The 53,049-nt window shown below is 73.8% G+C and carries 32 protein-coding genes and 3 pseudogenes; 22 read left to right on the top strand and 13 right to left on the bottom strand.

From position 1 onward, the window contains the following. Positions 1-23: 23 nt before the first annotated feature. The 9 genes and pseudogenes from ACFVUH_RS22195 to ACFVUH_RS22155 all read left to right on the top strand — a co-directional run. Positions 24-545 (top strand): annotated as a pseudogene (locus ACFVUH_RS22195) (hypothetical protein); the annotation flags it as partial. A 6-nt stretch (positions 546-551) separates the two neighbouring features. After that, positions 552-9,380, top strand: a complete 8,829-nt coding sequence (locus ACFVUH_RS22190) for an SDR family NAD(P)-dependent oxidoreductase (protein ID WP_387915040.1) — start codon at positions 552-554, stop codon at positions 9,378-9,380. A 36-nt stretch (positions 9,381-9,416) separates the two neighbouring features. Next, positions 9,417-10,496, top strand: coding sequence for an alpha/beta fold hydrolase (locus tag ACFVUH_RS22185; protein ID WP_387915034.1), 1,080 nt, complete (start codon positions 9,417-9,419; stop codon positions 10,494-10,496). Positions 10,497-10,580: 84 nt separating this feature from the next. After that, positions 10,581-11,111 carry a hypothetical protein gene (locus ACFVUH_RS22180; protein ID WP_355369241.1) on the top strand — a complete coding sequence of 177 codons (531 nt, stop codon included), beginning with the start codon at positions 10,581-10,583 and terminating at the stop codon, positions 11,109-11,111. A 126-nt stretch (positions 11,112-11,237) separates the two neighbouring features. Continuing rightward, the gene (locus ACFVUH_RS22175) at positions 11,238-12,269 is read left to right on the top strand and encodes a 3-oxoacyl-ACP synthase III family protein (RefSeq protein WP_387915033.1); all 1,032 of its coding nucleotides are present in this window, start codon (positions 11,238-11,240) and stop codon (positions 12,267-12,269) included. Position 12,270: 1 nt separating this feature from the next. After that, on the top strand, positions 12,271-13,122 hold the full coding sequence (locus ACFVUH_RS22170; protein ID WP_387915032.1) for a 2-oxo acid dehydrogenase subunit E2: 852 nt from the start codon (positions 12,271-12,273) through the stop codon (positions 13,120-13,122). Further along, positions 13,122-13,901: a thioesterase II family protein gene (locus ACFVUH_RS22165; protein ID WP_387915031.1), complete on the top strand. Its 780-nt coding sequence runs from the start codon at positions 13,122-13,124 to the stop codon at positions 13,899-13,901. Before ACFVUH_RS22170 ends, ACFVUH_RS22165 begins: the two co-directional genes overlap by 1 nt. A gap of 81 nt (positions 13,902-13,982) precedes the next feature. Further along, entirely contained in the window at positions 13,983-18,686 is a 4,704-nt protein-coding gene (locus ACFVUH_RS22160) for a type I polyketide synthase (RefSeq protein ID WP_387915030.1), read from the top strand. Positions 18,687-18,748: 62 nt separating this feature from the next. After that, a complete protein-coding gene (locus ACFVUH_RS22155) occupies positions 18,749-20,239 on the top strand; it encodes an FAD-dependent monooxygenase (protein ID WP_387915029.1) in 1,491 nt (496 codons plus the stop codon). A gap of 82 nt (positions 20,240-20,321) precedes the next feature. On the opposite strand, the gene ACFVUH_RS22150 is transcribed toward ACFVUH_RS22155, so the two are convergent. The 3 genes from ACFVUH_RS22150 to ACFVUH_RS22140 all read right to left on the bottom strand — a co-directional run bounded on the left by ACFVUH_RS22150 (position 20,322) and on the right by ACFVUH_RS22140 (position 22,916). Next, positions 20,322-21,167: an ABC transporter permease subunit gene (locus ACFVUH_RS22150; protein WP_387915028.1), complete on the bottom strand. Its 846-nt coding sequence runs from the start codon at positions 21,165-21,167 to the stop codon at positions 20,322-20,324. Next, on the bottom strand, positions 21,164-22,081 hold the full coding sequence (locus ACFVUH_RS22145) for an ABC transporter ATP-binding protein (protein ID WP_387915027.1): 918 nt from the start codon (positions 22,079-22,081) through the stop codon (positions 21,164-21,166). The genes ACFVUH_RS22150 and ACFVUH_RS22145 overlap by 4 nt, the downstream gene beginning before the upstream one ends. Before the next feature lie 136 nt (positions 22,082-22,217). Then, positions 22,218-22,916: a TetR/AcrR family transcriptional regulator gene (locus ACFVUH_RS22140; protein WP_387915026.1), complete on the bottom strand. Its 699-nt coding sequence runs from the start codon at positions 22,914-22,916 to the stop codon at positions 22,218-22,220. A 220-nt stretch (positions 22,917-23,136) separates the two neighbouring features. On the opposite strand from ACFVUH_RS22140, the gene ACFVUH_RS22135 reads away from it, so the two are divergent. Further along, entirely contained in the window at positions 23,137-25,056 is a 1,920-nt protein-coding gene (locus ACFVUH_RS22135; protein ID WP_387915025.1) for an HAD-IIIC family phosphatase, read from the top strand. After that, on the top strand, positions 25,056-25,292 hold the full coding sequence (locus ACFVUH_RS22130) for an acyl carrier protein (RefSeq protein WP_387915024.1): 237 nt from the start codon (positions 25,056-25,058) through the stop codon (positions 25,290-25,292). Before ACFVUH_RS22135 ends, ACFVUH_RS22130 begins: the two co-directional genes overlap by 1 nt. Positions 25,293-25,338: 46 nt before the next feature. On the opposite strand, the gene ACFVUH_RS22125 is transcribed toward ACFVUH_RS22130, so the two are convergent. From ACFVUH_RS22125 to ACFVUH_RS22115, 3 genes are all read right to left on the bottom strand, one after another. After that, entirely contained in the window at positions 25,339-26,094 is a 756-nt protein-coding gene (locus ACFVUH_RS22125; protein WP_387915023.1) for a BTAD domain-containing putative transcriptional regulator, read from the bottom strand. Further along, positions 26,091-26,882, bottom strand: a complete 792-nt coding sequence (locus ACFVUH_RS22120; RefSeq protein ID WP_387915022.1) for a thioesterase II family protein — start codon at positions 26,880-26,882, stop codon at positions 26,091-26,093. Before ACFVUH_RS22120 ends, ACFVUH_RS22125 begins: the two co-directional genes overlap by 4 nt. 998 nt (positions 26,883-27,880) lie before the next feature. Then, complete coding sequence (locus ACFVUH_RS22115) at positions 27,881-28,207, bottom strand: MazG-like family protein (protein ID WP_387915021.1); 327 nt, start codon at positions 28,205-28,207, stop codon at positions 27,881-27,883. 301 nt (positions 28,208-28,508) lie between these two features. Here ACFVUH_RS22115 and ACFVUH_RS22110 point away from each other — a divergent pair, with 301 nt between their 5' ends. Next, positions 28,509-29,147, top strand: a complete 639-nt coding sequence (locus ACFVUH_RS22110) for a carbonic anhydrase (protein WP_355369269.1) — start codon at positions 28,509-28,511, stop codon at positions 29,145-29,147. Positions 29,148-29,207: 60 nt separating this feature from the next. Here the strand turns inward: ACFVUH_RS22110 and ACFVUH_RS22105 are convergent. Further along, positions 29,208-29,564, bottom strand: a pseudogene (locus ACFVUH_RS22105) (TetR/AcrR family transcriptional regulator); the annotation flags it as partial. Here ACFVUH_RS22105 and ACFVUH_RS22100 point away from each other — a divergent pair. Continuing rightward, positions 29,556-30,143: pseudogene (locus ACFVUH_RS22100) on the top strand (alpha/beta hydrolase fold domain-containing protein); the annotation flags it as partial. The pseudogenes ACFVUH_RS22105 and ACFVUH_RS22100 sit on opposite strands and share 9 nt — an antisense overlap. A 90-nt stretch (positions 30,144-30,233) precedes the next feature. Here ACFVUH_RS22100 and ACFVUH_RS22095 read toward each other — a convergent pair. Beyond that, entirely contained in the window at positions 30,234-31,091 is an 858-nt protein-coding gene (locus tag ACFVUH_RS22095; protein WP_387915020.1) for a class II glutamine amidotransferase, read from the bottom strand. A 170-nt stretch (positions 31,092-31,261) separates the two neighbouring features. Further along, a complete protein-coding gene (locus tag ACFVUH_RS22090) occupies positions 31,262-31,855 on the bottom strand; it encodes a phosphoribosylanthranilate isomerase (protein ID WP_355369273.1) in 594 nt (197 codons plus the stop codon). A gap of 671 nt (positions 31,856-32,526) precedes the next feature. Here ACFVUH_RS22090 and ACFVUH_RS22085 point away from each other — a divergent pair. From ACFVUH_RS22085 to ACFVUH_RS22060, 6 genes are all read left to right on the top strand, one after another. After that, on the top strand, positions 32,527-40,839 hold the full coding sequence (locus tag ACFVUH_RS22085) for a ricin-type beta-trefoil lectin domain protein (protein ID WP_387915019.1): 8,313 nt from the start codon (positions 32,527-32,529) through the stop codon (positions 40,837-40,839). A 3-nt stretch (positions 40,840-40,842) separates the two neighbouring features. Then, positions 40,843-41,316 carry a hypothetical protein gene (locus ACFVUH_RS22080; protein WP_387915018.1) on the top strand — a complete coding sequence of 158 codons (474 nt, stop codon included), beginning with the start codon at positions 40,843-40,845 and terminating at the stop codon, positions 41,314-41,316. Between the two features lie 319 nt (positions 41,317-41,635). Continuing rightward, positions 41,636-41,860, top strand: coding sequence for a holin (locus ACFVUH_RS22075; protein WP_387915017.1), 225 nt, complete (start codon positions 41,636-41,638; stop codon positions 41,858-41,860). An 87-nt stretch (positions 41,861-41,947) separates the two neighbouring features. Further along, a complete protein-coding gene (locus ACFVUH_RS22070) occupies positions 41,948-42,886 on the top strand; it encodes an ADP-ribosylglycohydrolase family protein (RefSeq protein WP_387915016.1) in 939 nt (312 codons plus the stop codon). 533 nt (positions 42,887-43,419) lie between these two features. Then, positions 43,420-44,793 carry a cytochrome P450 gene (locus ACFVUH_RS22065; RefSeq protein WP_387915015.1) on the top strand — a complete coding sequence of 458 codons (1,374 nt, stop codon included), beginning with the start codon at positions 43,420-43,422 and terminating at the stop codon, positions 44,791-44,793. A gap of 66 nt (positions 44,794-44,859) precedes the next feature. Next, positions 44,860-45,228, top strand: a complete 369-nt coding sequence (locus tag ACFVUH_RS22060; protein WP_387915014.1) for a hypothetical protein — start codon at positions 44,860-44,862, stop codon at positions 45,226-45,228. Positions 45,229-45,289: 61 nt separating this feature from the next. Here ACFVUH_RS22060 and ACFVUH_RS22055 read toward each other — a convergent pair whose 3' ends face one another. From ACFVUH_RS22055 to ACFVUH_RS22040, 4 genes are all read right to left on the bottom strand, one after another. Next, positions 45,290-45,643 carry a zinc ribbon domain-containing protein YjdM gene (locus ACFVUH_RS22055; RefSeq protein WP_355369285.1) on the bottom strand — a complete coding sequence of 118 codons (354 nt, stop codon included), beginning with the start codon at positions 45,641-45,643 and terminating at the stop codon, positions 45,290-45,292. Between the two features lie 41 nt (positions 45,644-45,684). Then, the gene (locus tag ACFVUH_RS22050; RefSeq protein WP_387915039.1) at positions 45,685-47,334 is read right to left on the bottom strand and encodes a SulP family inorganic anion transporter; all 1,650 of its coding nucleotides are present in this window, start codon (positions 47,332-47,334) and stop codon (positions 45,685-45,687) included. Positions 47,335-47,582: 248 nt separating this feature from the next. Next, entirely contained in the window at positions 47,583-49,145 is a 1,563-nt protein-coding gene (locus ACFVUH_RS22045; RefSeq protein ID WP_387915013.1) for a threonine/serine exporter ThrE family protein, read from the bottom strand. A gap of 223 nt (positions 49,146-49,368) precedes the next feature. Continuing rightward, a complete protein-coding gene (locus ACFVUH_RS22040; RefSeq protein WP_387915012.1) occupies positions 49,369-50,574 on the bottom strand; it encodes an amidohydrolase in 1,206 nt (401 codons plus the stop codon). A 178-nt stretch (positions 50,575-50,752) separates the two neighbouring features. Here ACFVUH_RS22040 and ACFVUH_RS22035 point away from each other — a divergent pair, with 178 nt between their 5' ends. From ACFVUH_RS22035 to ACFVUH_RS22025, 3 genes are all read left to right on the top strand, one after another. Beyond that, on the top strand, positions 50,753-51,244 hold the full coding sequence (locus ACFVUH_RS22035) for an HPP family protein (protein ID WP_355369291.1): 492 nt from the start codon (positions 50,753-50,755) through the stop codon (positions 51,242-51,244). 161 nt (positions 51,245-51,405) lie between these two features. Further along, entirely contained in the window at positions 51,406-52,140 is a 735-nt protein-coding gene (locus tag ACFVUH_RS22030) for a hypothetical protein (RefSeq protein WP_387915011.1), read from the top strand. After that, on the top strand, positions 52,137-52,931 hold the full coding sequence (locus ACFVUH_RS22025; protein WP_387915010.1) for a hypothetical protein: 795 nt from the start codon (positions 52,137-52,139) through the stop codon (positions 52,929-52,931). The genes ACFVUH_RS22030 and ACFVUH_RS22025 overlap by 4 nt, the downstream gene beginning before the upstream one ends. Positions 52,932-53,049 lie beyond the last annotated feature (118 nt).

Raw genomic sequence — 53,049 nt, 5'->3', positions numbered from 1 at the left:
AGGGCGTCACCACCCACCTCGAAATCGGCCCCGACACCACCCTCACCACCCTCACCCGCACCACCCACCCCGACACCACCACCATCCCCACCCTCCACCCCACCACCCCCGAAACCCACACCCTCACGACCGCACTCACCACCCTCCACACCACCGGCACCAACATCAACTGGCCCACCCTCCTCGGCCACCACCCCACCCACACCGACCTGCCCACCTACCCGTTCCAGCACCAGAGCTACTGGCTCCCCTCCACGCCTGACAACGCTGACGTCACCACCGCCGGCATCACCCCCAACCACCACCCCATCCTCACCGCCACCATCGAACTCCCCGAAGGCACAAAACTCTTCACCGGCCGCCTCTCCCTCAACACCCACCCCTGGCTCACCGACCACACCGTCCACGACACCGTCCTCCTCCCCGGAACCGCCTTCATCGACCTCGCCCTCCACGCCGCCCACCACACCAACACCCCCACCATCGACGAACTCACCCTCCACACACCCCTGACCCTCACCACCGAAACCACCCTCCAACTCCAGGTCAACATCACCCCGCCGGACGGCGAAAGCGGCGACAGGACCCTGACGGTCCACTCCCGCGCGACGGGAGAGCCGGGAGAGGCAGACGAAAGCGCCTCCTGGACACTGCACGCCACGGGTCGGCTCACCGCGGACCCGTCGGCCGAAGCGCGGGCCGCGGACCTGACGGCCTGGCCGCCGCCGGGAGCGACGCCCGTCAACACGGCAACGCTCTACGACGACCTGGCGGACATCGGCCTGACCTACGGCCCGGTGTTCCAGGGTCTGCGGGCCGCCTGGCGGCAGGGCGACGACATCTACGCCGAGGTGGCGCTTCCTGAGGACAGCGCTCCCGAGAGCAGCACGCACGACGGCCATGTCGTGCACCCCGCATTGCTGGACGCGGCCCTGCACGCGCTGCTGCTGGGCGGCGACACCGCGGCGGCGAGCAGCGGTCCGGAGGTCCGGCTGCCGTTCTCGTGGAGCCGGGTGTCGGTGTCGGCCGCCGCTTCGACGAGTCTGCGGGTGCGCCTGGCGATGTCGGCGGACAGCCGGGAGAACGTCACGCTGACGGTCGCGGACGGTGTCACGGGTGCGCCGGTCGCGCACGTGGGGGCGTTGACGATGCGGCGGGTCTCCGCCAACCAGTTGGCGTCGGCGAAGTCCGCCGGCCGCGACGCGCTCTACCGGGTGGACTGGACGGTGCTGCCCTCGCCGGACGCCGCCTCGGCGCCGGCCGGTTCGTGGGCTGCCGTGGGCGGTGCCGCGGAGCTGCTCGAAGTCGTGAACGGGCTGGGTGCGGCCGGTGCCGATGTCGCGGTCCACGCCGATGTGGCGGCGTTGTCTGCGGCGGTCGCCGAGGGCGTCGGGGTGCCGGACTTCGTGGTCGCGGCGTGCCCGGGGGTTCCGGGCGGCGGGGCTGCGCAGGTGCACCGTGCGGTGCAGGACGTGCTGGTGCTGGTGCAGCGGTGGCTGGCCGACCGATCGCTGTCCGCGAGTCGGCTGGTGGTGGTCTCGCGGGGTGCGATCGCCGCCGCGGGCGCGGAGGACGTCGCGGACCTGCCGGCGGCCGCCGTGTGGGGTCTGCTCAGGGCGGCCCAGTCGGAGAACCCGGACCGGATCGTCCTGGTCGACGTCGACGGTCAGGAGTCGTCCTTCGCGGCGGTCGCGGCCTCGGTGGCCGCCGGCGAGCCCCAGTTGGCGTTGCGCGGCGGTGTGCCGCACGCGGCGCGGCTGGTGAAGGCGGACGCGGGTCGTGCGCTGACGCCGCCGGCCGCCCCGGCCTGGCGGCTCGGGGTGAGTGCCCGGGGGACCCTCGACAACCTGACGCTGGTGGAGGCGCCGGACGCGCTGGAGCCGCTGCGGCCGGGCCAGGTCCGGGTGGCGATGCGCGCGGCGGGCCTGAACTTCCGCGACGTGCTGATCACGCTGGGGATGTACCCGGGTGAGGCGCCGATCGGCAGCGAGGGCGCGGGCGTGGTCCTGGAGGTGGGTCCGGAGGTGTCCGGGCTGGCGCCGGGTGACCGGGTCATGGGCCTGTTCGGCCTGTACGGGGGCTGCATGGGGCCGGTGGCGGTGTCCGACCACCGGTTGCTGGCGCGGATTCCGGACGGCTGGTCCTTCGCGCAGGCGGCCGCGACCCCCATCGTGTTCCTGACGGCCTACCACGCGCTGGCGGACCTCGGGGAGCTCCGCGCGGGTCAGAAGCTGCTGGTGCACGCCGCGACCGGCGGCGTCGGCATGGCCGCGGTGCAGTTGGCCCGCCACTGGGGCGCCGAGGTGTTCGGCACCGCGAGTGCCGGCAAGTGGGGCACGCTGCGCGGTCAGGGGCTGGACGAGGCCCACATCGCGTCGTCGCGCGACCTGGAGTTCGAGCGGCGGTTCGCCGCGTCGACGTCCGGTGAGGGTGTCGACGTGGTGCTGAACTCGCTCGCCGGGGAGTTCGTCGACGCTTCGCTGCGCCTGTTGGCGCGCGGCGGCCGGTTCCTGGAGATGGGCAAGACCGACATCAGGGACGCCGCCGTGGTGGAGGCCGGCCACCCCGGGATCTCCTACCGGGCGTTCGACCTGTTCGACGCGGGTGAGGACCGCATCCAGGCGATGCTCGGCGACCTGGTGGAGCTCTTCGACCGGGGGGCCCTGGAGCCGCTGCCGGTGACCGCGTTCGACGTGCGGCGGGCGCCCGACGCCTTCCGCCACCTGGGGCAGGCCAAGCACACCGGCAAGCTGGTGCTGACCGTTCCCTCGTCGCCGGCGGCCGATGGCACCGTGCTGGTGACCGGCGGCACCGGGACGCTGGGTGCGCTGGTGGCACGTCACCTGGTGACCGCGCACGGGGTGCGGCACCTGCTGCTGGCGAGCCGGCGCGGCCCGGACGCGCCGGGCGCGACCGGGCTCGCCGAGGAGCTGGAGGCGCTGGGCGCCCGGGTGCGGCTCGCCGCGTGCGACACCGCGGACCGGGAGGCGGCGGCGGGGCTGCTGGCCTCCGTCGATCCGGCGCACCCGCTGACCGCGGTGGTCCACACCGCCGGTGTGCTGGACGACGCGACGACCGCGTCCCTGACCCCGGAGCAGCTCACCGCGGTACTGCGGCCGAAGGTCGACGCGGCCTGGAACCTGCACGAGCTGACGAAGGACGCCGACCTCTCGGCGTTCGTGCTCTTCTCCTCCGTCGCGGGCACGCTCGGCGCTCCCGGACAGGGCAACTACGCGGCCGCCAACGTCTACCTGGACGCGCTCGCCCAGCACCGGCGCGCGCGGGGTCTGCCCGGACTGTCCCTGGCCTGGGGCCTGTGGGCGCAGGCCAGCGGCATCACCGGTGGCCTCGACGAGACCGACCAGGCCCGGCTGGCCCGGGGCGGCATCGTCCCGCTCGCCACGGAGCAGGGGCTTGCCCTGCTGGACGCGGCGACGGCGTCGGGCGACGCGGTGCTGGTGCCGGCCCGGCTGGACCTGTCCGGGCTGCGCCGGCAGGTGACGGCGGGCACGGCGCCGCCGATGCTGCGGGGTCTGGTGCGCACCTCGACCGGGTCGGCCGCTTCCGGTCCGGTCGGGGACGGGGCGGCGCTGGCGCAGCGGCTCGTGTCGCTGCCGGAGGCGGACCAGAACCGGGTCGTGCTGGAGCTGGTGAGCGGCCATGTGGCGGCCGTGCTCGGGCACGCGTCGGCGGACGCGATCGACGCGACCCGTCCGTTCCAGGAGTTGGGCTTCGACTCGCTGGCGGCCGTGGAGCTGCGCAACCGGCTGGGTTCGGCCACGGGTCTGCGGCTTCCGGCGACGCTGGTCTTCGACTATCCGACGGCGGCCGCGATCGCCCAGCAGTTGCGGGCGGAGCTGGTCGACGCCGGGGGCTCGGCGGCCGCTCCGGTGGTGGTCGCCGCGGCGCGCGACGACGAACCGATCGCGATCATCGGCATGGCGTGCCGCTTCCCGGGGGGTGTGCGGTCCCCGGAGCAGCTGTGGCGGCTGGTCGCCGACGGTGTGGACGCGGTCGGCGACTTCCCGCCCGGGCGCGGCTGGGACGTCGACGCGGTCTACGACCCGGACCCGTCCGTGCCCGGCAAGACGTACACCTGCAAGGGCGGCTTCGTGCACGACGCGACGGACTTCGACGCGGAGTTCTTCGGGATCAGCCCCCGGGAGGCGACCGCGACCGACCCGCAGCAGCGGCTGCTGCTGGAGACGGCGTGGGAGGCGGTCGAGTACGCGGGCATCGATCCGGTGTCGCTGCACGGCAGCGGGACGGGGGTGTTCGTCGGTGTGGCGAGCCAGGGTTACGCGGCGGGGGCGAGCAACGCTCCGCAGTCGCTGGAGGGCTACTTCCTGACGGGCACGACGACGAGTGTCGCCTCGGGCCGGGTGTCGTACTCGCTGGGCCTGGAGGGTCCGGCGGTCACCGTGGACACGGCGTGCTCGTCCTCGCTGGTGGCCCTGCACCTGGCCGCCCAGGCCCTGCGCAACGGGGAGTGCGGCATGGCCCTGGCGGGCGGTGCGACGATCATGGCGACGCCCAGCATCTACCTGGAGTTCAGCCGTCAGCGCGGACTCGCCCCGGACGGACGCTGCAAGCCGTTCGCGGCGGCCGCGGACGGCACGGGGTGGGGCGAGGGCGCCGGCATGATCCTGCTGGAGCGGCTGTCGGACGCGGAACGCCACGGGCATCCGGTGCTCGCGGTGGTCCGCGGCTCGGCGATCAACCAGGACGGGGCGAGCAACGGGCTGACCGCGCCCAACGGGCCCTCGCAGCAGCGGGTGATCCGGCAGGCGCTCGCCAACGCCCGGCTGACGGCCGCCGAGGTCGACGTCGTCGAGGCGCACGGCACGGGCACGGTCCTGGGCGACCCGATCGAGGCGCAGGCCGTGCTCGCCACCTACGGTCAGGACCGGCCCGCGGACCAGCCGCTGTGGCTGGGGTCCATCAAGTCCAACATCGGGCACACGCAGGCCGCCGCCGGTGTCGCGTCGGTCATCAAGACGGTCATGGCGCTGCGGCACGAGCTGATGCCGCGCACCTTGCACATGGACGCGCCGTCGCCGCACGTGGACTGGGAGGCCGGCGCGGTCTCCCTGCTGGCCGAGGAGCGGCCCTGGCCGGAGCGGGGGCGTCCGCGGCGGGCCGGGGTGTCGGGGTTCGGCATCAGCGGTACCAACGCGCACCTCATCCTGGAGCAGGCGGCCGGGGTCGGTGACACGCCGGGGCGGGAGGCCGACGGCGAGGCGCCGGCGCCGGTGCCGTGGGTGCTCTCGGCGAAGTCCGAGGAGGCGCTGCGGGCGCAGGCCGGCCGGCTGGCCGGCCACGTGGCCGCCGATCCGTCGCTCGACGTGCGGAACGTCGGGTGGTCGCTGGCGACGGCCCGCAGCCACTTCGCGCACCGGGCGGTCGTCGCCGGTGCGGACCGCGACGCGCTGCTCGCGGACCTGCGCGCGCTGGCGGCGGGCGCCGAGACCTCCCGCCGGGCGGTGACGGGCACCGTCGGCGCGGGCGACCGCAAGGTGGTGTTCGTCTTCCCCGGGCAGGGCTCGCAGTGGCCGGAGATGGCCCGGGCGCTGATGCGGACGTCGCCGGTGTTCCGGGATCAGGTCACGGCGTGCTCGCGGGCGCTGGCCGCGTACACGGACTGGACGCTCACCGACGTCCTGGAGGGCGCGGCGGACGCGCCGCCGCTGGAGCGGGTCGACGTCGTGCAGCCCGCGCTGTGGGCCGTGATGGTGTCGCTGGCGCGGCTGTGGGAGTCCTACGGGGTGCGGCCGGCCGCGGTGGTCGGCCACTCCCAGGGCGAGATCGCGGCGGCGTACGTCGCGGGGGCGCTCAGCCTGGACGACGCCGCCCGCGTGGTGGCGCTGCGCAGCCGGGCCATCCGGGCGCTGGCCGGGACGGGCGGCATGGCCGCCGTTCCGCTGCCGGCCGCCGAGGTGGAGGAGCGCCTGGCGCGCTGGGAGGGGCGGCTGTTCGTCGCGGGCGTGAACGGGCCGGCGTCGACGGTGGCGGCCGGGGAGGCGGAGGCCTTGGAGGAGTTCGTCGGCAGCTGCCGGGACGGGCGGATCCGGGCCCGTATGATCCCGGTGGACTACGCGTCGCACACCCCGCACATGGAGGCCGTCCGCGCGCAGGTGGTCGAGGCGCTGGCTCCGGTCCGTCCGGTGGCCTCCTCGGTCCCCTTCTACTCGACGCTGGCCGGTGAGCGGATCGACACCGGCGCGCTGGACGCCGGGTACTGGTTCGAGAACCTGCGGGAGCGGGTCCGGTACGAGGACGCCGTGCGGCGGCTGCTGGAGGACGGGCACCGGGTGTTCATCGAGGTAAGCGCCCACCCGGTGCTGACCTTCGGCACCGAGGAGACCCTGGAGGCGTTCGGTGAGGGCGCCGCCGCCTTCGGCACGCTGCGCAGGGACGACGGCGGCCTGGAGCAGTTCCTGACGGCGCTGGGTCGCGGCTACGTCGAGGGGGCGGTGCCGGACTGGGAGGCCGTGTTCGGTTCGGGCGCGGCGAAGGTCGCCCTGCCGACGTACGCCTTCCAGGGCCGCACCTACTGGCTGGAGTCGGCGGCGGGCAGCGGCGATCTGCGGACTGCCGGCCTGGGCGCGCCCGGGCACGCGCTGCTGGGTGCCTCGGTGGACCTGGCGGACGGCAGCGGGCAGGTGTTCACCGGGCGGCTGTCGTTGGCCACGCACCCGTGGCTGGCGGACCACGCGGTGCTGGACACCGTGCTGCTGCCCGGTGCGGCGCTGGTGGAGCTGGCGCTGCACGCCGCCGAGCGGGGCGGCTGCGCGGGCGTCGAGGAGCTGACGCTGGAGGCCCCGCTGGTGCTCGACGAGCAGGGCGCCGTGCAGGTGCAGGTGACCGTCGGCGAGCCGGACGGGTCGGGCCGGCGCCCGGTGTCGATCCACTCCCGGCCGGACGACGACGACGGCGACTGGACGCGGCACGCGGCGGGCCTGCTGGGCGGCGCGGAGGGCGGCGCCGGCGCGGGGCCGGACCTCACGCAGTGGCCCCCGGCCGGCGCGCAGCCGGTCGACACCGGCGACCTGTACGACCACTTCGCCGCCATGGGCCTGTCCTACGGCCCGGTGTTCCAGGGCCTGCGGGCCGCCTGGCGGGACGGCGGGACGGTGTACGCCGAGGTCGATCTGCCCGCCGGCACCGGGACGGACCTCTTCGGCATCCACCCGGCGCTGCTGGACGCGGCGCTGCACGCGGCGCTGCTGTCCCCGGTCGCCGAGAACGCGGACGCGCCGGGACGGGCGTACCTGCCGTTCGAGTGGAGCGGGGTGTCGCTGTTCGGCACGGCCGGCTCCGCCCTGCGGGTGCGGTTGGAGGCGCACGGGCCGGACGCGGTGGCGCTGGCGCTGGCCGACGGGGACGGCCTGCCGGTCGCCGTCGTCGAGCGGCTCGCGCTGCGCCCGGTCGGCGCCGAGCAGTTGGCGGCCGCGCGTGCGGGCCGGAAGGACGCGCTCTTCCGGCTGGAGTGGACGGCCGTCGCGCCGCCCGTGGCCGCGGGCGGCGGGGACGGCGGCCTGGCGGTGCTCGGTGAGGACGTGCTCGGGCTGCTCGGGGCGGCGGACCGGGTCGGGTACCCGGGTCCGGCCGAGCTGGCCGCGGCCGTCGGCTCCGGCGCTGCGGTGCCGGCGCGGGTGCTCGCCGCGTTCGTGTCGCCGGACGGCGCCGACCCGGCCGAGCAGGCGCACCGGGCCGCGTCGGGGGCCCTGGAACTGGTGCGGGGCTGGCTGGCGGAGGAGCGGCTGGCGGACTCCCGGCTGGTCGTGGTGACCCGCGGGGCGGTGTCCTGCGAGGGGCGGGAGGAGGTCCGCGACCCGGCCGGGGCCGCGGTGTGGGGCCTGCTGCGGTCGGCCGAGGCGGAGAACCCGGACCGGTTCCGGCTGGTCGACCTGGACGGCGAGGAGGTGTCGGCGGCGGTCCTGGCGGGCGTGCTGGACGGTGCCGAGCCCCAGGTGGCGGTGCGTCGGGGCAGGGCTCTCGCGCCGCGGGTGGCGCGTGTCCCGGCGTCCGGTGCGTCCGGTGCGTCCGGTGCCACGCCGGCCGTCGATCCGGACGGCACCGTGCTGGTGACCGGTGGCACGGGCACGCTGGGCGCGCTGGTGGCGCGCCGTCTGGTGGCCGGACACGGGGTGCGGCGGCTGGTGCTCACCAGCCGGCGCGGACCCGCGGCTCCCGGCGCGGCCGGGCTCGTCGAGGAGCTGGAGGCGCTGGGCGCCCGGGTGCGGGTCGCGGCGTGCGACACGGCCGACCGGGAGGCGGTCGCCGCGCTGTTGGCGTCCGTCGAGGCGGAGCACCCGCTCACCGCGGTCGTGCACGCCGCGGGTGTGCTGGACGACGGCACGGTGACGTCGCTGACGCCGGAGCGCCTGGCGGCGGTGCTGCGCCCCAAGGTGGACGCGGCCTGGCACCTCCACGAGCTGACGAAGGACGCCCCGTTGGCGGCGTTCGTCCTGTTCTCGTCGCTGGCGGGCACGATCGGCAGCCCGGGTCAGGCGAACTACGCCGCCGCCAACGCGTTCCTGGACGCGCTCGCGCAGCACCGGCACGCGGCCGGGCTGCCGGCCACCTCGGTGGCCTGGGGCCTGTGGGCCGACGGCAGCGACATGACCGGTGGCCTGGACACGGCCGACCGGGCGCGGCTGGCCCGCGGCGGTGTCGTACCGCTGTCGGCCGAGCAGGGCCTGGCGCTGTTCGACGCGGCCCTGGCCGCACCGGAGGAGCCGCTGCTGCTGGCCGCCCGGCTGGACCCGGTGGCGCTCGGCCAGGCCGGTCCCGGGATGGCGCAGTCGGTGCTGCGCGGCCTGCTGCGCACCCCGGCCCGGCGGGCCGCCTCGGGCACGGTGTCGCTGGCCCGGCAGCTGGCGGGGCTGGACCCCTCCGGGCAGGAGAAGGCGGTGCTCGACCTCGTGCGCGGCCTCACCGCGGCCGTGCTGGGGCACGGTTCGGCGGACGCGGTCGACCCGGAGCGCTCCTTCCAGGAGCTGGGCTTCGACTCGCTGATGGCGGTCGAACTGCGCAACCGGCTCAGCGCGGCCGCGGACGTCCGGCTGACCGCGACCATGGTGTTCGACTATCCGACCGTGGCGGCGCTCTCGGGCTTCCTGCGGACCCGGATCGCCCCGGAGGCGGCCGACGCGTCCGCGACGGTGCTGGCCGAGCTGGACCGGCTGGAGTCGGCGCTGCTGGCCATGGCCCCCGATCACACCGCCCGCCCGGCGGTCACCACGCGGCTGCAGACGCTGATGGCCAAGTGGGGTGACGCGGCGGCGGCGGAGTCCGCCCAGGTCACCGAGCGCATCCAGGCCGCGACCACCGACGACCTGTTCGCCTTCATCGACAAGGAGCTCGGCCGTGCCTGACCCGGGCCGCGATCACCGTCCGAGAGGAACCGGCGCATGAACGACGTGGAGGAACTCAAGAGCTACGTGGGCGTCCACGCCCGCGGCCAGCGGATCGCCCGCTACCAGGAGGTCCTGGACCGCATCCGCACCGACGGCTCCGGCCCGGGGTCGTGGGTCCACGAGTGGGTGGCGGCGGGGCAGCAGCTGGAGCGGCGCGGACGGCACCTGGAGGCGAGCCGGCACTACCTCATGGCCAGGTTCCCCTTCGTCGACGGGCCGGACCGCAAGGACGCCCTGGACCGGGCCGCCGCCTCGTTCGAGCGGTGGAGCACCGGGCGCGACGTGTCCCGGCTGGAGGTGGACGTGGACGGGGGCCGGGTCGGACTGTGGCAGTCGGGGCTGTCCCCCGTCGACCGCAGGCCGCTGCTGCTGGTCATGGGAGGCATCGTGACCGTCAAGGAGCAGTGGGCTCCGGTGCTGCCGGTCTTCCGCAGGATGGGCATGGCCGCCGTCGCCCTGGAGATGCCCGGCACCGGGGAGAACCCGCTCCGGTACGGGCCGGAGTCCTGGCGGATGCTGTCCGGCGTGCTGGACGCGCTCCGGGGGCGGGCCGACGTGGCGAACACGTACGCGCTGACGCTCAGCTTCAGCGGCCACCTGGCGCTGCGGTGCGCGGTCGACGACCCGCGGATCCGCGGGGTCGTCACGGCGGGCGCGCCGGTGGCGGGCTTCTTCACCGACCGGGCGTGGCAGCGGGCGCTGCCGAGGGTCACGGTCGACGCCCTGGCGCACATGGCCGCGACCGACCCCGGCGAGGTCCTGGACTCCCTCGCCGGCTGCGCGCTGACCGACGCCCAGCTGTCGGGCCTGGACGTCCCGGTGCGGTACATCTCCAGCCTGCGGGACGAGATCATCCCGCCCGGCGACGTCGCGCGGTTGCGGGCGCACCTGCGGGACCTGGAGGTGGTCGAGTACGACGATGTCCACGGGGCCCCGGACCACGCGGTCGAGAACCAGCTGTGGTGCGCCCGTTCCCTGCTGCGGATGAGGGGGGTGCGGTCGCTGCGCGGCGCGGTCATCGGCGGGCTGTGGCGGGCCCGCCGTTCGCGGGCGCGGCTGGCCGGAAGGCGTTAGGGCCGCATTAGCGGCTGCGCGGATCCTCGTCACGACCCGTACCACCTGTGTCTCCTCCGGCCGCGCGCCGGAGAAAGGACAGACATGTCCCGTACCACTGCGACCGTGCGACCGGCCCGCCTCGCGGCCTTCGCCGTCACCGTCAGCAGCGCCCTCGTCCTCGCCGGCCCCGGCGTCGCCTCGGCGGCGTCGCCCACCGGGGAGCTCGCCTCCCGGGGCTGCGTCGTCTTCGAGAACCTCACGGACACGGTGGTGGCTCTCGAGATGCACGACCAGGGCTCCCCGGCGATCGAGGTCGGGGACGGCGCCACGGTCCACGACGTGCTGACCGATGCCGAGGGCCGGTCGGTCGGCTCGCTGACCGGTGAGATGTCGATCGTGTTCGCCAGGCAGAGCGACCAGCACTTCATCGGCTACTACCGCGAGGAGATCCAGCTGCCGGGCGGGTCCGTCCGGACCGCCGGCCTGGTCGACATCGCGGGATCGACCGCGGGCGTGCCGCAGACCGTGGCCGCCTTCGGGACCTCCGGCCGCTACCGGGGCAAGCTCGGCACCCGTACCTACCAGCTCGTCGCACCCAACGTCTACCTCACCAACATCAAGGTGTGCGGCTGACCTCAGGGCCGATTCAGCGACGCCGCTGAGCAGGGACCGGTGTGCGGGGTCGGGGGTGGCCCCGGCCCCGCGCACCGGTTCGCGTCTGTCGCCGATCCCTGACGCCGCTGCCGGAAAGGACCTCAGATGGACGCTCCGGACATCCACATCCGCTCGGTGGGGACGGCGCTGCCCGGCCCTCCCGTCGACAACGCCGCCGTGGGCCGGCGGTTCGGCATGGACGCGCTGTGGGAGCAGTGGGTCGACGCGTTCGTCGGCACCCGCTCGCGGCACCTCGCGGTGGACCTGGAGTCCGGCGAGCGCCGGCACTCGCTCGTGGACATGGGCGAGCAGGCGGCGCGCCGGGCGCTGGAGGCCGCAGGCGTGGACGCGGCGTCCGTGGATCTGATGGTGTTCGCGACCGCGACCCCGGACGTGTTGATGCCGGCCTCGGTCAACCTGGTCGCCGACCGGCTGGGCATCGACGACGTGCCGACGTACCAACTGCAGTCGGGCTGCTCGGGGGCGTTCCAGGCGCTCGATGTGGCCTACAAGATGCTGCTCACGGGCCTGCACCGGACGGCGCTCGTGATCGGCGCCGACACCTGTGCCAAGCATCTGGACCTCTCCGCCGACCTGCGCAGCCTGCCGCCGACGGAGATGGTGAACTTCATGCTGTTCGGGGACGGCGCGGGGGCGATCGTGCTGTCCACCGAGCCGACGCCCGGGTCGGTGCGCCTGCACCGGGTGCTGAACCGGCTGACCGGACTGGGCCGCGCGCCCGCGCAGACCATCGAGTGGTTCGGCACCGCCGACCGGCACGAGAAGCGGCCGTCGAGCAGCGAGGACTACAAGGCCATCGAGGAGTCGGTGCCGGTGATGGCCGTGGAGATCCTCCAGGAGCTGCTGGAGGACTTGGACTGGCAGGAGAGCGACGTCGACTACCTCCTGCCGCCGCAGCTGTCCGGGCAGATGACCGCGAAGATCGTCGCGGAGCTGGGCATGGTGGACGCGCAGGAGGTCAGCTGCGTCCGCGAGACCGGGAACAACGGCAACGCCCTGCCGTTCCTGCAGCTGGAACGGCTGCTGCCGAGGATGGTGCAGGGCGACCGGGCCCTGGGCATCGCGATCGAGTCCAGCAAGTGGATCAAGGCCGGGTTCGCCCTGGAGAAGGTCTGACATGACGCAGCCCTCCGCCGTGACGGCGATGGCCCGGGAGCGCCGGCACACGCTGGCGTTCCTGGACGAGATACGCCCGTTCGCCCCCGTCTTCCTGGACACCGAGGTCGACATGGGCGAAGTGGTCGCCCACCGGGGCGCGGCCCGTGCCCTCGGCCGGCGCTACTCGGTGGTGTCGTACATCCTGCTGGCGGCCGCGCGGGCGCTGCGGGACCACCCCGAGGCCAACGCGGCGGTGCGCGGCCGGCGCCGGCCGCGGATCGCCCGCTACGCGTCGGTGAACGGCAAGCTGGCGCTGGACCGGAAGGTCGGCGGGCGCCGCGTCGTGCTCTCCGCGGTGCTGCCGGACCTGCAGCGGGCGGACCTGGCGGAGATCCAGCGGCGGGTGGAGCACTTCCGTGACGGCGATCCCGCAACCATGCCCGAGTTCGCCGGCGCGCGGCTGCTGCATCGGCTGCCGTGGCCGCTGCGGCCGCTGCTGTTCCGGCTCGGGGTGCGGCCGCTGCGGCGGCGGGCGGCCGTGTTCGGCACGTTCGCGGTCAGCTCGCTGGGCCACGGCGTGGTGGACGGCTTCCACTCGGTCGGCGGGACGACCGTCACGCTCGGCGTGGGGCGGATCGCCGATCGCCCGGTGGTCCGGGACGGCCGGGTCGTCGTGGCGCCGGTGATGCGGCTCAGCCTGGCCTTCGACCACCGGGTCATCGACGGGGCGGAAGCCGCCGACGTCCTGGCGGACGTGAAGCGGCACCTGGAGCGGTTCGCCGGGACCGCCGCGGACGGCGCGGACGGCGCGTCCGCCGGTGCGGACGGCCTGGCGGCGGAGGCCTCGGCCGCCGCGGACACGGTCCGATGATGCCGCGGAGCCCCGTCGGCACCCTGGCCGCCGGACCGGGCACCCGCTACGTGATGGCGGCGCCCGACCGGCGGGCCCGGCTGCGGCTGCTGTGCTTCCACCACGCGGGCGGCGCCGCGTCCGCGTTCGCCGGCTGGCAGCGGGCCCTCGGCCCCGACGTCGCGGTGCTGCCGGTCCAGCTGCCGGGCCGCGAGGGCCGGATCCGCGAACCGCGCCTGCTCGACATGGACGAGCTGGTCGACGAACTCGACGACCAGCTGGGCCCGTTGCTGGCCGGCCCGCACGCCTTCTACGGACACAGCATGGGCGCGCTGGTGGCCTACCGGCTGGCCTGCCGCCGTCAGGAGGCCGGCGCGCCCCCCGCCGCGCTGCTGCTCGGCGCCTACCCCGCGCCGCACCTGCCGACGGCGTTGCGGGACGAGGTGCAGCACCTGCCCGACGACGAGCTGACCGCGCTGCTGCTGCGGATCGGCGGAATGTCGCCCGGGCTGGTCGACCACCCGCTGTGGATGTCGGCGGCGCTCTCCCTCTTCCGGGACGACCTGCGGCTGTGCCACAGCCGTCCCGGCCCCGCCGCCGAACCGCTGGACTGCCCGGTGGAGGTGTTCGCCGGCACCACCGACCCGCTGGTGGCGTCGTCGGACGCGGCCGCGTGGCGGCGCCACACCCGCGCGGCCTTCCGGCTCCACCTGGTGCCGGGCGGCCACTTCTTCACGCGGGACAGCGAGCCGGTGTTCCTGAGCCTGCTCAGCTCGGTGCTGGCCGCAGTGGCGCGTTAGAACGCGCCAAGGCTGCCGTTAGCCGCCGCGACCAGTCTGTCTGCCGTGTCCCGTCCCGTCTCGGGGAAGGTCGAAAGTCGGATGACGCAGGAAGAGAAGCTCGTCGACTACCTCAAGTGGGTGACGGCCGATCTGCACAGCACTCGGCAGCGCCTGTCGGAGGTCGAGTCGGCCCGGCAGGAGCCCATCGCGATCGTCGCGATGAGCTGCCGCTACCCGGGCGGGGTCGCCTCCCCGGAGGATCTGTGGCGGCTGGTCGCGGACGGCGCGGACGCCGTCTCCGGATTCCCGGTGGGCCGCGGCTGGGACGTGGAGGGCCTGTACCACCCGGACCCGGACCGGCCCGGGACGACCTATGCCCGGGAGGGCGGCTTCCTCCACGACGCCGACCACTTCGACGCCGCGTTCTTCGGGGTCAGCCCGCGCGAGGCGGTCGCAACCGACCCGCAGCAGCGGCTCCTGCTGGAGGCGTCCTGGGAGGCGCTGGAGCGCGCCGGGATCGACCCGACCAGCCTACGGACCTCGGCCACCGGCGTGTTCGCCGGGGTGATGTACGGCGACTACGGGACGCGGGTGCAGCCGGTGCCGCCGGAGGTCGAGGGCTACGTCGGCGCGGGCAGCGCCGGCAGCGTCGCCTCGGGACGCGTGTCGTACACGCTCGGCCTGGAGGGCCCGGCCGTCACGGTGGACACGGCGTGCTCCTCGTCGCTGGTCGCGCTGCACCTGGCCTGCCAGGCGCTGCGCCAGGGCGACTGCACGCTCGCGCTGGCCGGCGGCGTCGCGGTGATGGCGACGCCCGGCGTGTTCATCGAGTTCAGCCGGCAGCGCGGACTGGCCCCCGACGGGCGCTGCAAGTCGTTCGGGGCCGGGGCGGACGGCGCCGGCTGGAGCGAGGGCGTCGGCATGCTCGTCCTGGAGCGGTTGTCCGATGCCCGCCGCAACGGGCACCCGGTGCTCGCCGTCGTCCGGGGCAGCGCGGTCAACCAGGACGGCGCCAGCAACGGCCTCACCGCGCCGAACGGCCCGTCACAGATGCGGCTGATCCAGCAGGCCCTGGCCAACGCCCGGCTGACGGCCGCGGACGTGGACGCCGTGGAGGGCCACGGCACCGGCACCACCCTCGGCGACCCCATCGAGGCGCAGGCGCTGCTGGCCACGTACGGGCAGGGCCGCGAGACGGACCGGCCGCTGCTGCTGGGCTCGCTGAAGTCGAACATCGGGCACGCCCAGTCGGCGGCCGGCGTCGGCGGCGTGATCAAGATGGTGATGGCGATGCGGCACGGCGTGCTGCCGAAGACCCTGCACGCCGAGAGCCCGTCGCCCCACGTGGACTGGACGGCCGGCGACGTGGCCCTGCTGACCGAGCCCGTGGCGTGGCCGGAGACGGGCCGGCCGCGGCGGGCCGGCGTGTCGTCGTTCGGCATCAGCGGCACGAACGCGCACGTCATCCTGGAGCAGGCCCCGCAGGACGAGGCGGACGACGCCCCCGAGCAGGACGGTACGCGGCCGGTGGCAGGCGGCGTCCTGCCGTTCGTCGTGTCGGCGAAGACCCCAGCGGCGCTACGCGCCCAGGCGGCCCGGCTGCGGGAGCACCTGGCCGACGCCGACGGCGGCCCGGCCCCGCAGGACGTCGCCCTGTCGCTCGTCGTCTCCCGCACCCTCTTCGAGCAGCGGGCGGTGGTCGTCGCCCAGGACCGGGAGGGCCTGCTGCGCGGCCTGGACACGCTCGCCGCGGGCGAGAGCTCCACCGAGACCGTCACCGGCACGGCCGGCCGGGCCGGGAAGCTGGCGTTCCTGTTCACCGGGCAGGGCAGCCAGCGGCTCGGCATGGGCCGTGAGCTCTACGGCACCCAGCCGGTGTTCGCGCGGGCGCTGGACGCGGTCTGCGGGGAGCTGGACACGCGGCTGAGCCGTCCGCTGCTGGAGGTGCTGTTCGCCGCGCCCGGCTCGCCCGAGGCGTCGCTGCTGGACGAGACGGAGTTCACCCAGCCGGCGCTGTTCGCCGTCGAGGTGGCGCTGTTCCGGCTGATGGAGCACTGGTGCACGCACCCGGACTTCGTGATGGGCCACTCGATCGGCGAGGTGGCCGCCGCCCATGTGGCGGGCGTCCTGTCGCTACCGGACGCGGCGGCGCTCGTCGCGGCCCGGGCCCGGCTGATGCAGGGGGCCCGGGCGGGCGGGGCCATGCTGTCGGTGCGGGCCGGCGAGGGCGAGGTGCTGGCGCTACTCGCGGGCCGGGAGGAGCGGGCGGGGATCGCCGCGCTCAACGGCCCCGCGTCCACCGTGATCTCCGGGGACGCCGACGCGGTCGCAGAGGTGGCCGCCCGCTGCCGCGAACTTGGCTACAAGACAAAGCAGTTGAAGGTCAGCCACGCCTTCCACTCGGCCCACATGGACGGGATGCTCGACGCGTTCCGCAAGGTCGCCGAATCGCTGTCCTACGCGCCTCCCGCGATCCCCGTGGTCTCCAACGTGACCGGGCGGCTCGCGACGGCGGAGGAACTGGGCTCGCCCGCCTACTGGGTGGAGCACGTGCGCCGCACCGTGCGGTTCCTGGACGGCATGCGGTGGCTGCACGAGAACGGCACGACGGCCTGGCTGGAGCTCGGGCCGGACGCGGTGCTGAGCACCATGGGCCGCGAGTGCCTGCCGGACGCCGACGCCCTCCTGGTGCCGACCCTGCGTGGTTCCCGGCCCGAGGGCCGGGCCCTGACCACCGGACTGGCCCGGCTGTTCGCCCAGGGCCGCCCGGTGGACTGGGCGGCCGTGCTCGACGGGCGGGGCGCGCGGCGCGTCGACCTGCCGACCTACGCGTTCCAGCGCGAGCGCTACTGGCTGGACACGTCCGCCGCCCGCGCGGGCGCGCCGGGGCCCGGCGCCGCGCTCTCCCCCGGCGAGGACCAGGTCTGGGACGCCGTCGAGCGCAACGACCCGGCGGCGCTCGCCGCGGCCCTGGACGTCGCCCCGGACGCCCCGCTCGGCACGGTGCTGGGCGCGCTCTCGGCCTGGCGGCGCCGGCCCCGGCAGCGCTACAAGGTCGCATGGCGGCCGCTCGCCGACCCCGCCGCCGGGCGCCTGTCGGGCACCTGGCTGGTGGCGGCCCCGGCGGGCGCCGCCGAACCGCTCGCGGCGGACGTCGCGGCGGCGCTGGAGGCGCGGGGCGCCCGGGTCGTGTCGGCCGAGTTCCCCGGCGGCGGGCCCGAAGAGGTGCTCGCTGGGCTGCCGGCGCACGCCTCCGGCGGCGACCTCACCGGCGTGGTGTCACTGCTGGCCCTGGGTGAGAAGCCGTGGCCGGGGACGGCACCGGCGCCGTCGGGCGTCGCGGGCACCCTGGCGCTGCTGCGGGCCCTGGTCGACGCGGACGTCACCGCCCCGCTGTGGACGGTGACCCGCGGCGCGGTGGCCGCCGGGCCCGGGGACGGACCGGTCGACCCGGTGCAGGCGCAGGTGTGGGGCCTCGGACGGGCCCTGGCCGCCGAGTGGCCCCGGGCCTGGGGCGGCCTGATCGACCTGCCGGCGGCGCCGGACGCACGCACGGTGGCCCGGCTCGCCGGGCTCCTCGTCGCGGCCGACGGCGAGGACGAGATCGCGCTGCGCCCGGCCGGCGCGTCCGCCCGGCGGCTGGTGCCGGCCGCGGCGGGCCACCCGTCCGCCCCCGGCACGGCCTGGCAGCCCACCGGCACCGTGCTGGTGACCGGCGCGGACACCGCGCCCGGGGCGCACGCGGCGCGCCGGCTGGCCGCGGCGGGCGCCGAGCACCTGCTGCTGGTGAGCCCGTACGAGGGGAAGCCGGCCGACACCGACCGGCTCACGGCCGAACTGGTCGGCCTCGGAGCCCGGGTGACCCCCGCCGTGTGCGACCCTGCCGACCGCGGGGCGCTGGCGGCCCTGCTCGCCTCGGTGCCTGCCGAGCACCCGCTGACCGCGGTGGTGCACGGCGCGACCCGGCTGGACGACGAGGCCGCCGGCCCCCTCGACCTCGACCTGGTCGCCCGCCGCCTCGCGGCGGTCACCGACGCGGTGACCAACCTGGACGAGCTGACCGACGGCCTCGGACTCGCCGCGTTCGTGGTGCTCTCCTCCGTGCCCGGCACGTTCGGCTGCGCCGGACTGGGCAACCACGCCCCCGCGCACGCCTTCCTCGACGCGGTCGTGGAACGGCGCCGCGCCCGGGGCCTGCCCGCCTCCTCGGTGGCCTGGGGGCCGTACGAGGAGGACGGCGCCGGAACGGACGGCGGCCCGGTGGCGGCACAGTGGCGGCGGCTGGGCCTGGCCGAGCTGCGGGTACGGCCCGCCGGCGATGTCCTCGACCTGGCGCTGCGGGGCGAGGGGGCGTCGCTGGTCGTCGCCGACGTCGACTGGGAGCGCTTCCTGGCCCACGCGGACGCCCGCCACCGGACCCGGCTGTTCGACGACCTCCCGGACGCGGCGCCGCACCTGGGCGAACCGGACCGGACGGACCCGGACCGGGCCCAGTGGCTGCGCGAGCGGCTCGAAGGCGCCGCGGCGGACGAACAGGCCGCGGTGCTGCTGGAGCTGGTGGTCGCCCTCGCCGCCGAGGTGCTGGGGCACAGCGGCCACGACGCGATCAACACCGGCCTGAACTTCCTGGAGCTGGGCTTCTCGTCCTTCACCGCCCTGGAGCTCGGCAACCACCTGGTGGCGGCCACCGGCCTGGACCTGCCGCCCGCCGCGATCTACGAGCACCCCACGCCCGCCGACCTGGCGCACTACCTGCGCGTGCGGATCGCGGAGCGGCTCTCGCCCGCCCACGTCCCCGCCTGAGCCCGCTTGCCCGTCCGGCCCCCGGACGCCCCCCGTACCGAACCCTTTTGTAAGGAGATGCGATGAGCGACGGCATCCTGATCGTCGGCGCAGGACCGACCGGGCTGATGCTCGCGTGCGAACTGCGGCTCGCCGGAGTCCCCACCGTGGTCGTCGAGCAGAACCCGATTCCCCGCGAGACCTCCCCCGGGATGGCGATCAATGCCGGGGCCATCGAACTGCTCGACCAGCGCGGGCTGATGGCGCCGCTGCGTGAGGGCACCCTGTCGCTGCCCACCGTCCAGTTCTCGCTGATGCCGCTGGACTCCTCGCGGCTCGACGAGCGGCACGAGGACACGGTGCTCGTGCTGCAGTCGCGCATCGAACGGGTCCTGGAGGACCGCGCCACCGACCTCGGCGCCGACATCCGGCGCGGCCTGCGGGTCGTGGACCTGGCGGAGGACGAGGACGGCGTCACGGTGACCGTCCGCTCGGACGCGGGCGAGGAACGGATCCGCTGCCGATACGTGGTGGGCTGCGACGGGCGGGACAGCACGGTCCGCGCCCTGGCCCGGATCCCCGCCCCCGGTGACGACCCCGACTTCCACGGCCTGGTCGCGGACGTCGAGGTCGACCTGGCGGAGCTGCTGCCCACCCAGATCGGCGCCCACATCGCCCCCACCGGCGGCCACTACGCCGCCGCACCGCTCGCGCCCGGCCTGATGCGCGTGGTGACAGCCGAGTTCGGCGTCCCGTCCCCAGGGGCGTCGGTGCCCGTGACGCTGGAGGAGTTCCAGGACAGCGCGCGGCGCCTGACCGGCGCCGAGCTGCCGACCACGAAGGCCCGCTGGATGGAGCGCTACGGCAATCCGACCCGCAACGCCGAGCGCTACCGCCAGGGCCGGGCCTTCCTGGTCGGCGACGCCGCCCATATCCACTTTCCGCTGAACGGGCAGGGCCTGGGCACCGGCCTCCATGACGCGGTCAACCTCGGCTGGAAGCTGGCGGCCGACCTGAACGGCTGGGCCCCGGAAGGCCTGCTGGACACCTACCACGACGAGCGCCGGCCGGTGGGCGAGTGGGTCTGCACCAACGTGCGGGCGCAGGTCGAACTGAGCCACCCGCCGGAGAAGATGGCGCCGCTGCGCGCGGTCGTCGCCCAGCTGATGTCCCTGAGCGAGGTGAACCGCCACCTGATCGAGCTGGTGACGGGCCTGTGGGTCCGCTACCCGATGGACCGTTCGGGCGCCGACTCCGGCACGGGCCACCCGCTGCTCGGGCTGCGGCTGCGCAACGTCCCGCTGACGACCGCGGACGGCTCCTCGTCCGTGGCCGCCGCCCTGCACCGCGGCCGGGGCCTGCTGCTGGACTTCACCGCCGACGCGGACCTCGGCCAGGAGGCGGCCGGCTGGGCGGACCTGGTGGACGTCGTGCGGGCCGAGGCGACCACGGAGATCGACGCCGCGGCCGTGCTGCTGCGCCCCGACGGGCACGTGGCGTGGGCGGATGCCCGCGGCGACGACATCAAGGGGCTGCGGTCGGCGCTGACCGGCTGGTTCGGCGCGCCCCGCTGACCCGGCAGGACGCGGAAGGGGGGGACCGGCCGGCCGGTCCCCCCCTTCCTTGCGGTCCGTGCCCTCCCGTGCCCGCACGGGCTCACGGGTCGCGGCGCCGGACCGCTTCGAAGCCCGCGAGCAGCAGGAGCGCGACAAAGGCGGCCAGCACCCCGAGCCCGGCCCACGGCCCCAGGGTGTCCTCCAGCGGCACGACGGCGGTGACCCGGCTGCCCGCCGCGGAGGGCCAGAACTCCTTGACGAGCCGGCCGGCCGTGCCCGGCAGGTTCGCCGCGGTGGCGGGAACGATCAGGGTGAGCGCGGCCAGCAGGGCGAACGCCCCGACGGGCGCCCGGGTCAGGGCCCCGATGCCCACCCCGAGCAGGCACACCAGCGCGAGGTAGAGGCCGGTGCCCAGCACCGCCCGTAGCACCTGGGGGTCGCCGAGCGCGACGTGCGGGGCGTGGTTGGCCGCGAGCACCTGCTGGCCGGCGAAGAAGCCGCCGAAACCGGAGAGCACCCCGGCCACCAGCACGACCGCCGTCACCACCAGCGCCTTGGCCGCCAGCAGGCGTCCGCGCCGGGGCACGACGGTCAGGCTCGTGCGGATCATGCCGGTGCTGTACTCGGAGGCGATGACGTGCACGCCCAGGAACCCGGCGGCCAGCTGGGTGATGGCGTAGCCGCGCAGCGCGGTGGCCGTCGGGTCGAACGCCGACCGGTCCGATCCGAGCAGCGAGGGGTAGCCGGTGCCGTCGATCCAGCTGAACACCCCGCCGTAGGCGGACCCCACGACCACCATGAACAGCACGAGGTAGGCGGTGGTCCGCAGGGTGCGCAGCTTGGTCCATTCGGCGTGCAGGGCGTGCCCCAGGGTGGCGCGCGGCTCGGTGCTCCCCGCGGTGACGGTGGTACTGGTGGTGCTGGTGATACTGGTGGTGCTGGTCATCTGCCCTCTCCCCCGCTCGACCGGAACTCGCCCGCGCCGCCGGTCAGTTTCATGAACGCCTCCTCCAGCGAGGTGCGCTGCGGTGTGAGTTCGGACAGCACGGTGCCCGTGGCCGCGGCGAGCTTTCCGATCTCGGCGCTGTCGGTGCCGGAGACCAGCAGGGCTCCTTCGGTGCCGTTGTGCACCACGGCCCCCGCGCGGGCCAGGTGCGCGGCGAACGCGGCGGGCTCGTCGACGCGCACCAGCACCGAGTGCGGCGCGTTGGCGCGCATGAAGGCGTCCACGCTGGTGTCAGCGATGATCCGGCCGCGGCCGATGACGAGGAGGTGGTCGGCGGTCAGGGCCATTTCGGCCATCAGGTGGCTGGACACCAGGACCGTGCGGCCTTCGGCGGCCAGGTCCCGCATCAGGGTGCGGATCCAGACGATGCCCTCGGGGTCGAGGCCGTTGGCCGGTTCGTCCAGCATGAGGATGCCGGGGTCGCCGAGCAGGGCGGCGGCGATTCCGAGGCGCTGGCCCATGCCGAGGGAGAAGGTGCCGATCCGCCAGCCGGCGGCCTTCTCCAGGCCCACCAGCCCGAGCACCTCGTCGACCCGGCCGCGCGGGATGCCGTTGCTGTACGCCAGGCACAGCAGGTGGTCGTAGGCCTTGCGGCCGGCGTGCGCGGCGCGGGCGTCCAGCAGGGCGCCGACCTCGCGCATGGGCGCCGGCACGTCGGTGTACCGGCGGCCGCCCACCGTGACGGCGCCGCTGCTGGGCGTCTCGACGCCCAGGATCATGCGCATGGTGGTGGTCTTGCCGGCGCCGTTGGGACCGAGGAATCCGGTCACGATGCCGGGCCGGACGTCGAAGGTGAGGTCGTCGACCGCTGTTTTGTTCTCGTACCGCTTGGTGAGGCTTCTGGCCTCGATCACTGCTCGCCTCCGGTTCTGGCGCGGGAGCACGGAAATGGAAGGCGCCGCGGCCTCCCGGGGGTGAAGGTCGCGGCGCCGGTTCTGGGTGAGGGTGGTGCGGTGTGCCGTCGTACGGGTGGTGCGGGGTACGGCGCCGTCAGGCGTACGCGCTGCTCAGCTCCGACCGGACGGCTTCGACGGTCCGGCCGAAGACCGTGATCGTCCCGGCGGCCAGGGCCTCCGTGTCGTCCGGCCCCAGCGCCTTCTCGGCGGCCATGGTCAGTCGGATGGCGTCCGCCATCAGGTCGGCCCTGCGTTCGAGGTCGGGGCCGAACTCCTCTCCGGTGCGCTCGGCGAGGAAGAAACCGCGGACGATCACGCTCATGAGGTAGGCGGCCTCTTCGAAGCCGAGGTCGCCGCGCAGCACCCGCCGCTCGACGAGGAGCTCCAGGTAGCGGGTCTCGGGGGCGAGTTCGAGCTGCTTCTCACGGCGCACGGCCTCGTTCTCGGCGAAGCCGATGAGCGCGTCCGAGTCGGCGACGAACAGGGCCCGCAGTAGCGGACGCCGCACCACCTCCAGGGCCAGGATGCGCATCAGCCGCCACGGCAGGGCCAGTTCGGAGTCCTGGCGGAGCTTCGTCAGCAGTCCGCTCAGCATCTGCTCGGACTCCCGCAGGAGCAGCGCCCGGAAGAGCGCCTCCTTCGTCCTCCAGTGGAGGTAGACGGTGCCCTTGCCGACGCCCGCGGCCCTGGCGACGTCCTCCATGGTCACGCGCTTGTACCCGTGACGCAGCATCAGCTCGGCGGCGGCGTCGAGGATCCGCTCCGCCCTGTCCCTTCGCGCTTCCTCGCTCACGACTCAGCCCGCCTTTCTCCTGACCTCGCCCCAAACTTATGACCAAAAACGAAAGTTGGTCAACAGTCATCCGTCAGCAGTTCCGGCGTCCGCACCCACCTGCCGGGTCAAGGCGTACGTAAGCGGGCGGTTAGCGCGGCCACCGACGATCGAGCACGCGCCGCACACCGGTGCGCCATGCCCGGGCGGCCCACACGCAGCTCGCGAGAGAGGACGCAGGATGGACACCCCGGTACCGACGGACGGCCCCGCGCGCGAAACGGCCCCCCTCACACCGGAGCGACGGCTCCTCGAACTGGTCCGCTCCGGCCGGCTCGCCGCCCACTACCCGGAGGTCCGCGGCCTGCTGTCCGAACTGTCGGGCGAGGGCCTGACCCGGGCCGGGCAGCTGCTCGGCCGGCTCGACCCGGACGAGGTCCTGCGCGAGCACCCCGCCGTCCCGGCCGTGACCGTCGCCGTCACCGGCCACGGCACCCTCTCCTCCCTGGTCGCGCCGCTGACGGCCGAGTTCGCCCGGCACGGGCTGCTGCTGCGCCCGCACGTCGCGGACTACAACTCCTTCGTCTTCGACCTCTCCGACCCGGGCAGCGCCCTGTACGCGGCCGCCCCCGAACTGGTGCTCTGCGTGCTGGACCCGGCGCTCGTCTTCGACGAGGTCCCGACCCCGTGGCACGTGGCGGACGTCGAACGCGTCCTCGACGAGAAGATCCGGCTCCTCGAAGGCCTCGCCGCGGCCTTCGGGACCACCAGCCGCGGGACCCTGCTGCTCAACACCCTGCCGCTGCTGCGGCGCCACACCGCCCAGCTCGTCGACTACCGCTCGCGCGCCGCGCTCGGCGCCGTGTGGCGCGACGCCAACGCCCGGCTGCTGCGCCTCGCCGAGGGCCATCCCTCGCTCGTGGTGCTCGACCTCGACCCGCTCGCCGCGGAGGGCGACCTCGTCAGCGACGCGCGGCTGAGCGTGTACGCCAAGTCCCACTTCTCCCCCGCGCTGCTCGCCGCCTACGCGCGGGAGGCCGGGCACCTGGGCCGCCAGCTGACCGGACGCACCAAGAAGACCCTGGTGCTCGACCTCGACAACACCCTCTGGGGCGGGGTCCTCGGCGACGACGGACCGGACGGCATCGAGGTCGGCGGCAGCTACCGCGGCGAGGCGTTCCTCGCCTTCCAGCGGGTCGCCAAGCAGCTGGGCTCCCAGGGCGTCCTGCTCGCCGCTGCCAGCAAGAACGACCTGGAACCGGTGCGCGCGGTCATCCGCGAACACCCCGACATGGTGCTGCGCGAGGACGACTTCGTCCGGATCACCGCCAACTGGCGGCCCAAGTCGGACAACCTCAGGGACCTCGCCGAGGCGCTCAACCTGGGCGTGGACAGCTTCGTCTTCGCGGACGACAGCCCCTACGAATGCGGGCTGGTGTGCCAGGAGCTCCCCGAGGTGGCGGTCGTCCGGCTCGACGACGAGCCGGCCCTGCACGTGGAACGCCTGCTGCGGGACGGCTGGTTCGACACCCGGGAGCTCACCGCCGAGGACCGCAGCCGCCCCGCCAAGTACCGCGAGGAGAGCGCCCGCTCCGACTTCCTGCACAGCTTCTCCTCGCTCGAGGACTACCTGCGCGAACTCGACGTGCGGGTGACGTTCACCCCCGTCGAGGAGCGTGACGTCCCCCGGGTCTCCCAGATCACCCTGCGCACCAACCAGTTCAACCTCACGACCGAACGCCTCCAGCCGCAGGACGTCCGGGACCGGATCACCGACCCCGGTACCTGGGCGCTCGCGATCCGCTCCACCGACCGCTTCGGCGACAACGGCCTGGTGGGCGCGGTCTTCGTCCGCCGCGACGGCGACACCGCCCAGGTGGAGAACTTCCTGCTCAGCTGCCGGGTCTTCTCCCGCGGCATCGAGCAGGCGTGCCTGTCCGCGCTGCTCCGGCACGCCCGGGACACCGGCCTGAAGGCCGTGTACGGCAGCTACCGGCCGACGGCCAAGAACACCACCGTCAAGGACCTGTACCCCCGCTACGGCTTCCAGCCGGCGGCCGACGACGGGACGACGACGACCTACCGGCACGACCTCGCCGACATCGTCCCGCCCCCGGAGCACATCCGACTGACCGCACACCCGGAAGGACAAGCACTGTGATGACCATCGACGACTTCGTCACCCTCGTCCGCGACGAGCTGGGCATGCCGGTGACGGCCGAACACATCGGCCTGAGCCTCGACGAGGTGCCGGGCTGGGACTCCGTGCACCTGCTGTGGCTGGTGACCGCGCTGGAGCGGGAGACCGGCCGCCGGGTGGCGCTGCCCGACCTCCTCGAAGCGTCCAGCCTGGGGGCCGTCCACGCCCTCTACGTCCCCGCCGCCGGGGCCGCCTGACGCGTGGCGCGCGTCAGGCGGCCGGTTGCCGGCTTCCGGTTGCCGGCTACCGGGCCGGGGCGTCGGCCATGAGAATGGTCTGCTGGAGGTCCTGGACCGAACGGCACGGCTCCAGGCCGAGTTCCGCGTTGAGCGTCCGGCGTGCCGTCTGGTAGACCATGAGGGCGTCCGCCTTGCGGTCCGAGCGGTACAGCGCGAGCATCAGCTGCCGGTAGAAGACCTCCCGCAGCGGGTGCTCGGCCGTGAGCGAGTACAGGCTCGGCACCAGCTCCCGGTGGAAACCGAGTTCGAGCTGGGCGTCGGCGAGCATCTCGCTGCACCCCAGGCGCAGTTCCATCAGCCAGGTGACGTACCGGCTGATGGCCGAGCCGCTCGGCAGGTCACCCCGGGTCGGCCCGCGCCACAGCCCGAGCGCCGACTCCATCAGCGCCGCGGCCTCCTCGAAACGCCGCTGCTTGATGTGGTTGCGGCCGAGTTCCGCCAGCCGGACGAACTCGTGGGCGTCCAGCTCGTCGCGGGACAGGTCCAGCAGGTAGCCGCCGGCCTGGGTGACGATCGGGTTCCCGGCGCGGTCCGGCCGCGCCAGGAACTTGCGCAGGTGGGAGATGCTGACGTGCAGCGCGGCCCGTGCCCGGCGTGGCGGGTCGTCGCCCCACACCTCGGTGATGAGGTCGTCGGCCGGCACCACCTGGTTGGAGCGCACCAGCAGCAGGCCCAGCACGAGCTCCCTCTTGGGGGCGCCGATCGCGAGGACGTGGTCGCCGTCCACCACGCGCAGCGGCCCCAGGATCTCGTATCTCATCTCCCGGCGCTCCCTTCCACCGACACCGCCGGAGCCTGCCCGTTCAAGGCTTCGACGACCGCTCCTGCCACCTCCGCGCGGCAAGCATCGAGGTAGAAGTGCCCCCCGGGAAAGACCTGCAGGTCGAGTCCCCCCGCCGTGTGCTCGCTCCACGCCTTGACATCCTCGACCGACGCCTCCGGGTCGCGGTCGCCGACGAAGGCGGTGATCGGGCACTCCAACGGTGGTCCTGACACGTGGCTGTAGGTCTCCACGGCCTTGTAGTCGCTACGGGCCACGGGCAGCGTCAGCTCCAGTAACTCCTGGTCCTGGAGGAAACGCTGGTCCGTTCCGCCGAGCCGGACCAGGTCCGCGACGAACCCGGGGTCGTCCCGCAGGTGAACGGTTCCGGGGCGGTGCAGGGAGGGCGCCCGCCGGCCCGATACGAACAGGCACCGCGGACCGGTCGGCGTACGCTCCTGGAAGCGCCGCGCGACCTCGTAGGCCACCAGGGCGCCCATGCTGTGCCCGAAGAACACGAAGGGCCGGCCGCTCCAGGAGCGCAGTGCCTCGAAGACACCGTCGGCAAGACCCCCGATGCTGTCGAGCAGGGGTTCGGACCGCCGGTCCTGGCGGCCCGGGTACTGCACGGCCAGGATCTCGACCTGCGGGGACAGCGACTTCGACATCGGGAAGTAGTAGCTGGCGGAACCACCCGCGTGCGGAAAGCAGATCATCCGCGGCGCGTCCTCGGGGGCGGGGTGGAACCGGCGGATCCATCTTGACGGCTCGTCCGGAGCTGAGCTCATGGCTTCCTCTCGTTATACTGGAAGGCCGCTCGTCCTTGTACGAGCGGCCTCCATCGCTGCGGCAGGGCCGGCACCGCTCAGACGTCGCTTGTCAGCAAGCGACTCGCGGTCATAGGGGTCAACGCGGCCCAGGTCAGACGCTAAACGGCACCGAATCTGCCGAGCCACCCCCTAGCCCCCCTGTTCACGGGCCGTCACCTTCAGGGGCGGCAGATCTCGCGAACCCGGACGCCCCCCGCGAGCAGGGCCCGGGAAGCACCACCGAACCGGTCTCTCGCGTCCGATGACGCGGACCCGTGCGCGGGCCCCGCCCGACTCGGGCCTTTCCCGCGGCCGGACCCGCGCCGGCGGCCGGGCGCAGCCTGCCGGCGCCCGCGCCGTCGCAGGCCCGCCGGCGGCCGGGGAAACGGGCCAGGCCACCGTCCTTGCACCGTCCTGCGCCTTCCACGGGATGCGGCTCTCTGCGCGGTGCTCGCCCGGGACGAGTCCCGATGACAGCCGACCGGGGCACGGAAGATCCCCACAACTGCCACAGGCGTTGCGCAACCCCTACCCGGGCTGAACACATGTGCCACCCGCTGGTGCCGGCCCATGTGCCGGGCAGGCCGGAGGCACGCCCGGACGTGCGCGTCGGCCTTGTTGCCGGGTCCGGGCGGGCGCAGCCGTCCACGATCCACAGCCGGCAGCGGGCCCGGGCACTGCACGACGCGGCACACCGTCGCCGTCGAGCAGCCCGGTGGCCTCGGCGACGCCGGAGACCACCTGGCAGGACAGCAGCCCGAGCACCGCCGGGCGGTCCGGCCGCCACACCAGCGCGACCGACCTGGCGGTCGGCTGCGGCAGTCCGGTCACCATCTGCCGGCAGGTCATCGACGCCAGGCGTGCCGAGTACGCGTCCGTCCCCTTCCTCGACCAGGCACAGCTCGTCGTCCCGCAAGAGATCCTCCTTCGCTCGGGCGGGGTGGGGCAGGGTGAGGTGGAGGTGAGGTGGGACGTCGCTACGGCGCTACCGGTCGCGCCTGTGCGCGGGCGGCGACCATCCGCACGTGCTCCTCGAAGAACCAACGGGGGTCCCCGCCCATCCGAACCAGCAGGACCAGCGCCGTCACCGCCACGTCGCACGCCTCCTTCCGCACGTCGTCCCAGTCATGGGAACGCCCCTTGCGCGGGTTCTCGCCGAGCGCCCCGATCGCCGCCTCGGCGACCTCGCCGACCTCCTCCTGGAGCTTCACGATCTGCACCAGCCAGCGCTGCTCGCCGACCAGCGCGGATTGCGAATCAAGGCCTTGGGCAAGGGAGTTGAGCGTCTTCCAGGTGTCGTCCATGGCGGTGGATCCTGCCGCTGTTCGAACCGCTCGTTCAACACGGGCGGTTCTCGGCGAGCCTGTGGCGAACGCGGCGTTTTCGAGCAGCAGTCCGCCCCGGCCCCGACCCGGCCCGCCGGGCGTTCCCACGGCCGAACCCGCCCGCGCCCGGTTCGACGTCCGCCCGGGAAGTTCACCTGACCGGGTGCAATCCGGGGCGCGGCCCGCATTCGAGCCCCGACCCCCGCACCGACCCCACGCAGACCCCGCACGGGCCCCCCGGTGCTGCCGGGTCCCGGTGCCCCACCCTAGGCTTGCCACCATGACCGGCGATCGAATGACTGTCCACACCGCCCTGGAGACCCTGCTGGCCGGCAACCGCCGCTTCACGGCGGGCGCCCCCGAGCACCCCAACCAGGACGCTGCCCGGCGGGCCGCCACCGCCCCCGCCCAGAGCCCGTTCGCGGTCCTGTTCGGCTGCTCCGACTCCCGCCTGGCCGCAGAGATCATCTTCGACCAGGGCCTGGGCGACCTGTTCGTGGTCCGCACCGCCGGGCACGTCGTCGGCGCGGAGGTGCTCGGCAGCATCGAGTACGGCATCAGCGTGCTCGGCAGCCCGCTGGTCGTCGTCCTCGGCCACGACTCCTGCGGCGCCGTCGCCGCCACGCGTGCCGCCGTCGAGGAGGGGGCGACCGCCACCGGCTACGTGCGCGACGTGATCGAGCGCGTGACGCCCAGCGTGCTGGCGGCCCGCGCGGCCGGCTACACGGAGAACTCCGACTTCATCGACACCCACATCGAGCACACCGTCGACCTGCTCCTGGAGCGCTCGCGGACCCTCGCCGAGGCCGTCGCCGCCGGCACCACCGCCGTGATCGGGATCTCCTACCGCCTGGCCGACGGCACCGCCCACCTGGTGACCTCCCACGGCCTGGAGAAGCCCGCCGACTCGCCCTCCTGACCAGCACGGCACAATCCGGCACAGCCCGAGAGCACCACGAGCGCCCCGCGATCCCGCAGGTCAGACGATCCGCGCCTCGATGTGGGCGAGGTGGGCGGCGAGGACGTCCTCGAGGACGGCCCGGCGGTCGGCGCCGAGGGGGCGGAGGTCGCGGGCGTAGTGGGCCGGCGCCGGGAAGCGTTCGGGGTCGGCGCCGAGCACCGCGACGCGGAACTGCTCCACGCCCTGTTCGTACTCCTCCGGGGTGATGGTGCTGATGCCCGCCTCGGAGGAGATCAGCGCGGCGAGGAGGGTCACGAGGCGGTGGTACCGCACCGGGACCTCCTCGTCGGGCAGGCCGGAGGCGCGTAGGGCCTGCAGCACCTCCTCCATCACCATCCGTGATCCAGTGCCGCCGGACCCGTAGCGTCCCCCGACAGTCCGATCGCGGACGCCGCCGACGACGGCCGGGAGGTACTGGACCACCTGCTGCGGCACGCCGCACAGTGGGGCATCGACCCGGTGCGCACGGCCGTCCTCGGTGAGAGCTGCGGCGGGCTCATCAGCGCCCTGACGGCCGTCCGGGCCCGGGAAGCCGGCGTGGAGCTCAAGGCGCAGGTCCTGGTCAACCCCGTGACCGACGTGACCGCGGTGATGTTGGAGCACGCCTCCGTCGCCGAGTACGCGTACAGCCCGAGCCGGGCCCTGCCGCTCCTGGAGTTCTTCCAGCGGCTCGCCGTCCCGCCGGGAACCGATGCCCGCGCGTTCTCGCCGCTGCACGCGGACGACCTCGGCGGACTGGCCCCGGCGCTGGTGGTGGTGCCCACCCGGGACGCGGTCGCCGACCACGGCCGCCGCTACGCCGAGCGGCTGGGCGCGGCCGGCACGCCCGTGCGGCTCTCCGAGTACCCGGGCGCGCAGCACGCGTTCCTCACCCTGCCCGGCATCGAGCCGCAGGCCGTCGCGGCCCGGGCCGAGATCCTCCGGTTCCTCCGCGAGGCGCTGCTGGCGGGGTGACCGACGGCGCGGCCGTTCCAGGGCAGCCCGAGGAGTCCCGGGCGGGGCGAGGCGCGGCGGGGCGAGGGCGGCACCGCCCGCGCCCGCGTCTCACCGCGCGCCGATCTGCGGTCTGAACGCGCGGATCGAATCGTGCCCTTCCCGCACGACGGCGTAGCTCGACTCGGGGACGGGGTTCCAGGCCCCGGGCAGGTCGCCCAGTGGCTCGGAGACGATGATGCGGGTCCCCTCGGAGGCCCGTTGCAGGACGGGGTTGTCCGGGTGCAGGGCGCGCAGCGCCTGGACGCTGGTGCTGAAGAACAGCGACCGCGAGGCGCGCCCGCTCGAATAGCGGAACGCCCACAGCTGCGTGCCCTCGGAAACGGCCACCGTCATCTGCAGGGGCTCGGTGACGCCGTGCCGGGCCGCGGTCGCCTCGACGAAGCCGGCCATGCGCTCGACGGCGCCGGGCACGTCGTCCCGCAGCCCGAAGGTGAGCGCCAGGTGGAACATCAGCTCAGAATCGGTCGAGCCCTCGATGGAGGGGTAGAGGGAAGGATCCACGGCGAGCACCAGGTCGCGCTTGAGCCTGGGGAAGTCGTGGATCGCCCCGTTGTGCATCCAGAGCCACTGCCCGTACCGGAAGGGGTGGCAGTTGGTCTGCTGCACGGCGGTGCCGGTGGAGGCACGGATGTGGGCGACGAACATCGGTGAGCGCACGCAGTGTGCCAGCTCGCGCAGGTTCCGGTCGCTCCAGGCGGGCCCGGTCCCCCGGACGACCGCCGGTTCCGCGACGCGGTCGGGCTCGCCGTGATCGGCGGGGTACCACCCGATGCCGAACCCGTCGCCGTTGGTCGTCTCCACGCCCATCCTGGCGTGCAGGCTCTGATCGATCAGCGAGTGTTCGGGCTTGTAGAGCAGTTCCTCCAGGATGATCGGGGAACCGGAATAGGCCAGCCAGCGACACATGCGGCTCACCTTCCTCACGGGATCGCGGTGCGCAGCCCTTCGGCCGGGTCCTTCCACGGTAGGCCGAGGAGCCGGGCCGGGCACGGGGAGCAGCTCGGCAACCCGGCCGGCACCACCGCCCTACCCGTCCCTACCCGTCCCTCCCCGTCCCTCCCCGGCCGGTCCCGCCGTCAGCCGGACTTGGCGGCGCGCAGGAAGTCGGCGATCAGCGCCGGGTCCTTGACCCCGCGCCGCGCCTCGACGCCACTGGAGACGTCCACGCCCCACGGCCTGGCGACCGCGATCGCGTCGGCGACGTTCGCCGGGCTCAGCCCGCCGGCCAGCAGCCACCGGCCGGCGGGCGGCTTCGCGCCCAGCGCGGACCAGTCCCACGGTTCCCCGGCGCCCGCCACCGGCGCGTCGAGCAGCAGCAGGTCCTCGCCGAAGTCCCCGGAATCGGCGCCGGCCGCCGCCGCGGCCGAGGTGGCCCGGATCAGCGGCAGGCCCAGGTCGGACAGCTCGGCGAAGGCGGCGGCCGGGTGGTTTCCGTGCAGCTGCACCGCTCGCACGCCGGTGGCGCGGACGGCGGCCCGCACGTACTCGGCCGGCTCCTCCCGGAACACGCCCACCGTCAGGACGCCCTCGGGCACCGCGTCCGCCAGTTCCCGCGCCAGCTCCGGCGACACCCGGCGCGGGCTCTCGGTGAGCACGAACCCGATCGCGTCGGCGCCGGCTTCCACCGCGGCGGCGACGTCCGCCGCGGTGCTGAGACCACAGATCTTCACGAACACGTTCCCGGACGCTCCCTACTGGACGGCGGCTGCCAGCGTACCGCCGGAAGGGCCGCCCGCCGGGGTCGGCGCAGGAACCGGTCCGCGTAGGGGCCGGGTTCGCCGGTGAAGGGGTCACGGCCGGCTTTCCAGCACCGCTCCTGCTCGCGCCGGTGGACGAAGACCGGCGAGGGGGCGCCCCGGAGGGAGGAGAGTCGCTCAGCTCCCCCACCTTCCGGTCCGGTGGATTCAACCCAGCGGCGGGGTCCGACAACACACGCTCGACCGTCCTCGTCCGGCGTCCCCCCTCCCTCGCCGATACCTTTCCGACCGCCCCCGCCCCCCTTCATCACTCTGACATTGCATCAAAATTGCCCCGAATGAAGCCCCTATGTCGGATTTTTCTGCAATCGAAGAGACTGCGGAGATCGCCTGAATACCTGGCGATCCGTCACCCGGTTCGTGTTCAGATCGATACAAACCTCATGAGTTTCTCATCTCCTCCTTATGAGATCTTTATTCTCCTGACCCCTCATCAGGTCGGATTCAAAGACGACGATCCCTTGGGAGTAGCGTTGCTACGGAAGTCCCAGGCCTCATCTGCATTCGCAGGTGGGGCCTTCACTACGCGCAGAGCCCGGCGAATAGCCGTGCTCGCCGCTCTCGGTCTCTTGGTGGAGACCGGGGTGGCGCTCAACGGGCTGACCGCGCCCCCGGCAGCCGCTGAGCCCGCGCCGCCCGCCCGGTCCACCGCCTCCTCGGTGACGGAGGCGCCCGACCAGGCGTCGGCGCTGCTGGCGGCGCGGATGAACAACCGGCGGATCGAGGTGACCGGGGCCCGGACCGAGACCCTCACCCTGTGGGCCAACCCGGACGGCACCCTCAGCCAGGAGCTGTCGACCGGCCCGATCCGGATGAAGGTCGGCGAGGCGTGGGTGCCCGTCGACACCACACTGGTGGAGACCCCCGACGGGAAGGTCGCGCCCAAGGCGCACCCGGAGGGCCTGGTGTTCTCCGGCGGCGACGCCTCGGTGAAGGTCGGCGACCCGCTGCCGCCGGCCGACGCGTCGCCGGCCGCGGGCGTGGCCGCGAGCGCGCGGGCCCCCCGCAGCGCCGCCGCCCCGCTCGCCGCCGCCCCGCTCGCCGCCCCGGCGGCCGACCCGCAGGCCCCGGCTCCGGCGCAGGCCCCGACTCCGGCCGAGCGGGACCTGGTGAAGGTCGGCTCCGGTGACCGGCAGGTCGAGCTGGGCTGGCTGGGCAAGCTGCCCAAGCCGACGCTCTCCGGCTCCACCGCCACCTACACGGACGCCCGCCCGGGCGTGGACCTGGTGCTGGAGGCCACCCGCACCGGCTTCGAGCAGTACCTGATCGTCAAGAACCGCGACGCGGTGTCCCAGGCCGGCACGCTGACGCTGCCGCTGGACACCACCGGCTACCGGGTGGAGCGCCAGGAGGACGGCTCGATCCACCTGACCGACACGGCGGGCGGCAAGCCCACCGTGCGGATCCCCGCCCCGGTGATGTGGGACGCCGCCGTGGACGAGAAGTCCGGCGAGCACCTGCACCGCGGCGCGGTGTCGATGGAGCTGCGCGGCGAGGGCGCGGACGCCGAACTCGTCTTCAGCGCGGACCCCGCGTTCCTGACCGACCCGGGCACGTCGTTCCCGGTGACCATCGACCCGGTGGTCGACGTCGGCACGAACTTCGACACCTTCGTCCAGACCGACTACAACACCGACCAGTCCTCGGCCACCGAGCTGAAGGTCGGCACGTACAACGGCGGCGCCGTCAAGGCCCGTTCGTTCCTGCACTTCCCGGGCGGCGGGTTCAACGGGAAGCAGATCATCAACGCCAAGCTGTACCTGGCCAACTTCCACTCCTTCTCCTGCAGCCCCCGGAAGTGGGAGGTCTGGGCGGCCCAGTACGCGAGCACCGGCAGCAGGTGGAGCAACCAGCCCGGCCTGATCTCCAAGTACGGGGAATCCAGCGAGACCTGGGACATCGCGGGCGACGGCGACTCGTACGACTGCTACAACTCCAGCGGCGGCTGGTGGGCGGGCGCGGACGTCACCGGCCTGGTCCAGGCCTGGGCCGGCATGGGCGCGAGCACCTACGCGCTCGGCCTGAAGGCCGCCGACGAGAACGACTCCTACGGCTGGAAGAAGTTCGAGTCGTCCGAGGGAGCCCACTCCCCGTTCCTGTCGATCACCTACAACACGGTGCCGCCGACCCCGTCGACGGTCGACGTGCTGCCCTCCCAGCAGGGCAACCCGCGCTACACCTCCTCCGCCACCCCGGTCTTCCAGGTGCTGGCCAACGACCCGGACGGCGGTGACGTCGGCGCCGACTTCGACCTGTACCGCGAAGGCGTCTTCGTCAAGCGCGCCTACAAGCAGGGCCCCAACGGCAGCTACCTGCAGGCCCGGCCGAGCGACTTCGGCCTGACCCGGCTCGACGAGGGCGTGTCCTACTCGATCGGCTCGCGGCTCTGGGACGGCCGGGTCAACTCCGGTTGGACGCCCAGCGTCACGGTGATCGCCGACACGGTGAAGCCCGGCGCACCGTTCGTCAGCTCCGCCTCCTACCCGTCGGACGGCCTGTGGCACGGCGCCGCCGGACAGGCCGGCACCTTCACCTTCACCCCGGCCGGCGGGGTCACCGACCAGATCGCCTTCGTCCACAGCCTCGACGGCGCCGCCGCGGTGACCGTCGACGCCACCGGCGCGGCGAACGCCACCATCACCCCGGCCACCGACGGCCACCACACCCTGAAGGTCCAGTCGAAGGACCGGGCGGGCAACCTGTCCGACCCGACCGTCTACTCCTTCTCGGTCGGCCAGGCCGGGCTGGTCTCCCCCATCGACGGCAGCCAGGCCGCCAAGCGCGTCAAGCTGCAGGTCGACGCCCAGACCCAGTACAAGCGGGTGGTCTACCAGTACCGGCGCGGCCCCGGCGCGACCGAGTACAACGTGCCGCTCGCCAATCTGGCCAAGGCCGACAACACCCCCGTCACCGACCCCAAGCCGCTGCTGGCCGATCTCGGCCCGCACGCCAACTGGACGGTCGTCGACACGCTCGGCAACGTCGGCGGCGTCGTCCAGATCCGCGCCCTGCTCTTCCCGCAGGACGGCTCCGGCAACGGCTACGCGACCGCCTGGAACACCATCACCGTCGACCGCAACGCCGACGGCGCGGCCGGCACCGGGATCGGCCCCGGCTCGGTCAACCTGCTGACCGGCGACTACTCGGTCGACGTCACCGACGCCGACGAGTTCGGCGTCTCGGTGAAGCGCTCCTCCTCCTCGCGCGACCTCGGGCGCGGCTGGCAGCCGCAGGGCGAGCGCCTGACGGCCAACCAGCGACAGGTCGGCTTCGACACCAACGGCTTCTCCGCCGGACAGGCCACCATCGAGCGCTCCACCGCCCGCGGCCACGACAACAGCACCGACTCGCTGCGCATCGTCGCCACCGGCCAGGACTCGTACGCCGCCATCGGTGACAACTCGATGGCCATGGGCATGAAGCCCGGCAAGACCTACCGGCTCACCGGCTGGATCTTCGTCCCGGCCGGCACCGGTCTGAACCCCGACTACGCGGACCGCGGCCTGCGTCTGGCCGGCTTCACCAGGACCTCGGCCGGCTACGCCCAGGTGACCTCCGCGAAGGCCGGGTTCACCGACGGCTGGCAGCAGCTGACGGTCGACATGGCCGTCCCGCAGGGTGCCACCGAGGCGTTCTTCCGCCTCTACAACGGGTTCTCCGGGGGCGGCAAGGAGGTCTTCTTCGACGATCTGTCGCTGAAGGAGATCGTCGCGCCGTTCGGTCCGCAGTGGTCCGGCGGCCCGGACGCGGGAACCGGTTCCGACTACCGCTCGCTGACCTTCCCCGAGTCCGACCTCGCGGAGATCAAGGGCAACGACGACACCTCGCTCACCTTCGCCAAGGGCTCCGACGGAACCTTCTTCCCGGAGCCGGGCGCGGAGTCGCTGACCCTGACCGCCCAGCCCGCCGTGGCCGGCCTGATCACCACGCCGACCACCGGACGCTGCCTGGACGTCAACGGCTCCAACACCGCCAACGGCACCGCCGTCCAGACCTGGGACTGCAACACCTCCGCCGCGCAGCAGTGGATCCTGGGTGACAAGGGCTCGGTCTCCGCGCTCGGCAAGTGCCTGGACGTCCCGAACTCCTCCACCGCGGACTACACCAAGATCCAGCTGTGGGAGTGCAACGGCACCGGCGCCCAGCAGTGGGAGGTCCGCCCGGACGGCAGTCTGATGAACGCCAACTCCGGCAAGTGCCTCGACGCCCCGGACTCCGGCGGTCAGGGCACCCAGGTCACCCTGCACTGGTGCCACGGCGGTCCCAACCAGAAGTGGACCCCGGCCAACTCCGGTACCACCTACAAGCTCGCCGACCTCGACGGCAGCGTCACGGTCTTCGCCCGCGGCCTCGGCACGAGCGAGTTCCAGGTCCAGAGCGAGACCGGTCCCGAAGCGGCCTCCACCACCCGCTACGTCTACGACGTCACCGACGGCCGGGTGCTGCCCAAGCGCGCTGTCCCGACGGTGGAGCCCGGCGTGGACGACGCGGGCGGCTGCCTGACCGGCACGCTGCCGCGCGGCTGCGAGGCGATGGACTACGACTACGCGGTCACCACGACGGCGGTGGCCGGGACTCCCGGTGACTTCACCGACCGGATCCGCTCGGTGAAGGCGTGGTCGTGGAACCCGGTCACGTCCAAGCAGGAGGCCGTCGAGGTCGCGCACTACGCGTACGACGAGCGCGGCCGACTGGTGCAGGTCTGGGACCCGCGTCTGGCCCAGCCGCTGAAGACCACGTACAGCTACGACGCCGACGGCCGGGTCACCCGGATCGGTGCCGCGGGTGAGCTGCCGTGGAACTTCGACTACGGCAAGGCCGCGGCCGACCAGGACCCGGGGCGCCTGCTGAAGGTCCGCCGGGCCTCGCTCGCCCAGGGCAGCAAGGACCAGATCAGCGGCGAGATCGCGACCAACGTCGTCTACGAGGTGCCGCTGACGGTCGGCGCGGGCGGTCCGTACGACCTCGCGGGCGCGGACGTCGCCAAGTGGGCGCAGCTGGACGCTCCCACCGACGCGACCGCGGTGTTCGGGCCGGAGGACGACCCGGGCACCAACACCGCCACGGCGGTCAAGCCGGGCAAGGACGGCTACAAGCCGGCCGCGGTGCACTACCTCAACGCCTCCGGCAACGAGGTCAACACGGCGAGCCCGTCGGTCACTCCCGGGGGTGACATCGACACCACCGAGTACGACCGCTACGGCCACGCCGTCCGTTCCCTGGAGGCCACCAACCGGGCGATCGCGCTGGGGACCCACCCGGAGACCGCGCGGTTCGTCGAGGAACTCGGCCTGCCCGCCGCGTCCGCGGACCGGGCCCGGCTGCTCGACTCCCGCACCACCTACACCGCCGACGGCCTCGACGTCCTGGAGACCCTCGGTCCGCTCTACCGCGCCAGCCTCGCCGAGGACATCGCCGCCGGCACCAACCCGGCGACCGTCACGGTCGAGGGCGAGAGCATGCCCCGCCTCGGTACGACCGCCCAGGTCATCACCCAGAACGGCGACGGCAGCTGGGTCGGCGGAGGCGGCTGGTCCGGCAACGCCCAGGTCATGCTCCTCGGCAAGAAGGCCGGCGACAGCGCCTCGTTCCGGGTGACCGTCCCGGAGGAGGGCAAGTACCTGCTCTCCGCCAAGATGACCAAGGCCATCGACTACGGCATCGTCAAGTTCGTTCTCGACGGCACCGACGTCACCGGCAGCTTCGACGGCTACAACAACGGCGTCACCACCACCCCGTGGTCCGCCGGTGCCCCGGTGCAGCTGGCCCGCGGCGACCACCAGCTCGACCTGGTCGTCACCGGCACCAACCCGGCGGCCGGCTCGCCGTACTTCCAGGCGGGCATCGACACCCTCACGCTCACCAAGACGACGGTCAACCCCTCGCTCGCCGCCGGCACGTCGGTGGTGGCGCGGGACCACAACACCAGCACCTACGACGAGGGGAAGCCGGACGGCAAGGCCTACCACCTGGTCACCACGGCCACGGACGGTGCCCGGATCGAGGGCTACGCCGACGACGTCGAGCTGCGGGTCACCAGGACCGGGTACGACACGCCGATCGGCGGGACGTCGGGCTGGGTCCTGAAGACCGCGACATCGGTAACCACCGACGCGTTGGGCGCGAAGCTGACGTCCACCGTCAAGTTCGACGCCTCGGGGCGTGCGGTGGAGTCGCGCAGGCCGGGCTCGAACGGCGCGGACGCCGGGACGGTGAAGTCGGTGTTCTACAGCGCCGGCGCCAACCCGGACGACGCCCTGTGCGCCAACCGTCCCGAGTGGGCGGGTCTGCCCTGTGTCACCGGGCCGGGCGGTGCGATCACCGGTGCGGACGCGACGCGGATGCCGACCACGCTGCCGGTGAAGCGGGTCACCCGCTACTCGCCGTTCGGCGAGCCGGAGGAGACCACCGAGACCAACGCGGGCAAGAGCCGCAAGACGGTCACCACCTACGACGGCGCGGACCGGATCACCTCGACCGAGATCACCTCGGACGAGGGCAAGCCGCTGCCGAAGGTCACCACCGAGTACGACCCGGCCACCGGCGACATCGTGAAGACGACGGCCGGCGGCAAGTCACTCGTGCGTGTGCTCGATTCACTGGGTCGGCTGATCTCCTACACGGACGCCGACGGCGGCACCACCACCTCGGAGTTCGACAAGTTCGGCAAGCCGGTGAAGGTTACCGACCCGACCGGGTTCAGCACCTACACCTACGACCGCGCGAAGGAGCCGCGCGGGCTGGTCACCTCGATCAACGACAGCGTCGCGGGTGAGTTCACCGCCAAGTACGGTCCGGACGGCCAGCTGGTCGAGCAGACCTACCCCGGCGGGATCGTCCGCAAGGACACCACCAACGCCGTCGGCGAGGCCACCAGCCGCACCTACACCCGCACCTCCGACAACAAGGTGATCTGGGCGCAGAGCGCCGACATCTCCACCCAGGGCCAGGTGGCCAAGGACACCAGCTCCACCGCCACCCGCTCCTACCAGTACGACCGGCTCGGCCGACTGGTGAAGGCCGAGCAGTCCACGGTCGCCACCGGCTGCGTCACCCGCCAGTACGCCTTCGACGCCCACTCCAACCGCCTGTCCAAGTCGACCGCCCCGCGCGGCGAAGCCGGCGAGTGCAGCACGGCCGGGGCGGTCGCCGAGAACCACACCTACGACAGCGCCGACCGCCTGACGGATGCGGGTTTCGTCTACGACGCCTTCGGGCGCACGGTGAAGACCGCGACCGGCGCGACCAACACCTACTGGGCCAACGACCGGGTCGCCGCCCAGGAGAAGGGGGACACCAAGCAGGAGTGGGCCGTCGACGCCGCCCACCGCCTGACCGCGTTCACCACGTCGAAGAAGCAGGCCGACGGTACCTGGGCCGGCGCCACGTCGAAGCTGAACCACTACGGCGACGACAGCGACGAGGTCCGCTGGACGATCGAGGACACCACCCAGGGCACCCTGACCCGCAACGTCTCGGGGCCCGACTCCGACCTGGTCGCCACGACCAGCAGGACGGGTGATGTCCAGCTCCAGCTCACCAACCTGTTCGGCTCCGTCGTCATCACCACCGACACCGCGCTGACCACACCCAAGGTGCTGGACTTCGACGAGTTCGGTATCCCGCAGGACGGCCAGGAAGCGGTTCGCTACGGCTGGCTGGGCGGCAAGCAGCGCTCGGCCGAGGCCCAGGACGGCGACATCCTCATGGGTGCCCGCCTCTACAGCCCGGCGCTGGGCCGCTTCCTGCAGATCGACCCGGTGCCCGGCGGCAACGCCGGCGCCTACGACTACTGCACCGGCGACCCCGTCAACTGCACCGACCTCGACGGCAACTGGGGCATGCCCAAGTGGCTGAAGAAGACGGTCGAGGTGGTCGCCAAGGTCGCCGAGGTCGCCTCCTACATCCCCGGCCCCATCGGCGCGGTTGCCGCAGCGGTGTCCTCTGTGTCCTACGCGGCCACCGGGAACTGGGGTAAGGCCGCCGAAATGGCCGTCACCGCGGTCGCCGGCCTGGTGGGCGCGAACACAGCGGTGAAGGCAGCGGTCACCACAGTCAAGGCCACCCGAGCAGCAGCCCGGGTCCAACGTGTGGCGACGAAGGCCAAAACCGTGTACCGGGCCACCGCCTCCAAGGTGAAGTCCATCACCAAGAAGTGCAGTTGCGGGTGCCCACGGAGGAACTCCTTCGCTCCGGACACCCTGGTGCGGATGGCCGACGGCGCTTACCGTCCGATCTCCGACATTCGGATCGGCGACCTCGTCGCGGCCACCGACCCGGTGACCGGCGAGACCTCCGCGCAGCCGGTACTCGACGTGGTGGTTGGCTTCGGGACGAAGCACATGGTCCAGCTCGACACCGACCTGGATCCCTCGACCGCGCCTCTTGAAGCCACCGCCAACCACCCAATGTGGGTGATCGGACGCGGCTGGGTCGAGGCGGCCGACGTGGCCGTCGGCGACGAACTCCTCTCGCCCGACGGCAGCACGACCGAGGTCACCTACACCCGCGACCTCGGCGACACGGCCGACGAACTCGTCTACAACCTCAACGTCGGAAACGTCCACACGTTCGTCGTCCTCACCGCCGGCGGCGACGAGGTCCTGACGCACAATGACAATCAGCTACCCGATGCCTGCAAGCTCGGACATAAGCTCAACGAGCAGGACGCCGGTCGTATCGCCAAGAAGATGGGGTTCACTGAGGACGGAGGATCCCAGTCGACTTCGAAGGTCAAGATCTACAAGAACAAGAAGGGAAATGTTTTCATCACCCGCGATCTCACCTCCCACAGGGGCGGCGCCTGGAAGCTGGGCCGCTCAGCGAAGGCTGTTCTCAAAAAGGAAACCCGGAGCGGAACCTACTGCAAGCACCTGTGCCACAAGGTAGGCGACTGACGCATGAATCGGTATCGTGTCGTCAAGTATTCAGAAGAAGAGAGAATCGGCACCAAGGACTCCTGGACGGCAATGTCCGACATCGGCCGAAGCTACGACGGGGTACCGCTGACCGAAGAGGAATACCTGCGGACCGAGCAGAAGTACCTGACTTTCATCCAGGACTTCCTGCAGGCCTCCGGGGTCGACAGGCTCAAAGTGGAAGGTCTGGAAATCTTCCCGGAAAGCTCGTGGTGGGGAAGAGTCCAGGAAGCCGAGGACCTGACTCCCGAGCAAGCTGTCGACCTGGCGCGGTCCATTCTTCGCGAGGACTACGTCTGGTGCTGTCTCGAAGGAGAGGGCGGCTTCTACGTTCACTTCGCCGGTGACTACTACATGTTTGTCGGTACCCCGGGCAATGCGGACGGCCCGATCACACGAGCCCGCTCGGCCGGTCTCTACGTGGACACGATGATCTCGCCGTTCCACGAGGACTAGGAAACAACCGTCACGACAGGCAGGGCCCGCCGAATCGGCGGGCCCTGCCTGCTTCTCAGTAGGCCGGGCGGCACAGGCCGAACGGCGGCCGTTGTCGAGGTGACGGCGTGGGCCGGGCAGCAGGACGGTCTTGGGATTTCTTCGGATGCGGACCGGGGCCGTCCTCCGAACGGGTGGGTCCGAACGTGTACAGCAGGGGCGGCGAGTCGCCGCACCCGCAGGTCCTCCGGCCAACGACACCGTCCCTCGACGAACTGCCCGAACCGAGTGCTCCGCGACCACGCACCTGATCGTCTCCATCGTGCAAGGAGTCCTGACCATGCGGACGTTCATCATCGACCTGACCGAGCGCACCCTCGCCACCTACGCCGCGACGTTCCTGGGCCTGCTGCTGGCCGACAACTTCGACCTGACCTCGATCGGTGCGCTCAGGGCGGCGGCGGTGGCCGCGCTGCCGGCCGCGCTGAGTGTGCTCAAGGGGGCGGCGGCGAAGCGCGTCGGCGATCCGAGTTCGGCCGCGCTGCTGGTCCGCGGGCGCGACTGACCGGCGCGGCTCGCGTGCGCCGTGCGGGGCGCGGTGCCGTTCGGCGCCCCGCAGATGGCCCCTGGCGGGTCCTGGGAGGATGGCGCGATGACATCCACTTCCGCCGCTCGTGACTCGCTGGAGGGTCTGGCCCTCGGGGACGGATTCGGGGAGCGCTGGTTCCCCCTCTTCCGTACGCCCCGGGAGGCGTTCGCCCAGATCAGGGCCCGCCGGATTCCCGAGGAGGCGCCCTGGCACTGGACCGACGACACCGCGATGGCGCTGTCGGTGTACGGGGTACTGACCGCGTTCGACGCGGTGCACCAGGAGAAGCTGGCCCTCGCCTTCGGCGCGACCTACCTGGCCGACCCCGGACGCGGCTACGGGCGCGGCATGCAGCGGCTGCTGCCCGCGCTCGCGGAGTCGCCGGGCAGCTGGCGGTCGGGTGCGCGCGAACTGTTCGGCGGCGAGGGGAGCTTCGGCAACGGCGCGGCGATGCGGGTGGCACCGCTCGGGGCCTGGTTCCCCGCGGACCCGGAGGAGGCGGCCGAGCAGGCGGTGCTGTCCGCCGAGGTGACGCACGCGCACCCGGAAGGGGTGGCCGGCGCGGTGGCGGTCGCCGTCGCGGCCTCGCTCGCCGCGGGCAGCCGTGCCCGGCCCGTGCCGCAGGCCCCGGCGCTGCTCGCCGAGGTCGCCGACCGCACGCCGCCGGGGGCCGTGCGTGAGGGCCTGCGCCGCGCCGCCGACCTGGACGCCGGAACCGAGCCGTGGCAGGCCGCCGACGTCCTGGGGAGCGGGCAGCGCGTCCAGGCGGGTGACACCGTCCCCTTCGCGCTGTGGTCCGCCGCCCACCACCTGGACAGTCTGACCGACGCGCTGTGGACCACCGCCGAGGGCCTCGGCGACGTCGACACCACCTGCGCCATCACCGCCGGGGTGGTCGCCGCCCGCACCGGCCTGGGCCGGGTGCCCCGGGAGTGGCTGACCCGTCGTGAGCCGTTGCCCGCCTGGGTCGCCGACGCCGAGGCCGACGCACCGGCGGGGTAGGGGGCGCCGGCCCGCTCGCCGCGGGCCGGTTCAGCGCCTGGACCGGCGCCCCTTCGCGGGGGAGGGCGGCTCGCCGGGGACGTCGGGGACGCGGGCGCCGTCCCGGTCGGCGTCGTCCCGGCCCGGGTCCCGGTCGCCGACCGTCACATGGGCGAGGCCCGGGCATTGGATCGCCCCGGTGTCCGTGAGCGGGATGCGTCCCGGGCCGCCACGTCCCCAGATCATCCCGCCGTCACCGCCTCGTGCGCCGCGCACGGGGCGCACGTCCACCCGGTCGCGGTCCGGGCCTGCCGGGCCCGGGCCGTCTGATCGCTGGTCATACTGGCGATCCTCCCCGCCCCGGGGCGCCGTTCGCCTGAGTACCGGTACTCAACTCCGCCCGGGGACTTCTCCGGAGCGGTACCGGGCCATCGACCCGCCGGGAAGGGGGTTTCGCGATCCGGCAGCCGCCGGTCCCCCGTCCGGCCGAGCGGCGCGGGCGGGTGGACGTACGCCGGTTGTCCGCCGCTCTCCGGTGCGCCTACCCTGCTGCTGTGTCCTCGTCAGCGCGGGGTTCCGCGACCACGACCTATGTGCACGGAAAGCTGCCCGGGGCGGTGCCGGTGCTCGGGCACCTGCCCGTGCTGGCCCGGGACCCGGCGCGGTTCCTGGGGCGGCTGCACGCGTACGGCGACCTGGTGGAGATCCGGCTGGGGACGTACCGGCTGGTGGTGCCCTGCCATCCGGAGCTGCTGCGGCAGGTGTACGCCGACGACCGCACGTTCGACAAGGGCGGGCCGATCTACGGCCGCTTCCGGGAGATCCTCGGCAACGGGCTGCCCACCTGCGCCCACGCCGACCACCGGCGCCAACGCCGGATGCTGCAACCGGAGTTCCGGCCCGAGCGGCTGGCCGCCTACGCCGAGGTGATGAGCCGGGAGGCGGCGCTGCTGGCCGGCTCCTGGCGGCACGGCGAGGTGGTGGACGTCTTCCCCGCCTGCTACCGCTTCACCCTGCGGGTGGTGACCCGCACGCTGCTCGGCACCGAGGTGCCGGACGCGCTCGCCGAGCGGCTGCAGCGCTCCTTCGAGACCGCCTTCGCCGGGGCGCTGCGGCGGCTCTGGATGCTGCCCGCGGGCCCCGGCTACCGGAGGGCGGTCCGTACGCTGCGGCAGACCGTCGCCGACCTGGTGCGCGACCACCGCGCGCACGGCCCGGGCCGCACCGACCTGCTGGCCGGGCTCGTCGCCGCCCGCGACGAGGACGGCTCGACGCTCTCCGATGCCGAGCTGCACGACCAGGTGGTCGCCATGCTGCTGGCCGGCACCGAGACCACCGCCTCGCAACTCTCCTGGACACTGCGGCTGTTGACGGCCCACCCGGAGGCCCTGGCTGCCGTACGGGCGGAGGTCGACGCCGTGCTGCCGGACGGTGGGCCCGCCGGGTGGGGCGACCTGCCGCGGCTGTCCGCCACCACCCGGGTGCTGACGGAGGCCCTGCGGCTCTACCCGCCCGGCTGGGTGCTGCTGCGCACCTGCGCCCGTGAGACCGAGCTGGGCGGGCGCGTCCTGCCGCGCGGCAGCCAGGTGCTGGTCAGCCCGTACGTCGCCCACCACAATCCGCGGATCTTCGCCGACCCGGCCCGGTTCGACCCGGACCGCTGGCTGCCCGAGCGGGCCGCCGCCCTGCCGCGCTGGGGGTTCGCCGGGTTCGCCAACGGCCCGCGGCAGTGCCTCGGCGCCGACTACGCCCGGGCCGAGGCGGCGATCGCGCTGGCAACCCTGCTCGCCCGCTGGCATCCGGCGCCGGCGCCGGGCCGACGCGCGGACGACCGCCCGATGCGGCTGACCACCGTCCTGCGGCCGCAGCGGCTGCACCTGCGGATGCTCGACCGGGAACGCTCCCGGCCGACGGCGGACGGCAACTGACGCACCGCCCGGAACCGGCCACCGTCGGGCGGGCCGTTGTCGGACGTCTCCCCTAGCGTCCTCGGCATGACTCCTGTGAGCGCAACGACACCGGTCACCGGCACCGCCCCTGCCTCCGCCCACCGGGACGGCGGCGGGCACCCCGCCCTGGACGGCGCGCCCGTCGCCCGTCTCACCGGCACCCTGCGCGAGGCGCTGCTCGGGCTGGCCGCCCGGCTCGACCCGGCGGGTGCGGCGGCCGATCCCGACTGGGCGGTCTGCGCGGCGCTGCGGCTGGTGGTGGCCGGGGCCTACGACACCGCCGAACCCGGCGAGGAGCCGGGGCTGCTGTACGTCACCCCGCCGGTGGCCGAGCTGGGCAGCCGGCCGGTGTGGCTGGAGCGGGCGCGGCCGGGTGGACCGGTGACCGCCAGATTTCCGGCCGACCGCTGCTGACGCACCACGGCCGGCGCGGCACCGGTGGCCGACCGCTGCCGGCCGGCCACCGCCGAGGGCCTCAGGCCTTCTTGACCACGCTGGACTTGAGCTGCATGGCGCCGAAGCCTTCGATCCGGCAGTCGATGTCGTGGCCGTCGACGCCGTCGACCAGCCGGATGTTGCGCACCTTGGTGCCGGCCTTGATGCCGGAGACGCTGCCCTTGACCTTGAGCGCCTTGACGACGGTCACGGTGTCGCCGTCGTTCAGGACGTTGCCGACCGAGTCCTTGATCACCCGCTCGCCGGACGCGGCCTCGCCGCCACCGGTGGCGGGCTCCCACTCGTGGCCGCACTCCGGGCAGACCATGAGGGCGTCCATCTCGTAGGTGTACTCGCCGGAGCACTTCGGGCAGGCGGGGAGGTTGTCGCTCATGTGATCAGACTATCCAGTCGTTCGAGTAGGGGTTACCGAGGTCAGCGAAGGCAGGCAGGGGCGGCGGAGGCCGGCGGCCCGGCGGCGGCGCCCCGCGCCCGCAGGTGGGTGCGGGCGTGGGCGATCGCCTCGGGGGTGGTCGCGAAGACGTGGCCGTCGGCGCGCAGCGCGTCGAGGGTGCCGAGGGCGTCGAGGGGGCGATGGTGCTCGTCCCGGACGCCGGAGACCAGGACGAGCGTGCCGCGGCGGCGCAGCCGGCCGATGGCGTCGCCGAGGACGGTGGCACCGCTGGCGTCGATCGCGCTGACCCGGGACATCCGCAGGATGACGACGTCGACCTCGGCGGCCTCGGTGAGTTCCAGCAGGAAGCGGTGCGCGGCGGCGAACACCAGCGGTCCGTCGATCCGGTAGGCGACGATGTGCTCGGCGAGCAGCGCCTGCTCCTCGTCGTGGTGGTCGGCCGGCGGCAGGTCGGCGTGCAGCGGGACCTGCTCGACCCTGGCCGCCCGTGCGACCGCGGCGAGCGCCAGCACGCCGGAGACGAGCAGGCCGGCCACGACCGCGGTGACCAGGTCGAAGGCCAGGGTGGCGGCGGCGGTGAGCAGCAGGACGGCGGCCTCGCCGCGCCCGGTCCGGGCGAGCGCCCGCAGCGAGCCGACCTCGACCATCCGCACGGCGGTGGCCAGCAGGACCCCGGCCAGGGCGGCGAGCGGGATCCCGGCGACCAGCGGGGCGGCGGCGAAGACGATCACCGTCAGGACCGCGGCGTGGACGAGCGCGGAGAGGCGCGACACCGCGCCGGAGCGCACGTTCACGGCGGTGCGGGCGATCGCGCCGGTGGCGGCGACGCCGCCGAACAGTGGCGCGGCCAGGTTGGCCAGGCCCTGGCCGAACAGTTCGCGGTCGCTGTCGTGCCGCTCCGAGACGCTCATGGCGTCCGCGGCGGTCGCGGACATCAGGGACTCCAGCGCGGCCAGTGCCGCGACGGCGGACGCGGAGGGCAGCAGGGCGGGGACGGCCGAGAGGTCGAGGAAGCCGAGCGAGGGCGCCGGGAGTCCGGCGGGCAGATGGCCGATGGTGGCGACCGGCAGGCCGGCGGCCGCCGCGGTGACGGTCGCCGCGACGACGGCGACCAGGGAGAAGGGCACGGCGGGTCGCAGCCGGGCGCCGATCAGCATCACCGCCGCCACCGCGAGGGTCAGGCCGAGCGCCGCCCAGTGCGGCGACGCGGCGAAGGCGCGCACGGCCCGCGCGGCGACGACGGCGGGGTTGTCGCCGTCCGGCTTGCTCACGCCGAGCGCTCCGGGCACCTGCTGGAGGGCGATGACACCGGCGATCCCGAGGGTGAAGCCCTCCACCACCGGCACCGGGACGTAGGCCATCCACCGGCCGGCCGGGGCCAGTGCGAGGGCGACGAGGATCACACCGGCGAGCAGCCCGACGGTCAGGACGCCGCCGGTCCCGTAGCGGGCGATGATCGGCACCAGGACGACGGTCATCGCCCCGGTCGGCCCGGACACCTGGAGGTTGGAGCCGCCGAAGAGCGCGGCGAGCGCGCCGGCGATCACGGCGGTGGCCAGCCCCGCCTCGGCGCCGGCGCCGGAGGAGATGCCGAACCCGAGTGCCAGCGGCAGCGCGACGATCGCGACCGTCACCCCGGCGAGCAGGTCCTTGCGGGGCGAGCGCCCCATGGTGGCGATGGTCTCCCGGTTCGGCAGTACGGCGCGCAGCCGGCCGGGAACGGAGGCGGTGATGTTCACCCTGCCTCCCTCTTGCTCGTCCTCACCGGTGTTCTTCCTCTTCCTCACCGGCCTGCGGCAGGTCGGTGCCGATCCAACGGCACGACAGCATGTATGAACATGAAGAATTTTTCAAGTCGCTGATTCGGCATGCGCCGGATCCGGACAGTAGCGACCGGACTGGCGGCCGACGCCGTGGCTCAGCGGCGGTGGCGGCCCCGGTGGCGCGCGGGCGGGACCGCGCCCGGCGCCGGGGCCGGGAGGAAGAGCCGGGCGGCCTCGCGGCCGAGGTTGACGCCGATGGCGAGTGCCATGGCCATGGCGCAGGCGTGGGCGACGCCCCGCAGGCCGGTCACCGCGTCCCCGCGGACGAAGGCGAGCAGGGCGAAGTAGAGCGCCGAGCCGGGCAGCAGCGGCCCGAGGGCCGCCGTCACGTGCGGGAGCGCGGAGCTGCCGCGGTGGCGGGCCATCACCTGGCCGGCCAGGCCGACCAGCCCGGCGGCCACGGCGGCGGCGGCGACCGGCTGCTGGCCCGCGCCGACCAGCACGCCGTAGGTCGTCCAGCCGGCCGTGCTGTTCAGCAGCACCGCGGGCAGCGCACCCGGTTCGGTGTTCAGCATCACCGCGAAGGCCAGGGTGACCAGCACGGCCGCCACCAGCTGCAGCGGTGGGTTCGAGGCTCCGACCGGAAGATCGCGGGCCGCGAGGTCCGCGCCGTGGTTGATGCCGACGTAGAGCACGGCCGTCACCCCGATCACCACGCCGGTCATCATGTACAGCGCTTCGAGCATGCGGGCGGCGGCCGTCAGGTAGCAGCCCGCGAGTCCCTCCTGCGCCGCGGCGACCAGCCGCCACCCCGGCAGCAGCGCGTAGAGCCCGCCGGTGATCACCGCCGAGCCGCGCAGGTGCAGGCCGTTGAAGGAGAGCAGGATGCCGATCAGCGCGGCCGGCGTCGCGGCCAGCACGAACTGGTAGAACTCCGGGAGGTCGTGACGGGCCACCAGTACGGCGAGCCGGTCGCCCACCAGGGCCGCGACGAAGGCGCTCGCGAACACCAGTCCGGCCCGGGCGTCGGTGCGGCCTCCGACCAGCACGGTGGCCGCCCCGGCGAGCAGCCCGCAGGACAGCGCGACCAGCCACCCCGGGTAGCGGTGGCCGGACCGGAGCCCGGCCGCGAGCCGGCGGTGGGCCTCCTCGACGTCGATCCCGCCCGCCGAGATCCTGGTGACCAGCCGGAAGAGCAGCGCGAGGCGCGCGTAGTCGCCGGACGGCCGGCGTACGGACCGCTCCACCGTCAGCGGCGGCTCGGCCGGGCCCGGCCGGTAGGAGACGGCGACCCGGGTGAACGTGACCTGCGGGTCGCACGGGTGGACGCCGTAGGCGCGCGCCACCGCGAGCATCGCCGCCTCGACGTCCTCCGCCGCCTCGCCGCTGGCCAGCAGCAGTTCCCCCACCAGCAGGGCGAGGTCGAGCACCGCCGCCACCTCGGCCGGATCCGGCCGGTCCTCGCCGGGGAGGTCGGGGAGCAGCGGGCGGGCGGCGGTGGGCATGCGGAGCAGCGGGAGCATCCGGTCCGGCCAGGAGGTCGCCCCCAGACCGGTGACGGCCGGGCCGTCCATCGGGGTGCGGGCCTGGAACGGCACCTTGTCCGGCCGCGCCGGCAGCCGGGACGGGCCGGCCGGACCGGCCGCGCCGGCGGGTCGGGAAGGGTCGACTGGTCCGCCGGGCTCGGCGCGTGGGCCCAGCTGTTCGTGTTCCGGCATTGCCGCTCCCTGGCCGTCACCCCCCATGGAGTCGCCCAGTGTATGCGAACGACTACCCGGTGCGACCGTCCGGTGAACGCGCCGCGCGTGCGCAGGCGCACCGGGGTGGAGTGAGGGCGGACCGTTCGCGCCGGTCAGGTCGGGACGCGCCACGGACACCGCCGTCACCACCCCGGACAGCGGCCTTCCGGCAGGCCTTCCGGAGGGCCGTCCGGCGGGCCTTTCAGACGAGCAGACGGCCGTCCCTGGCGACCACCCGGCCGGCCCGGACGACGAGGTCGCGCGGCGGGAGGTCGACGACGACCTGCGGGAGGCACTCGCCGTCCACCAGCAGGAAGTCGGCGGGTGAACCCGGCCGCAGGGTGACGCGCGGCAGGTCGAGCAGGTCCGCGCCACCGTCGGCGGCGAGCGCGAAGCAGTCGGCCAGCTCCCGGTCGGTGCGCGCGTCCGTGGTCCAGCCGAGCAGGTGGGCGCGGTGCAGCATGTCGGCGTTGCCGTAGGGGCTCCAGGAGTCGCGCACGCCGTCCGAGCCGAGACCCACCCGCACGCCGCGCGCCTGGAGCTCGCGGAACGGCAGCACCTGGTGCGCGGAGGGAGCGACGGTGGTGAGGCCGACGCCGGCCTCGGCCAGCCGGTCGGCGAGCTCGGCGAGCCGGTCGCCGGCCAGCTCCGGGACGCAGAAGGCGTGGCTGATCACCACCCGGCCGGCCAGGCCCGCGGCCCTGGTCCGGGCGATGATGTCGCGCAGCGGGTCGAGGCCGCGCCCGCCCCGGTCGTGCAGGTGGACGTCCAGCCGCAGGCCGTGACGTTCGGCCAGGTCGAAGACGAGGTCGAGCTGGGCGGGGCCCTCGCCGTCGGGCCCGCCGTCGAAGCCGGCCGGGTCGATGCCGCCGACCGCGTCGATCAGCCCGCTCGCCGCCGCCTCGGCCAGCAGTTCCCCCGCGCCGGGCGTCCGGCGCACGCCGTGCTGGGGGAAGGCGACCAGCTGGACGTCCAGCGCCCCGGCCAGCCGTTCGCGCGCCTCGGCCAGCCCGGTCACCCCGGCCAGCCCGTAGGCGGGGGCGACGTCGACGTGCGCCCGCACGGCCCGGGTGCCGGAGGCGACGGCGTGGGCCAGCAGCCGGTGGGCGCGCTCGGCGAGCGGGGTGCGCTGGTGGTGGTGGAGGTCGACGTCGCCCCGGACGTACTCGGGCAGCGAACCGGCCGGGCGCCGGCTGTACCAGGGCTCGCCCCAGGCGGTCTTGTCCGGGTGGATGTGCGCGTCCACCAGGGTGGGCAGCGCGATCCGGCCCCCGCCGTCGACGACGGTCGACTCGACGCCCTCCGGCAGGCGCTCGACCAGCACGCCGTCGACGGCGAACAGGTCGACGGACCGCTCGGCACCGTACGGTCGGACGTTGCGGAAGACGGTGGCGGCGGTTCCGGCCATGGGGAGTCAACCCTCTCTGCGTGCATGGTCGCTGCGGTGGTTCCGGGGTCGCCACGGAAGGCGGTCCGTCCACGGAGTGTCCGACGACCGTCCAACTGGCGAAACATCCCACCTTTTCTTGCAACAGTCTGTTTATCATCCCCGGGTCCCCCCGTTCCCCACCCGGAGCCACCCGCGCATGACCACGCCGCCCACCGCCCAGTCCTCCCGACCGCATCCGCTGCACGCGCTGCGGGCGTCCGCCTTCGCCATCGGGGCGCTGCTCCTGCTGGCCGGGATCGGTGTGCTGGTCCACCAGCCCCTGCTGATCCCGCCGGTCGCCGCCAGCGCGGCCCTGGTGCACGGCGCGCCCGGGCTGCCGATCTCCCAGCCGCGCAACGTGGTGGGCGGTCAGCTGCTCGCCGCGCTGATCGGCTACGGCACCCTCGCGCTCACCGGCAGCACCGCCTGGGGCGCGGCGATAGCCGCCGGACTCGCGCTGGGCGCGATGATGCTCTGCCACCTGTCGCACTCCCCGGCCGTCGCCAGCGCCGTGGTCGTGGTGCTCCAGGCCCCGCACGCCTGGCCGTTCCTGCCGCTGCTCGTGCTCTCCACCGTCCTGCTGGTGGCGATCGGCCTGCTGCCGGGCCGGATCGGCGGACATCCGGTCCGGTACCCGCTCTCCTGGTGACGGCGGAAACGGGGGGTCATCCGATCGGATGACCCGCTTGTCGACCGGCCGGCTCCCGCTGCCCGTCGCCGCCCTCCCGGCCCCTCCCGGCAGCTGAGGCGCCTGGCCGATTCCCGGGTCGTTGGGAGAGGATGCCGTCAACGGGAACAGGGGGGCGGTCGATGGAGTACGAGCGCGAACTGGTGCGGCGGGCAAGGGAAGCGGCCGTCGCGAACGGAGGGTCCGTGCTGGCGACGGCCCAGTGGCTGGGGAGGGAGCTGGGACTGCCCGGCGCCCCCGGGGAGGACGTCGCGGACCGGCTCGGGTCCCTGCGGTCCATCGTCTGGCAGGCGTTCCGGATCACCGGCGGGCAGGCCATCCTGATCATGGCCTGGTCCGGGCTGGGGAGGGACGGCCGGCTCGACGAGGACGGGCTGGAACGGGAGGTCGGGCGGCTGCTGCCGCGGACCGGGGACCTCGACCACGGCGCCGTCGACCGGGACCGGTTTGCGCACCGGATGCCCCGGCGGATGCTGCTCACGGCCACCCAGGACGACCTCCCCGTGCACCTGCCGGGCGAGTCCCGGCTCGTGTCCTACGGGCACTCCCGACTCCTGGTGCTGCGCGGCCGGGCCACGGGCCCGGACGGCGACGGCGCCCTGCTGGACGTCGAGTTCCAGGCCGTCCGGGGGATGCGGGTCCGGCCGCTGTACCGCGACCTGGTCATCGACCGCGCGCCCGGATCCCCCGCACCGGGGGCGGACGCCGAGGCGGTGGCCGCGATGGACGCGCTGCTGGGCCCGGATCCCGGCGGTCACGACCACCGGCTGCTGCTGGCCGACCGCGGCGGGCGGGACTTCGTGGTCTGCCACCGCCTCCGCGTGCACCGACTGGACCCCGCGGGGGCCACGGCATGACCCAGGACGGGAACACCCCGGAACCGCCGGCCCGCAGGCGCCGGCCCACCCTCGAGGAGATCTTCGAGGAGGACGACCGGAACGAACGCGCCACGGTCCGGGCGCTGCGGGAGTTCGCCGCGCGGCACGACGGCTCGGTCCACCGGACGCTGCGCGAGATGGCGGCCCGGCAGAACTGCGCGTGCGGCCCGGTGGAGAAGGCGGACGAGATCCTGATGCAGCTCGGGCTCGCCTTCGACCTGGACCCGGTCGACGCCGCGCACGCCGCCTGCTGGAGCGGCCTCGGGCTCGGCGGCACTGTCTCCGACGCCGAACTGGCGGAGGCGGTCGGAACGCGGTTCGTCGCCCGCCCCGAGCACCTCCGGTTCGGTTCCTCGGACTTCTGGAGGACGGCCGGGCGGCAGGCCCGGACCAGGACGCCGCTCGGCGGCGAGGACGGCGCGAGCGGTCCGCCGGGCGAACCGCTCATCGTGCTGGACCGCAGCACCCGGCTGCGCTCGTACACGGCCGAGGACCGCCGGCTCGTGCTGCAGAGCGGGGACGGCCGGCCCGGGTTCGGCCGGCTGGAGGTCGAGTTCCGGGACGTCCGGGAGATGACGGTCCTGCCGGAGTACGACGACTCGCTCACGGTCACCGAGGAGCCGGGGCCCGGGCCGTACCGGCGCTTCCTGCTGGCGGGCGGCCGAGGAGGCCGAGGAGCCGTCCACTGCGCGTCCGTGCACCTCTACCACTCCGAGCCCGCGGGGGCCGGCCGCGAGGGGGACGAGCCACCGGACCCCTGGGGGACCTGACCGGCGCACCCGCGTGCGGGCCGGGACGCGCACCCGGCCCGCACGGCGACGGTCCCCGGTGATCGTGGGAGCGAGGCGGAGTACTTCGCTGAGGGCGATGGGACGTACGTCATCGAAC

This window comes from Kitasatospora sp. NPDC058032, assembly GCF_042885845.1.
GTDB lineage: Bacteria > Actinomycetota > Actinomycetes > Streptomycetales > Streptomycetaceae > Kitasatospora.
Note: the sequence above shows the minus strand (reverse complement) of the source record. Positions and strands in the feature narration are given on the sequence as shown.

Bases quoted from the DNA above. Each gene is read 5' to 3' on its own strand.
- ACFVUH_RS22115 (WP_387915021.1), bottom strand. From the start codon at position 28,207: ATGGACGACACCTGGAAGACGCTCAACTCCCTTGCCCAAGGCCTTGAT.
- ACFVUH_RS22120 (WP_387915022.1), bottom strand. From the start codon at position 26,882: ATGAGCTCAGCTCCGGACGAGCCGTCAAGATGGATCCGCCGGTTCCAC.
- ACFVUH_RS22150 (WP_387915028.1), bottom strand. From the start codon at position 21,167: ATGACCAGCACCACCAGTATCACCAGCACCACCAGTACCACCGTCACC.
- ACFVUH_RS22110 (WP_355369269.1), top strand. From the start codon at position 28,509: ATGACCGGCGATCGAATGACTGTCCACACCGCCCTGGAGACCCTGCTG.
- ACFVUH_RS22135 (WP_387915025.1), top strand. From the start codon at position 23,137: ATGGACACCCCGGTACCGACGGACGGCCCCGCGCGCGAAACGGCCCCC.
- ACFVUH_RS22025 (WP_387915010.1), top strand. From the start codon at position 52,137: ATGACCCAGGACGGGAACACCCCGGAACCGCCGGCCCGCAGGCGCCGG.
- ACFVUH_RS22130 (WP_387915024.1), top strand. From the start codon at position 25,056: ATGACCATCGACGACTTCGTCACCCTCGTCCGCGACGAGCTGGGCATG.
- ACFVUH_RS22070 (WP_387915016.1), top strand. From the start codon at position 41,948: ATGACATCCACTTCCGCCGCTCGTGACTCGCTGGAGGGTCTGGCCCTC.
- ACFVUH_RS22075 (WP_387915017.1), top strand. From the start codon at position 41,636: ATGCGGACGTTCATCATCGACCTGACCGAGCGCACCCTCGCCACCTAC.
- ACFVUH_RS22035 (WP_355369291.1), top strand. From the start codon at position 50,753: ATGACCACGCCGCCCACCGCCCAGTCCTCCCGACCGCATCCGCTGCAC.
- ACFVUH_RS22060 (WP_387915014.1), top strand. From the start codon at position 44,860: ATGACTCCTGTGAGCGCAACGACACCGGTCACCGGCACCGCCCCTGCC.
- ACFVUH_RS22080 (WP_387915018.1), top strand. From the start codon at position 40,843: ATGAATCGGTATCGTGTCGTCAAGTATTCAGAAGAAGAGAGAATCGGC.
- ACFVUH_RS22095 (WP_387915020.1), bottom strand. From the start codon at position 31,091: ATGTGTCGCTGGCTGGCCTATTCCGGTTCCCCGATCATCCTGGAGGAA.
- ACFVUH_RS22165 (WP_387915031.1), top strand. From the start codon at position 13,122: ATGCCGCGGAGCCCCGTCGGCACCCTGGCCGCCGGACCGGGCACCCGC.
- ACFVUH_RS22125 (WP_387915023.1), bottom strand. From the start codon at position 26,094: ATGAGATACGAGATCCTGGGGCCGCTGCGCGTGGTGGACGGCGACCAC.
- ACFVUH_RS22050 (WP_387915039.1), bottom strand. From the start codon at position 47,334: ATGGGGCGCTCGCCCCGCAAGGACCTGCTCGCCGGGGTGACGGTCGCG.
- ACFVUH_RS22030 (WP_387915011.1), top strand. From the start codon at position 51,406: ATGGAGTACGAGCGCGAACTGGTGCGGCGGGCAAGGGAAGCGGCCGTC.
- ACFVUH_RS22160 (WP_387915030.1), top strand. From the start codon at position 13,983: ATGACGCAGGAAGAGAAGCTCGTCGACTACCTCAAGTGGGTGACGGCC.
- ACFVUH_RS22170 (WP_387915032.1), top strand. From the start codon at position 12,271: ATGACGCAGCCCTCCGCCGTGACGGCGATGGCCCGGGAGCGCCGGCAC.
- ACFVUH_RS22040 (WP_387915012.1), bottom strand. From the start codon at position 50,574: ATGGCCGGAACCGCCGCCACCGTCTTCCGCAACGTCCGACCGTACGGT.
- ACFVUH_RS22180 (WP_355369241.1), top strand. From the start codon at position 10,581: ATGTCCCGTACCACTGCGACCGTGCGACCGGCCCGCCTCGCGGCCTTC.
- ACFVUH_RS22155 (WP_387915029.1), top strand. From the start codon at position 18,749: ATGAGCGACGGCATCCTGATCGTCGGCGCAGGACCGACCGGGCTGATG.
- ACFVUH_RS22175 (WP_387915033.1), top strand. From the start codon at position 11,238: ATGGACGCTCCGGACATCCACATCCGCTCGGTGGGGACGGCGCTGCCC.
- ACFVUH_RS22185 (WP_387915034.1), top strand. From the start codon at position 9,417: ATGAACGACGTGGAGGAACTCAAGAGCTACGTGGGCGTCCACGCCCGC.
- ACFVUH_RS22055 (WP_355369285.1), bottom strand. From the start codon at position 45,643: ATGAGCGACAACCTCCCCGCCTGCCCGAAGTGCTCCGGCGAGTACACC.
- ACFVUH_RS22045 (WP_387915013.1), bottom strand. From the start codon at position 49,145: ATGCCGGAACACGAACAGCTGGGCCCACGCGCCGAGCCCGGCGGACCA.